This window comes from Streptomyces rectiviolaceus (assembly GCF_039533825.1).
GTDB classification, from domain to species: Bacteria; Actinomycetota; Actinomycetes; order Streptomycetales; family Streptomycetaceae; genus Streptomyces; species Streptomyces rectiviolaceus.
In genome coordinates this window covers 1-57,671 of the sequence record NZ_BAAAUG010000132.1, presented here as the reverse complement: position 1 = coordinate 57,671, position 57,671 = coordinate 1, and the positions used below count along the sequence as shown (strand labels likewise).

At 70.6% G+C, this 57,671-nt stretch carries 47 protein-coding genes and 1 riboswitch (1 of these 48 running past the window's edge); of the genes, 17 read left to right on the top strand and 30 right to left on the bottom strand.

Annotated elements, in window-relative coordinates; translation table 11 throughout:
* Positions 1-505, bottom strand: partial view of a response regulator transcription factor gene (locus tag ABD378_RS32240; protein WP_135331070.1) — the 5' portion only. It extends 149 nt beyond the left edge of the window; only the first 505 of its 654 coding nucleotides appear in the window; the start codon lies at positions 503-505; its stop codon lies off the left edge, out of view.
* A 328-nt stretch (positions 506-833) separates the two neighbouring features.
* On the opposite strand from ABD378_RS32240, the gene ABD378_RS32235 reads away from it, so the two are divergent.
* Positions 834-1,007: a hypothetical protein gene (locus ABD378_RS32235; RefSeq protein WP_167357823.1), complete on the top strand. Its 174-nt coding sequence runs from the start codon at positions 834-836 to the stop codon at positions 1,005-1,007.
* Positions 1,008-1,102: 95 nt separating this feature from the next.
* Here the strand turns inward: ABD378_RS32235 and ABD378_RS32230 are convergent, their stop codons facing one another.
* Both ABD378_RS32230 and ABD378_RS32225 read right to left on the bottom strand, forming a co-directional pair.
* A complete protein-coding gene (locus ABD378_RS32230) occupies positions 1,103-1,900 on the bottom strand; it encodes an inositol monophosphatase family protein (RefSeq protein ID WP_386546658.1) in 798 nt (265 codons plus the stop codon).
* Positions 1,901-1,919: 19 nt separating this feature from the next.
* Complete coding sequence (locus ABD378_RS32225) at positions 1,920-3,047, bottom strand: ferrochelatase (protein WP_344526678.1); 1,128 nt, start codon at positions 3,045-3,047, stop codon at positions 1,920-1,922.
* Between the two features lie 167 nt (positions 3,048-3,214).
* Here ABD378_RS32225 and ABD378_RS32220 point away from each other — a divergent pair, with 167 nt between their 5' ends.
* Positions 3,215-4,462 carry an MFS transporter gene (locus tag ABD378_RS32220; protein WP_344526676.1) on the top strand — a complete coding sequence of 416 codons (1,248 nt, stop codon included), beginning with the start codon at positions 3,215-3,217 and terminating at the stop codon, positions 4,460-4,462.
* Positions 4,413-5,741, top strand: a complete 1,329-nt coding sequence (locus ABD378_RS32215) for a D-arabinono-1,4-lactone oxidase (protein ID WP_344526673.1) — start codon at positions 4,413-4,415, stop codon at positions 5,739-5,741. Before ABD378_RS32220 ends, ABD378_RS32215 begins: the two co-directional genes overlap by 50 nt.
* A gap of 25 nt (positions 5,742-5,766) precedes the next feature.
* Here ABD378_RS32215 and ABD378_RS32210 read toward each other — a convergent pair whose 3' ends face one another.
* A complete protein-coding gene (locus ABD378_RS32210; RefSeq protein WP_344526671.1) occupies positions 5,767-7,011 on the bottom strand; it encodes a hypothetical protein in 1,245 nt (414 codons plus the stop codon).
* 462 nt (positions 7,012-7,473) lie between these two features.
* Here ABD378_RS32210 and sepH point away from each other — a divergent pair, with 462 nt between their 5' ends.
* On the top strand, positions 7,474-8,577 hold the full coding sequence (sepH, locus tag ABD378_RS32205) for a septation protein SepH (RefSeq protein WP_344526669.1): 1,104 nt from the start codon (positions 7,474-7,476) through the stop codon (positions 8,575-8,577).
* A 102-nt stretch (positions 8,578-8,679) separates the two neighbouring features.
* Here the strand turns inward: sepH and ABD378_RS32200 are convergent, their stop codons facing one another.
* On the bottom strand, positions 8,680-9,534 hold the full coding sequence (locus tag ABD378_RS32200) for a sulfurtransferase (RefSeq protein WP_344526667.1): 855 nt from the start codon (positions 9,532-9,534) through the stop codon (positions 8,680-8,682).
* Between the two features lie 320 nt (positions 9,535-9,854).
* Between ABD378_RS32200 and ABD378_RS32195 the strand changes: the two genes are divergently transcribed.
* Positions 9,855-10,661 carry a VOC family protein gene (locus tag ABD378_RS32195; protein ID WP_344526665.1) on the top strand — a complete coding sequence of 269 codons (807 nt, stop codon included), beginning with the start codon at positions 9,855-9,857 and terminating at the stop codon, positions 10,659-10,661.
* Positions 10,662-10,686: 25 nt separating this feature from the next.
* On the opposite strand, the gene ABD378_RS32190 is transcribed toward ABD378_RS32195, so the two are convergent.
* The gene (locus ABD378_RS32190) at positions 10,687-11,319 is read right to left on the bottom strand and encodes a helix-turn-helix transcriptional regulator (protein WP_344526663.1); all 633 of its coding nucleotides are present in this window, start codon (positions 11,317-11,319) and stop codon (positions 10,687-10,689) included.
* Positions 11,320-11,653: 334 nt separating this feature from the next.
* On the opposite strand from ABD378_RS32190, the gene ABD378_RS32185 reads away from it, so the two are divergent.
* On the top strand, positions 11,654-13,126 hold the full coding sequence (locus ABD378_RS32185; RefSeq protein WP_344526662.1) for an NCS2 family permease: 1,473 nt from the start codon (positions 11,654-11,656) through the stop codon (positions 13,124-13,126).
* A 66-nt stretch (positions 13,127-13,192) separates the two neighbouring features.
* Here ABD378_RS32185 and ABD378_RS32180 read toward each other — a convergent pair whose 3' ends face one another.
* The 4 genes from ABD378_RS32180 to ABD378_RS32165 are packed head-to-tail and all read right to left on the bottom strand — an operon-like array spanning position 13,193 to position 18,641.
* Positions 13,193-13,843, bottom strand: coding sequence for a thymidine kinase (locus ABD378_RS32180; RefSeq protein WP_344526660.1), 651 nt, complete (start codon positions 13,841-13,843; stop codon positions 13,193-13,195).
* A 53-nt stretch (positions 13,844-13,896) separates the two neighbouring features.
* Entirely contained in the window at positions 13,897-15,090 is a 1,194-nt protein-coding gene (locus ABD378_RS32175) for an alkaline phosphatase family protein (protein ID WP_344526659.1), read from the bottom strand.
* Positions 15,090-15,686 carry a DUF5998 family protein gene (locus ABD378_RS32170; protein WP_344526657.1) on the bottom strand — a complete coding sequence of 199 codons (597 nt, stop codon included), beginning with the start codon at positions 15,684-15,686 and terminating at the stop codon, positions 15,090-15,092. Before ABD378_RS32170 ends, ABD378_RS32175 begins: the two co-directional genes overlap by 1 nt.
* A 42-nt stretch (positions 15,687-15,728) precedes the next feature.
* Positions 15,729-18,641: a bifunctional acetate--CoA ligase family protein/GNAT family N-acetyltransferase gene (locus tag ABD378_RS32165; RefSeq protein WP_344526655.1), complete on the bottom strand. Its 2,913-nt coding sequence runs from the start codon at positions 18,639-18,641 to the stop codon at positions 15,729-15,731.
* Positions 18,642-18,852: 211 nt separating this feature from the next.
* Between ABD378_RS32165 and ABD378_RS32160 the strand changes: the two genes are divergently transcribed.
* Positions 18,853-19,134: an HPr family phosphocarrier protein gene (locus tag ABD378_RS32160; protein WP_160507645.1), complete on the top strand. Its 282-nt coding sequence runs from the start codon at positions 18,853-18,855 to the stop codon at positions 19,132-19,134.
* Between the two features lie 171 nt (positions 19,135-19,305).
* On the opposite strand, the gene ABD378_RS32155 is transcribed toward ABD378_RS32160, so the two are convergent.
* The 4 genes from ABD378_RS32155 to ABD378_RS32140 all read right to left on the bottom strand — a co-directional run bounded on the left by ABD378_RS32155 (position 19,306) and on the right by ABD378_RS32140 (position 24,148).
* Positions 19,306-20,010 (bottom strand): GntR family transcriptional regulator, encoded by a 705-nt coding sequence (locus tag ABD378_RS32155; RefSeq protein WP_344526652.1) that lies wholly within the window; start codon positions 20,008-20,010, stop codon positions 19,306-19,308.
* 204 nt (positions 20,011-20,214) lie between these two features.
* On the bottom strand, positions 20,215-21,018 hold the full coding sequence (locus ABD378_RS32150; RefSeq protein ID WP_344526650.1) for a M23 family metallopeptidase: 804 nt from the start codon (positions 21,016-21,018) through the stop codon (positions 20,215-20,217).
* A 13-nt stretch (positions 21,019-21,031) separates the two neighbouring features.
* Positions 21,032-21,194, bottom strand: a riboswitch (cyclic di-AMP (ydaO/yuaA leader).
* Positions 21,195-21,413: 219 nt separating this feature from the next.
* Entirely contained in the window at positions 21,414-22,799 is a 1,386-nt protein-coding gene (locus ABD378_RS32145; protein WP_344526648.1) for a M16 family metallopeptidase, read from the bottom strand.
* Positions 22,796-24,148, bottom strand: coding sequence for a M16 family metallopeptidase (locus ABD378_RS32140; RefSeq protein WP_344526646.1), 1,353 nt, complete (start codon positions 24,146-24,148; stop codon positions 22,796-22,798). Before ABD378_RS32140 ends, ABD378_RS32145 begins: the two co-directional genes overlap by 4 nt.
* 213 nt (positions 24,149-24,361) lie before the next feature.
* Here ABD378_RS32140 and ABD378_RS32135 point away from each other — a divergent pair, with 213 nt between their 5' ends.
* On the top strand, positions 24,362-26,815 hold the full coding sequence (locus tag ABD378_RS32135; protein WP_344526644.1) for a DNA gyrase/topoisomerase IV subunit A: 2,454 nt from the start codon (positions 24,362-24,364) through the stop codon (positions 26,813-26,815).
* Between the two features lie 4 nt (positions 26,816-26,819).
* On the opposite strand, the gene ABD378_RS32130 is transcribed toward ABD378_RS32135, so the two are convergent.
* Entirely contained in the window at positions 26,820-27,881 is a 1,062-nt protein-coding gene (locus ABD378_RS32130) for a CobW family GTP-binding protein (RefSeq protein WP_344526642.1), read from the bottom strand.
* 322 nt (positions 27,882-28,203) lie between these two features.
* Here ABD378_RS32130 and ABD378_RS32125 point away from each other — a divergent pair, with 322 nt between their 5' ends.
* Together ABD378_RS32125 and ABD378_RS32120 are read left to right on the top strand one after the other, a co-directional pair.
* Positions 28,204-28,767: a DUF6082 family protein gene (locus ABD378_RS32125; protein WP_344526640.1), complete on the top strand. Its 564-nt coding sequence runs from the start codon at positions 28,204-28,206 to the stop codon at positions 28,765-28,767.
* Positions 28,768-28,989: 222 nt separating this feature from the next.
* Positions 28,990-29,217 (top strand): hypothetical protein, encoded by a 228-nt coding sequence (locus tag ABD378_RS32120; protein WP_344526706.1) that lies wholly within the window; start codon positions 28,990-28,992, stop codon positions 29,215-29,217.
* 56 nt (positions 29,218-29,273) lie between these two features.
* On the opposite strand, the gene ABD378_RS32115 is transcribed toward ABD378_RS32120, so the two are convergent.
* A complete protein-coding gene (locus ABD378_RS32115) occupies positions 29,274-30,455 on the bottom strand; it encodes a citrate synthase/methylcitrate synthase (RefSeq protein WP_344526638.1) in 1,182 nt (393 codons plus the stop codon).
* A 106-nt stretch (positions 30,456-30,561) separates the two neighbouring features.
* On the opposite strand from ABD378_RS32115, the gene ABD378_RS32110 reads away from it, so the two are divergent.
* From ABD378_RS32110 to ABD378_RS32095, 4 genes are read left to right on the top strand one after another with little or no spacing between them, the layout of a single operon-like run.
* Positions 30,562-31,818, top strand: coding sequence for a citrate synthase (locus ABD378_RS32110; RefSeq protein ID WP_344526636.1), 1,257 nt, complete (start codon positions 30,562-30,564; stop codon positions 31,816-31,818).
* Between the two features lie 36 nt (positions 31,819-31,854).
* Entirely contained in the window at positions 31,855-32,802 is a 948-nt protein-coding gene (locus ABD378_RS32105; protein WP_344526634.1) for a ferredoxin family protein, read from the top strand.
* A gap of 28 nt (positions 32,803-32,830) precedes the next feature.
* Positions 32,831-34,471, top strand: a complete 1,641-nt coding sequence (locus tag ABD378_RS32100) for a sensor histidine kinase (RefSeq protein WP_344526632.1) — start codon at positions 32,831-32,833, stop codon at positions 34,469-34,471.
* Positions 34,468-35,148: a response regulator gene (locus ABD378_RS32095; RefSeq protein ID WP_344526630.1), complete on the top strand. Its 681-nt coding sequence runs from the start codon at positions 34,468-34,470 to the stop codon at positions 35,146-35,148. The genes ABD378_RS32100 and ABD378_RS32095 overlap by 4 nt, the downstream gene beginning before the upstream one ends.
* Positions 35,149-35,185: 37 nt before the next feature.
* Here the strand turns inward: ABD378_RS32095 and ABD378_RS32090 are convergent, their stop codons facing one another.
* From ABD378_RS32090 to ABD378_RS32065, 6 genes are all read right to left on the bottom strand, one after another.
* Positions 35,186-36,778: a solute symporter family protein gene (locus ABD378_RS32090; protein WP_344526628.1), complete on the bottom strand. Its 1,593-nt coding sequence runs from the start codon at positions 36,776-36,778 to the stop codon at positions 35,186-35,188.
* Positions 36,775-37,326, bottom strand: coding sequence for a DUF485 domain-containing protein (locus ABD378_RS32085; RefSeq protein WP_344526626.1), 552 nt, complete (start codon positions 37,324-37,326; stop codon positions 36,775-36,777). The genes ABD378_RS32090 and ABD378_RS32085 overlap by 4 nt, the downstream gene beginning before the upstream one ends.
* Positions 37,327-37,451: 125 nt before the next feature.
* Positions 37,452-38,144: a response regulator transcription factor gene (locus tag ABD378_RS32080; RefSeq protein WP_344526624.1), complete on the bottom strand. Its 693-nt coding sequence runs from the start codon at positions 38,142-38,144 to the stop codon at positions 37,452-37,454.
* The gene (locus tag ABD378_RS32075) at positions 38,141-39,283 is read right to left on the bottom strand and encodes a sensor histidine kinase (protein ID WP_344526622.1); all 1,143 of its coding nucleotides are present in this window, start codon (positions 39,281-39,283) and stop codon (positions 38,141-38,143) included. The genes ABD378_RS32080 and ABD378_RS32075 overlap by 4 nt, the downstream gene beginning before the upstream one ends.
* Positions 39,280-39,792: a DUF1453 domain-containing protein gene (locus tag ABD378_RS32070; RefSeq protein ID WP_344526620.1), complete on the bottom strand. Its 513-nt coding sequence runs from the start codon at positions 39,790-39,792 to the stop codon at positions 39,280-39,282. The genes ABD378_RS32075 and ABD378_RS32070 overlap by 4 nt, the downstream gene beginning before the upstream one ends.
* A 223-nt stretch (positions 39,793-40,015) precedes the next feature.
* The gene (locus ABD378_RS32065) at positions 40,016-42,139 is read right to left on the bottom strand and encodes a DNA gyrase/topoisomerase IV subunit B (protein ID WP_344526618.1); all 2,124 of its coding nucleotides are present in this window, start codon (positions 42,137-42,139) and stop codon (positions 40,016-40,018) included.
* A gap of 440 nt (positions 42,140-42,579) precedes the next feature.
* On the opposite strand from ABD378_RS32065, the gene ABD378_RS32060 reads away from it, so the two are divergent.
* On the top strand, positions 42,580-42,807 hold the full coding sequence (locus ABD378_RS32060) for a DUF7455 domain-containing protein (RefSeq protein WP_249587303.1): 228 nt from the start codon (positions 42,580-42,582) through the stop codon (positions 42,805-42,807).
* Between the two features lie 169 nt (positions 42,808-42,976).
* On the opposite strand, the gene ABD378_RS32055 is transcribed toward ABD378_RS32060, so the two are convergent.
* The 7 genes from ABD378_RS32055 to ABD378_RS32025 form a co-directional block, all read right to left on the bottom strand.
* The gene (locus ABD378_RS32055) at positions 42,977-43,807 is read right to left on the bottom strand and encodes a serine protease (protein ID WP_344526616.1); all 831 of its coding nucleotides are present in this window, start codon (positions 43,805-43,807) and stop codon (positions 42,977-42,979) included.
* A 163-nt stretch (positions 43,808-43,970) separates the two neighbouring features.
* Entirely contained in the window at positions 43,971-45,518 is a 1,548-nt protein-coding gene (locus tag ABD378_RS32050; protein ID WP_344526614.1) for an RNA polymerase sigma factor, read from the bottom strand.
* 420 nt (positions 45,519-45,938) lie between these two features.
* The gene (locus ABD378_RS32045) at positions 45,939-46,826 is read right to left on the bottom strand and encodes a FadR/GntR family transcriptional regulator (protein ID WP_344526612.1); all 888 of its coding nucleotides are present in this window, start codon (positions 46,824-46,826) and stop codon (positions 45,939-45,941) included.
* A 161-nt stretch (positions 46,827-46,987) separates the two neighbouring features.
* Positions 46,988-48,949 carry an ATP-binding cassette domain-containing protein gene (locus ABD378_RS32040; protein WP_344526610.1) on the bottom strand — a complete coding sequence of 654 codons (1,962 nt, stop codon included), beginning with the start codon at positions 48,947-48,949 and terminating at the stop codon, positions 46,988-46,990.
* 190 nt (positions 48,950-49,139) lie between these two features.
* On the bottom strand, positions 49,140-49,901 hold the full coding sequence (locus ABD378_RS32035) for an NUDIX hydrolase (protein WP_344526608.1): 762 nt from the start codon (positions 49,899-49,901) through the stop codon (positions 49,140-49,142).
* A gap of 172 nt (positions 49,902-50,073) precedes the next feature.
* Positions 50,074-52,134: a glycogen debranching N-terminal domain-containing protein gene (locus ABD378_RS32030; protein ID WP_386543632.1), complete on the bottom strand. Its 2,061-nt coding sequence runs from the start codon at positions 52,132-52,134 to the stop codon at positions 50,074-50,076.
* A 216-nt stretch (positions 52,135-52,350) separates the two neighbouring features.
* Entirely contained in the window at positions 52,351-53,745 is a 1,395-nt protein-coding gene (locus ABD378_RS32025) for a DUF4192 domain-containing protein (protein ID WP_344526606.1), read from the bottom strand.
* A 133-nt stretch (positions 53,746-53,878) separates the two neighbouring features.
* On the opposite strand from ABD378_RS32025, the gene ABD378_RS32020 reads away from it, so the two are divergent.
* On the top strand, positions 53,879-56,068 hold the full coding sequence (locus ABD378_RS32020) for a RecQ family ATP-dependent DNA helicase (RefSeq protein WP_344526604.1): 2,190 nt from the start codon (positions 53,879-53,881) through the stop codon (positions 56,066-56,068).
* Between the two features lie 213 nt (positions 56,069-56,281).
* Complete coding sequence (locus tag ABD378_RS32015; RefSeq protein WP_344526602.1) at positions 56,282-56,920, top strand: hypothetical protein; 639 nt, start codon at positions 56,282-56,284, stop codon at positions 56,918-56,920.
* A gap of 230 nt (positions 56,921-57,150) precedes the next feature.
* Here ABD378_RS32015 and ABD378_RS32010 read toward each other — a convergent pair.
* On the bottom strand, positions 57,151-57,671 hold a 521-nt coding region (locus tag ABD378_RS32010; protein WP_344526600.1), incomplete at its 5' end, for a hypothetical protein.

Genomic DNA, 57,671 nt, shown 5'->3' with positions numbered 1-57,671 from the left:
CGACGGCGCCCTCGCTGCGCAGCAGCACCTCGAGGACGGCGAACTCCTTGGGGGCGAGCTGGATCTCCTTGCCGTCGCGGAAGATCTCGCGGCGGTTCGGGTCGAGCTTGATCCCGGCGCGCTCCAGGACGGGCGGCAGCGGCACGCTCGTGCGCCGGCCGAGGGCACGCACGCGTGCCGTGAGCTCGCTGAATGCGAAGGGCTTGGGGAGATAGTCGTCGGCGCCGATCTCCAGGCCCTCGACACGGTCGCTGACGTCGCCCGACGCGGTGAGCATCAGGACGCGGGTCGGCATGCCGAGCTCGACGATCTTGCGGCAGACGTCGTCACCGTGCACGAGCGGGAGGTCCCGGTCGAGCACCACGACGTCGTAATCATTGACCCCGATACGTTCCAGGGCGGCCGCTCCGTCATACACGACGTCGACGGCCATGGCCTCCCGGCGTAGTCCGGTGGCCACCGCATCGGCGAGCAGCTGCTCGTCCTCGACGACGAGTACGCGCACGGCGCATCCCTTCCTCTGTGCCCCTGCGGGCAGGTCTGTTCGTGGGGTGTGGCCTCTATCCTGCCCCTTTCGGTCATAAACCGGCTGTAAGGCGGTGTCCTGGCCGGGGAACGTGGGGTGCCGACCCGGGAATGCGGGATTTTCTCCGACGGTTGAGGTTTCCGTGGAAGGGAGCCCGGGGAGGACGACCTCACACCCGCGATCACGCTTTGTATGTGGCGCGCCACAACCCGCTTTCCGCACGGCGGGCGGCTTGAGACGTGATCGCCCCTTCTTGAGGGCACACCCCCGTGCCATCGACCCACGACCCAGCCGAGGGGGCGCAACCATGGACGCTTTTACCGCAGGACTGCTGCAGCGCATAAAGGCCACGGAGTCCGACCTCACGAAGGCCCGTGAGACGGGCGACGACTTCCTTGCCGAGGTCGAGCAGGCCGAACTCGAAGATCTCCACCGGCTGGCCGCCGAACACGGGGTGGAGGTAGGCGCGCTGCACGCCTGATCCATTCGCCAGCAGAAGGGCCCCGGCATCCGTGGACGAGATGCCGGGGCCCTTCTGCGTGCGGATCCGCTCTGTGTGCGGATCCGTGCGGCCGGTCAGTCGTGCCAGGCGCCGAGCTCCTCCAGGCGGCCCTGGAGGTCCTCGAAGAGGCCGGGCGGTGCCGCGATGGCCAGCTCGCCCGTGAGGGCCTCTCCGGGCCGTCCGCCGGTCAGCGCGCCCGCCTCCCGCGCGACGAGGTCACCGGCCGCGAAGTCCCACGGGTTGAGGCCACGCTCGTAGTACGCGTCCAGGCGGCCGAGCGCGACATCGCAGAGGTCGATCGCCGCCGAGCCGCCGCGGCGGATGTCCCGGACCAGCGGGATCAGCTGCCGGGCCACCTCGGCCTGCTGGGCGCGGCGCTGGGCGACGTACCCGAAGCCTGTGCCGACGAGAGCCTGTTCGAACGGGGGCGCGGGGCGGGTGTGCGCGGGCTTGTCGTTGACGAAGGCGCCCTCTCCGAGGACGGCCCGGTAGGTCTCGCCGCGCATCGGGGCGTGCACCACGCCGACGAGTGTCTCGCCGTCCTTGCGGGCCGCGATGGACACGGACCAGTCGGGGCGTCCGTAGAGGTAGTTGACGGTGCCGTCGATCGGGTCGATCACCCACTGGACGCCGCTGCTGCCCTCGGAGCTCGCGCCCTCCTCACCGAGCACGCCGTCGGCCGGCCTGCGCTCGGCGAAGAAGTCGGTGATCAGCTTCTCGGATGCGATGTCCATCTCGGTGACGACGTCGACCGCACTGGTCTTCGTGGCGGCCACGCCCAGGTCGTCCGGGCGCCCGTCGCGCAGGAAGGCTCCGGCGCGGTGCGCGGCCTCCAGGGCCACGCCGAGGAGTTCTGCCTTGAGGTCGGTCACATCGGTCACGTCGGGGTCCTTACGCGTACGGGCTGTCGGCGCCCGCGGCCGCGGGCTTCGGGGCGCGGGCCGGGCAGCAGCCCACCGGACACAGGTCGTGGCTCGGTCCGAGCGCGCCCAGGGCGCAGGGCGCGACCTCGCGCCCGCTCTCCGTGGCGGCGCGCTCCAGGACCAGGTCGCGCACCGCGGCGGCGAACCGCGGGTCCGCGCCGACCGTGGCCGAGCGGCGCACCGGGAGGCCCAGCTCGGCGGCCTTCGCGTCGGCCTCGGTGTCGAGGTCGTAAAGGACCTCCATGTGGTCCGAGACGAAGCCGATCGGGACCATCACGACGGCGGGTGCACCGGCCGCGTGCCGCTCCTCCAGGTGATCACAGATGTCCGGCTCAAGCCACGGGATGTGCGGGGCGCCGCTGCGCGACTGGTAGACGAGCTGCCAGGGGTGCTCGACGCCGGTCTGCTCGCGCACCGCATCGGCGATGAGCCGGGCCACGTCCAGGTGCTCCTCGACGTACGCGCCGCCGTCCCCGTGGTCCTCGACGCGCCCCGAGGTGTCGGCGGCCGCGGTCGGGATGGAGTGCGTCGTGAAGGCGAGGTGTGCCCCTTCGCGTACGTCACCGGGGAGTTCGGCCAGGGACTTCAGGACGCCGTCGATCATGGGGCGGACGAAGCCGGGGTGGTTGAAGTAGTGCCGCAGCTTGTCGACGCGCGGCACCTCAAGGCCCTCCGAGGCCAGCACGGCGAGGGAGTCCGCCAGGTTCTCGCGGTACTGGCGGCAGCCCGAGTACGACGCGTACGCGCTGGTCGCGAGGACGAGCACGCGGCGGTGGCCGTCCTGGACGAGCTCGCGCAGGGTGTCGGTCAGATAGGGGGCCCAGTTGCGGTTGCCCCAGTAGACCGGAAGGTCGAGGCCGTGCTCCGCGAAGTCCTTGCGCAGGGCGTCGAGCAGGGCGCGGTTCTGGTCGTTGATCGGGCTGACCCCGCCGAACAGGAAGTAGTGCTGCCCCACCTCCTTGAGCCGCTCCTTGGGGATGCCGCGGCCCCGCGTCACGTTCTCCAGGAACGGGACCACGTCGTCGGGGCCTTCGGGGCCGCCGAACGAGAGCAGCAGCAGGGCGTCATAGGGAGAGGCATCGAGCGCATCGGACATGTCTCCGATCCTGCCACCCGCCACTGACAGCCGGAAAATCACGGTGCGTCCGGTCCCACCGGAGCCGTAAGCTGTATTGGCCACCTTTACGCCTTACCGGGGCGGCTCCGTACGTGGTCCGCACATGGTCCGCACGGAGCCGCCCCGGAGCCTCAGCGGAGTCCCACGTGCCAAGCCCCTACCGCGCCATCTTCGCCGCCCCCGGCACCAAGGGGTTCTCGACGGCGGGCTTCCTCGGGCGGATGCCGCTGTCGATGATGGGCATCGGCGTCGTGACCATGGTGTCCCAGCTCACGGGGCGGTACGGCCTTGCGGGCGCGCTCTCCGCGACCGTCGCCCTCTCCGGCGCCGCGATCGGCCCGCAGATCTCGCGCCTGGTCGACCGGTACGGCCAGCGCCGGGTGCTGCGACCCGCGACCCTGGCCTCCCTGGCGGCGGTCGCCGGGCTCCTGCTCTGCGCGAAGTACGAACTCCCTGACTGGACGCTGTTCGCCTTCGCCGCCCTCGTCGGCTGCGTGCCGAGCGTGGGATCGATGATCAGGGCGCGCTGGGCGGTCCTCTACCGGGACACCCCGCAGCTGCACACCGCGTACTCCTTCGAGTCCGTGGTGGACGAGATCTGCTTCATCTTCGGGCCGATCATCTCGATCGGGCTCTCCACGGTGTGGTTCCCCGAGGCCGGGCCGCTGCTCGCCGGGGTCTTCCTGGCAGTGGGCGTCTTCTGGCTGACGGCCCAGCGGGCCACCGAGCCCGTGCCGCACGGGCGTGAACACCACACCAGGGGCTCGGCGTTGCGCTCCGGAGGGCTTCAGGTCCTGGTCGCGACCTTCGTGGCGACGGGTGCGATCTTCGGGTCCATCGACGTGGTGACCGTGGCGTACGCCGAGGACCAGGGCCACAAGGCGGCGGCGAGCCTGGTGCTCGCGGTGTACGCGCTCGGCTCCTGCGTGGCCGGGGCGGCCTTCGGGCTTCTGCACTTCAAGGGTGCTCCCGCACCCAGGTGGCTGCTGGGTGTCTGTGCGATGGCCGTGAGTATGATCCCGCTTCAGTTGGTCGGGAACCTGCCGTTTCTGGCCGTGGCGTTGTTCATCGCGGGCCTCTCCATAGCACCGACCATGATCACGACGATGGCCCTCGTCGAACAGCACGTACCACGCGCGAAGCTGACCGAGGGCATGACCTGGGTGAGCACCGGACTCATGGTCGGCGTCGCGCTCGGCTCCTCAGCGGCCGGCTGGGTCATCGACGCGGCCGGATCGGACGCCGGGTACGCGGTCCCCGGTCTTTCCGGGGCCGTCGCGGTGGCGGTCGGGTTCCTTGGGTATCGCCGGCTGAAGAAGCCGGTTCCGCAACGGGGAGGGACCCATGAGCACGGCAGCGGGCAGCAGCGGGAAGAGCACAGCGGCGTGGCGTAACTGGGCGGGCAACGTCACCGCACGCCCCGCCAGGGAGGCCACCCCCGCGTCGGTGGACGAGCTCCGCGACGCGCTGCGTCAGGCCAAGGAGGACGGCCTGAAGGTGAAGCCGGTCGGCACCGGCCACTCCTTCACGGCGACCGCGGCGACCGACGGCCTCCTGATACGCCCCGAACTCCTCACCGGCATCCGCAGGATCGACCGCGAGGCAGGCACCGTCACCGTGGAAGCGGGGACTCCGCTGAAGCGCCTGAACGCGGCGCTCGCCCGCGAAGGCCTGTCGCTCACGAACATGGGCGACATCATGGAGCAGACGGTCTCCGGCGCGACCAGCACCGGAACGCACGGCACGGGCCGCGATTCGGCGTCGATATCCGCACAGATCACGGCACTTGAGCTGGTCACCGCGGACGGCACGGTCCTCACCTGCTCCGAGAAGGAGAATCCCGAGGTCTTCGCGGCGGCCAGGATCGGCCTCGGCGCACTCGGCGTGATCAGCGCGATCACCTTCTCCGTAGAGCCCGTTTTCTTCCTCACCGCCCGTGAGGAGCCGATGACCTTCGACAAGGTCACCAGCGAGTTCGACGCGCTCTACGCCGAGAACGAGCACTTCGAGTTCTACTGGTTCCCGCACACCGGAAACTGCACCACCAAGCGCAACAACCGCAGCGCGGGCCCCGCCGCCCCGCCCGGCAAGGTCAGCGCCTTCGTAGAGGACGAAATTCTCTCCAACGGCCTCTTCCAGGTGGTCAACACGCTCGGCAGGGCCGTCCCCGCGACCATCCCCGGCATCGCCAAGATCTCCAGCAAGGCGCTCTCCGCCCGCACCTACACGGACATTCCCTACAAGGTCTTCACAAGCCCGCGCCGCGTGCGCTTCATGGAGATGGAGTACGCGGTCCCGCGTGCGGCCCTCGTCGAGACCCTGCGCGAGCTGAAGACGATGGTGGAGCGCTCGAATCTGCGGATCAGCTTCCCCGTAGAGGTCCGTACGGCCCCCGCGGACGACATCGCGCTCTCCACCGCCTCGGGCCGGGAGAGCGCGTACATCGCCGTGCACATGTACCGGGGCACGCCCTATCAGGCGTACTTCACGGCCGCCGAGCGGATCTTCACCGCGCACGAGGGCCGGCCCCACTGGGGCAAGATCCACACCCGGGACGCCGGCTACTTCTCGCAGGTCTATCCGCGCTTCGCTGAGTTCACGGCCGTGCGCGACCGCCTGGACCCGGACCGCCTGTTCGGCAACGACTACTTGCGCCGCGTCCTGGGCGACTGAGGCGGCCCGGGCGGCCGACCGCCGCCTACGGGGCGGCGGTCTCTCCCTGCTGTACGTCGCTTCCGCTGTCGGTGTCGCCACCGCTCGACGGGGTCGGCGTCGGAGTCGGGGTGGGGGTAGGCGTGGGAGTCGGGTCCGTCTTGGAACCGTCGTCGTCCCCGGAGCCCGTGCCGGAGTCCGTTCCCTTGTCGGGGTCGTCCTTCGAACCGGAGTCCGAGTCGTTGCCGTTGTCCGGCGTCTGCGAGTTCGCCCCGTCCGGCTCCTGCGACGCGTCGCCGCCCTGCTGCGAACCGTCGTGGTCCGTGCCGGTGGACGCGCCGTCGGACGGCCGCCCGGAGGGGTCGGCCGACGGTGCGGACGGCTGGTCCGGGGAGCTGTTCCTGCCCGTGAAGCTGTTGCTGATCGTGGTGCCGTGGCCCCCGCTGAAGTCCTCGCCGGAGACGATCTCGTACGTCGTGATGCCGGCCATGGCGACCCCGAAGACCACCGCCGCCGCGATCAACGGCCGCTTCCAGCTACGGATCTCCGTGCGATGCGTGGTGGCGCCGGTGAACTCTTCCGAGGGAAGCGGCGGTCCCAACGGCTCGGCCGGCACGACCGGAGCCGCCTGCCGCAGCACGCGCGTCGCGTCGTCCCGGGGCACCATCTGCGTGGCATCGACCGACCCGAGCATCTGCGTCTTCTCGGCGTCGGCGTCGGAGCCCGCCACCGGCAGCAGGGCCGTGCGGTCGGCGTCGTTGCCCGTCACGGGCAACAAGGTCGTGCGGTCGGCGTCGGCGCCCGCCACCGGCAGCACGGTCGTGCGATCCGCTTCACCGTCAACGGGCAGCACCGAGGTGGCGTCCGGCTCGACCGGCTCGACCGGCTCGACCGTTCTCCCCCATGTCGTCGTCACGGGCCCCGTCCCGGCCTGCGCCGCCGCTCCCGTGTACGCCGCCGCTCTGAACGTCTCAGCCACCGGCGCACCAGAGCCGTCGGTCAACGGAACCTGCTGCGCCCGTGGCTTGGCCTGCACCGCGACGTCACGTATCTGCTCGCCCGTGCGCCGGAAGAAGTGCTGGAAGATCGTGCCCCCGCAGGTCGCGACCACGCTCACCAGGCCGGCGCCGAGGATCGTGCCGTAGACGCCGAAGCTGGCGGCGAGCTTCGCCCCCACGACGGCGGCCACGGCGCTGCCCGCGACCTGCGGCAGACTCAGATCAAGGCGCCGCTTCTCCGTCGGCTCATCCCGGCCCTTGGACTCCGTGCCGGAATCCGGCTTTTCACGCATCTCCGACCCTTGCCTGCCTTTCTCGACTGACTACACGAGAAAGGGACGTATGGGTCTAGTGGTTAGTTCCGTTTCTGGAGATTCCGTGAAGTGTGCCACTCGTGCACCACCCTGCCCGGGTATCCGTGGGCGCCAACTCCCGTCCCCTGCGAGAAGTTCGGCGGCGCGGCGGACCACCCGCGTGGCCCGAATGGAGTACTGTTGCGAGCCCTGGGTCCGGTCTCCCACCTGGGTGCCCGGGGCCTTCCAGGACCGCCGGGAGGGGGCTCGCTGCACAGGGTGACCAAAATGGTCACTGAGAGTTGCGAAAAGGTAACCGTGCCATAACGGCGGCCTTGGGCCCATGCCCGACACGCCGGGCAACTCGGCAAGGTTGTGGCAGGCTGCACCCGGGCAGGCCACACTCGACTAGCGGAAGCAGCGACGCACGTGACGTCGGCAGGCACCACCCGGGAGGTCCCCATGCCCGAACTGCGTGTCGTGGCCGTCAGCAACGACGGCACACGGCTGGTGCTGAAGGCTGCGGACAGCACGGAGTACACGCTTCCGATCGACGAGCGGCTGCGCGCCGCGGTGCGCGGTGACCGTCCGCGTCTCGGCCAGATCGAGATCGAGGTGGAGAGCCACCTCCGCCCCCGTGACATCCAGGCGCGTATACGTGCCGGTGCCAGCGCGGAGGAAGTCGCCTCGCTCGCCGGAATCCCCGTCGATCGCGTCCGCCGCTTCGAAGGACCCGTGCTCGCCGAGCGCGCCTTCATGGCCGAGCGGGCCCGGAAGACCCCCGTGCGCCGTCCCGGCGAGAACACCGGACCCCAGCTCGGCGAAGCCGTATCGGAGCGACTGCTCCTGCGCGGCGCCGACAAGGAAACCGTCCAGTGGGACTCCTGGCGCCGCGACGACGGCACTTGGGAGGTCCTGCTCGTCTACCGCGTCGCGACCGAGCCGCACTCCGCGAGCTGGACGTACGACCCGCCACGGCGGCTCGTGCAGGCCGTGGACGACGAGGCGCGCTCGCTGATCGGCGAGACGGACGACATCACCGCGCCCGAGCCCAGCTTCCCGTTCGTGCCGCGCATCGCCCGGCTGCCCCGGGACAGGCCCTCGCTCGACCGGCCGCTGGACCGCGCCCTGGACCGGCAGTTGGAACGCCCGAGCGCGCCGCCGCCCCCGGAGCCCCCGGAGGAGAACACGGCCACCGGAGCGACCGCGACCGCGGCCGTCTCGGAGTCCGAGCGGGACTCGCTCACCAGCCTCCTGGAGGCGGTGCCGAGCTTCCGCGGCGACATGATCGTGCCGGAGCGCCCCGCGCTGCCGCCCACGGATCTGCCGCCCACGGAGGAGCCCGAGCAGGACCCGGAGGCCGAGGAGCCCCCGGCAGCGTCCGCCGGCGCGGGTTCCGCGTACGCGGACGTCCTGATGCCGCGCTCGGTGGCCAGCCACCGAGACCGCCTCGTCGGCACCACCGACCGTCAGGCGGAGGCCGACGGCGTCCGCCCCGGGCGGCGTGCCGCGGTGCCGAGCTGGGACGAGATCGTCTTCGGGACACGCCGCAAGAAGCAGGAGTAGCGCTTCGGCGTTCGTCGTTCGGCGTTCGGCGTTCGTCATCGTGGGCCGGGGCCCCGCACCTGCACGGTGCGGGGCCCCGGTCATTTACGGACGGACGGCCGACTACTGCGGGTCCGGCCCCTTGGCCACCGGACGGGACTCGTCCGACGACCACTCCGACCACGAGCCGACGTACAGCGACGCCGGGATGCCCGCCACCGCGAGCGCGAGCACCTCGTGGGCGCCGGACACACCGGAGCCGCAGTAGACGCCGACCTCGGAAGTGCCGGAGGCGCCCAGGGAGTTGAAGCGGGCCGCGAGGTCGGCGGCCGGCCTGAAGGTGCCGTCCTCCGTGACGTTCTCCGTGGTCGGCGCGGAGACCGCACCCGGGATGTGGCCGCCGACGCGGTCGATCGGCTCGACGTCACCGCGGTAGCGCTCGGCCGCGCGGGCGTCCAGGAGCAGCCCGGAGCGGGCCAGGGCCGCCACCGCGTCGGCGTCCAGGAGGTCCGTGGTGTTCGTCTCGGGGACGAACGAGCCCTCGGCCGCCGGGCGCTCGTCCCCCGCCTTCAGCGGGCCGCTCCACGCCGCGAGGCCGCCGTCGAGCACCCGCACCGAGGGGTGCCCCGTCCAGCGCAGCAGCCACCAGGCGCGTGCGGCGGCCCAGCCCTGCCCGCCGTCGTACACGACGACGTCACGGTCCGCCGAGACCCCGGCCGCCCGCATCACCGCTCCGAAGCGCTCCACGTCCGGCAGGGGGTGCCGTCCGGCCGGGCCCGCCGGGCCCGCGAGATCGGCGTCCAGATCGACGAAGACGGCACCGGGGATGTGCCCCTTCTCGTATTCGGCCCGACCGTCGAAGTCGGGGGCGCCCGGCGCCTTGGCGGTGCTCAGCTGCCAGCGGATGTCCAGGAGCACTGGCGGGTTCTCGCCCGCCGAGTCGCTCGCGAGTTCGGATGCGGAGATGATGGCATTCATGGGCTCCATCCTTGCGCACGGGGTGGCCGCGGCGGCCAGGTCCGGCTACCCTGCCGCCGGACGACCACCGAACACGCGGCGTACAGGACCGGGCACGGCGTGTACTGCCGAACGACACCACCGAGCAATCGCGCGTTAACGGATGAGAAGCGGCAAACCGGGCATCCTCTGGGCGGAGCCGGGGTAAGCGGCGCGGCCGGAGCGCGCGGCGCCTCAGGTGGTGCGAGCATCTGCACGGGCGGGCAAACGCACGGCATGGGTACGTGCGTTCGAAAGCGGAAGCCGAGCGGCCACCATGACGGGCCGAGGAGAGAGTGACGATGACGGAGGCATGGGGGTCGACGGGTCAGCGTGACGGCTTGGGGGCCGTCCGCCGCGCGCCCGGCACACCCACCTGGGTGAGCCTGATGGCACATGGCCTGGCCGCGACCCAGGAGTTCTACGGAGCGTTGTTCGGCTGGGAGTTCCGGCCCGGCCCTGAGCAACTCGGGCCCTACGTACGGGCGCTGCTCGACGGCCACGAGGTCGCCGGGATCGGCCAGCTGCCGCCCGACCACCATCTGCCGATCGCCTGGACTCCGTACCTGGCATCGGACGACGTGGACGCGACGGCCGAGGCCGTGCGGCACTGCTGCGGCACGATCGGTGTCGGCCCGCTGGACGCGGGCCCGGCCGGGCGGATGGCCATCGCGGTGGACCCCGCGGGCGCGGTGTTCGGGATCTGGCAGGCGGCGGAGCATCTGGGCGCCGCCCTGGTCGGGGAGCCCGGTACGCCCGCGTGGAACGAACTGCTGACCCCGGAGACGGCGGGCGTCGTCAAGTTCTACCAAGCGGTCTTCGGATACACCGAAGAGGCGGTCGTCTCGGCCGACTTCGACTATGTGACGCTCCAGGTCGAAGGACGGCCCGTGGCCGCGGTGCACGGCGTGGGCCAGGCCTTGCCGCGGGACCGGGGCGCGCACTGGATGACGTACTTCGAAGTGGCCGACGTGGACGAGTCGGTGGAGCGGGTCATCGAACTCGGCGGCCATGTCGTCAAGCCCGCGCGTGCGGGCAGCCACGGGCGTGTGGCCACGGTCGCCGACCCGGAGGGCGCGGTCTTCACGCTCGTGCACTCGGAGAGCTGACCCCACAGGCCTGTCGGCCGTATCGTCACGCCCCGCCGGAATCACGGCCGGGGGTCCTGGACCAGAAGTGGTCGACGATGTCTTCCAGGTAACGCCGCCCCGTCTCGCCCGATGCGGCGGCGTTGCCGACCCGGCCGAGGGTGGCCGTCAGGAGGGACTGGTACTCCTGGTGCATGGCCTTGAGGGGCTCCTGCAGGTCGTGGCGATCCATGGAGAGCAGCTTGGCGATAGGGCGAATATGCGCCTGCCAGCGTGTGCTCACGGCTTCCACGAGCAGTCGGGCGAGTTCGTCCTCAAGGCCGGTGACGGCCACGAAATCCCGTGGCCCCAGCTTCAGCACGGAACCGAGATGGGCCGACTGGCGCCGGTTCCCCGTCCACGTGTTGGTCTCTTCCATGTGCTGGTAGGCACGCACGTCGAGGCCGGTGACCCGGGCCACGTCCTCGATGGCGAGCCCGCACGCGAGGCGGTGGTCCCGCAGGGACCGCGGGGCGCCGATGAGTTCATGGGGGGCGCACCACAACGCACCGGCCAGCGCGGCGAGCTCGTTCGACGTGGGCACCGCCCTGCCCTGCTCCCACGCGGTGACGTGGTCCGGCGAGACGTACTCCAAGCCGTACGAGACACGCATGCCGTAGGCGACGTGGCCGGGGGCCATATCGAGCTTTTCGCGGAGCAGCCGGGCAGCCCGGGCATTGAACGGTGGTGGTGGGTGCACGGGGCCAGACACTATGGAGTTACGGCCGTTAACTCCACGTCACCTGTCGCGTTTGTTTCGGTTTTCGCGCAAGCGTCGCAGTCAAGTTCGTAGGAAGTCACAAGAGCTCAACGGCCCTTTACTACCCGGTAATGAGGCCGGAGTCGAGGGCGTGACGGCCCCCCGTATGATCCGCTCGCGAGGCGCCGCATGTGCGTTCCCCCAATACCGCGCGCATGCTCCTCGGCGCCCTCTCCGTCACACGTCCCCCTCTCTCGGTCCAGGAGAAACGCTCATGACGACCAGCGCGACAGGCCCCTCCGGGCCGCTCGGCCGGCCAGGCCCCGCCGACGCCCCACCGACGTATCCCGGCGGCCCGCTCGACCGGTTCTTCCGCATAACCGAACGGGGTTCGACGTATGGCAGGGAGATACGCGGCGGATTCGCCACGTTCTTCACCATGGCGTACATCCTGGTGCTCAACCCGATCATCCTCGGCAGCACCGAGGACAAGTTCGGCAACCAGCTGGATGCGGCCCAACTGGTGACCGCCACGGCTCTCGTGGCCGCGGTGATGACCCTGATCATGGGCGTCGGCGGCAATCTGCCGCTCGCCCTGGCCGCGGGCCTGGGCATCAATGCCGTCGTGGCGTTCCAGATCGCGCCGCTGATGAGCTGGGACGACGCGATGGGCCTCATCGTGCTCGAAGGCCTGCTGATCTGCCTCCTGGTGATGACCGGCTTGCGCGAGGCCATCATGCACGCCATCCCACAGCCGCTCAAGCAGGCCATCAGCGTCGGGATCGGCCTGTTCATCGCATTCATCGGCTTCGTCGACGCGGGGTTCGTCACCCGTGTCCCGGACGCCGCGAACAGCACCGTGCCCGTCCAGCTCGGCACCGGCTCACTGACCGGCTGGCCCATGCTCGTGTTCTGCCTCGGTGTGCTCCTGACGGTCGTACTGCTCGCCCGCAAGGTGAGGGGCGCCATCCTCATCAGCATCGTGGTGACAACGGTCCTTGCCGTGGTCGTCAACGGGATCGCCGACGTGAAGTCGTGGGGCCTGACCGCGCCGTCGATGCCCGACAAGCCCATCGCCGCACCCGACTTCGCCCTCCTCGGCGACTTCGACCTGTTCGGCTCCTTCGGGCAGGTGAGCGTCCTCACGGTGGTCCTGCTCGTCTTCACCCTCATCCTGTCGGACTTCTTCGACACGATGGGCACCATCGTCGGCGTCACGGCCGAGGCAGGTCTCCTCGACGAGCGCGGCCAGGTCCCCGGCCTGGGCCGTGTGCTGCTCATCGACGGTGCGGCGGCCGTCGCGGGTGGTGCGTCCTCGTCGTCCTCCGCCACCACGTACATCGAGTCGGCGGCCGGTGTCGGAGAAGGCGCCCGCACCGGCTTCGCGAACCTGGTCACAGGCGGCCTGTTCGGCCTCGCCCTGTTCCTGACCCCGGTCCTGACCATGGTGCCCATGCAGGCCGCGTCGCCCGCTCTCGTCGCGGTCGGATTCCTGATGATGACCCAGGTCAAGCACATCGACTGGGACCGCTACGAACTGGCCGTCCCGGCGTTCCTGACCATCGCGGTCATGCCGTTCACGTACTCCATCACCAACGGCATCGGCGCCGGGTTCGTCTCGTACGTCGCCATCAAGGCCTGCCTGGGCAAGGCCCGTGAGGTCCACTGGCTGCTGTGGGGCACGGCGACCCTCTTCCTCGTCTACTTCGCCATCGATCCGCTGGAGCAACTGCTCGGGGTGAAGTGACCCGGGACTCCGGTCGCCGGGCGGCCTCGGCGGTGACGCGCACGGGTGTCACCGCCGGGGCACTGGTCAGGCAGAGGCGACAGGCAGCACATCGGGGGAGAGGGCGGCCGCGTGCGCCGTGGCGCTCGTCATCCGGCGCCTGTGGTGACGGCGGCACAGCACCTCGTAACCCACCTCGTCCGCCGCGTGGTTGACGTCGCCGACGACGACCTGGGCGCCTTCGACGACCATCGCGCCGCCTATGGTGCGGGCGTTGTGCGTGGCACGGGCGCCGCACCAGCACAGGGCCTCGACCTGCAGCACCTCGACACGGTCGGCGAGTTCGACCAGACGCTGCGACCCGGGGAAGAGCTTGGAGCGGAAGTCCGTGGTGATGCCGAAGGCGAAGACGTCCAGGCCCAGGTCGTCGACGACACGCGCCAGCTGGTCGATCTGCCCGGGGGCGAGGAACTGCGCCTCGTCCGCGATCACGTAGTCCGCTCGTCCGCCCTGCGAGAGGTGGTCGACGAGATGGGCGTAGAAGTCGAAGTCGTCCGCGGCCTCGGTCGCGTCCGTGACGAGGCCGAGCCGCGAGGAGAGCTTTCCCTCCCCCGCGCGGTCGTCACGGGTGAAGATCATCCCCTTCAGGCCACGGGCCGAGCGGTTGTGCTCGATCTGCAGAGCCAGGGTGCTCTTTCCGCAGTCCATCGTTCCGGAGAAGAACACCAGCTCGGGCATGGGAAGTTGAGCCTTTCGAGGCGTACGAGGGGACAGTGGCACCGGAAGTCCGGTCAGGAGCGTACTTCGATCAGCGGCACGAGCTGCTCGACGGGGGTCATGGAGCCGTGCATGCCGACGAGGGCGGACTCCTTCGGCTCCTTCTGGGTGGCGATGATCGCCACGTCGTCGTGGGCCGCCGCGATGACATCTCCGATGCGCCGATACACCCGCTCGTCGACGGCGCCGGGCGGGCCGAACCAGCCCGCGGCGATCGCCTCGTCCCGGCTCGCCACCCAGAACTGCTCGCCGAGCACCTCGCGCCAGACGGTCAGGACGTCGTTCTCGGCGCCCGGCACCGCGTACACATGGCGGGCGCGTCCCTCGCCACCGAGGAGGGCGACGCCGGCGCGCAGCTCCCAGTCCTCGTCGAAGTCGATGCGGGACTGCTCGTCGAAGGGGATGTCGAGCATGCCGTGGTCGGCGGTGACGTACAGGGCGCTGCGCGGCGGGAGTTGCTCGGCCAGGCGCTGGACGAGGCGGTCGACGTACATGAGCTGGCCGCGCCAGGCGTCGGAGTCGACGCCGAAGCGGTGGCCCTTGCCGTCCACTTCCGCGTAGTACGTGTAGACCAGCGACCGGTCACCCGCGCCCAGTTGCTCGGCCGCGAGGTCCATGCGCTCCTCGCCGGAGAGCTTGCCCCGGAAGCTGCCGCCGCTCAGCGCGATCTTGGTGAGCGGGGTGTTCTCGAAGGTCGGGGACGACACCTGGGCGGTGTGCACGCCCGCCGCGTGGGCCCGCTGGAAGACGGTGGGGTACGGCTGCCACTTGCGCGGGTCCGTCCACGGGTTCCAGCGGAGCTGGTTCATCAGCTCGCCGGTGGCGGGGTTACGGACGGCGTAGCCGGGCAGGCCGTGTGACGCGGGCGGCAGGCCCGTGCCGACCGAGGCCAGGGAGGTCGCGGTGGTGGCGGGGAAGCCCGCGGTGATCGGACGTCCCGTACCGCCGCGGGATGAACTGATGAGCGAGGTCAGGAAGGGCGCGTCTGCCGGGTGGGCGCGGAGCTGCTCCCAGCCGAGGCCGTCGATCAGGAAGACGCAGTTCCGGTCGGCCGGGGCGAGTTCCGGGATGACGGGCGCGAAGCCCTCGACGCCCTGGTGGGAGACGAGCGTGGGCAGCAGGTCGGCGAGCGAGCCGACGCCGTACTCGGGCAGGGGCGCGGAGTCGAGGGAGAGCGGCTGTACGTCGTCCCAGGCGGGCAGGGACATCAGCGGGCGGTGTCCGCGGTCGCCTCGGACAGCGCCTGCGCGAAGGCCAGGGTCTGGCGCACGGTGTCCGGGCCGTCGCCCGCCTCACTGACACGGAGGCTGAGGTCGTCGGCGGTGGAGCTGCCGGTGTAGCCGTGGTCCGCCTCGCAGTTGGGGTCGCCGCAGGCGGCGGGCTCCAGGTCGATGCGCGCCACAGCGCCCCAGCCGATGGTCAGGACGACCTCGCGGGGCAGCGAGCCCGGGACGTACTTCTCGGGGTTGGCGACGACCCTGCTGACGACGACCGATGAGATCCGGCCGATTTTCACGGACTCCGTGGAGGTCGTCGCGTACGGGGTCGGGGACGTGCTGTCCGCCGCCTGCTCGTCGGTGTGGCTGACGATGAAGCGGTTGCCGGTCAGGACGAGGACCGTCACGTGACGGCGCACTTCGTTCGCGTCGAACGTCGTCTCCTGGTGGACCAGGTACGACCCGATGGGCTCGCCGCCGATCGCGGCCTCCACCGCCTCGGCCACGAGGGCCGGGTAGTAGCCGCTGCGCTCGATCGCCGCGCGCAGCCCCTGGGTCGTCGTACCGGTCTTTGCCATGCCGTCCATCCTACGACCCGGCGGAGGGCACACGGTGCCCCAGTGGCCGCCTCAGTACCCGGGCAGGGCCCGCGGGCCGAGGTCGTCGCGGGCGGGCGGCGGCGCGAGCCGCACGGAGGCGCCGAGCACGGAGAGGCCGCGCTGGGCGACGACCACGGGCTCCAGCGACACGGCGACCACCTCGGGGTGATCGTCCACGAGGCGGGACACCCGCTGGAGCAGCTCCTCCAGGGCCGGGGTGTCCACGGGTGCCGAGCCGCGCCAGCCGAAGAGGAGCGGGGCGGTCCGGATGGATCTGACCAGGGAGCCCGCGTCGCGCTCAGTGACCGGGATCAGCCGGTGCCCGGTGTCGCCGAGCAGCTCGGACGCGGCGCCCGCGAGCCCGAACGAGAGCACCGCTCCGGCCGCCGGGTCGATGACCGCGCGGACGACGGTGTCGACGCCGCGGGGCGCCATCGCCTGTACGACGGGCCGCAGCTCGGCGGGCTTGCCGAAGGCGTCGGTCAATTCTACGTAGGCGCGGCGCAGTTGCTCTTCGTCCGCGAGGTCCAGGCGCACGCCGCCGAGGTCGGCGCGGTGGCGCAGGTGCGGGGCCGTGGTCTTGAGCGCCACGGGGTAGCCGAGCGCATGGGCGGCTGCCACGGCCGCGTCCGGGTCGGGCGCGGGCAGGGCGTCCCGTACGTCGATGCCGTAGCGCCCGAGCAGTTCGCGGGCGTCGTCCTGGGCGAGGGTGGCGCCGCGCGGGTCGCCCTGCGCGGCGAGGAGCTCGCCGATCCGCCGGGCGGCGCCGCTCTCGTCGATGTCCTCGTACTCATGGACCTTGCCGGGCTCCCTCGCCTCGCGCCGCCACTGGGCGTACTTCACGGCTTCGGCGAGCGCCCGGACGGCACGCTCGGCAGCGGGGTAGGCGGGGATACGGGACGGCTGCGCCGGGCTCGGGCGGTCTTGGGGCACCGCGTTCCCCGCCGTCGTTGCGGCGGGCGCGGCGGGCGCATCCTCTGACGCCGCCTCCGCTGTGGGCAGGCGTCCCGCAGGGCGGGACGGGTGGGCACAGCCCCTGCTGCCGGGTGCAGGTACAGCAGCGTCAGGGCGAGTCCGCGTGGCGGCGGCCAACGCTTCGGCGAGCCCGCCGAGTTCCACGTGCACCACGGCAATGGGCTTCGCCGGGCACCCGGCAGCCGCCGCCCGCAGCGCGGCGGCAAGCTCCTCGCCCTCGGGCGACCCCGTGGCCCCGTCCTCCCCCACCCAGGGGATCGCCGTGACGATCACCGCGTCGCAGGTGTCGTCCGACAACGCCTCGGCAAGCGCCGCCCGGAAGTCGCCCGGGGTGGCCCCGGTGGTCAGATCCCGGGGCGGCAGCGGCCGCAGCCCATCGGCGACGCATGCGTCGTACGTGAGAAGCCCGAGCGACTCGGAGTTGCCGAGAATCGCCACCCGCGGCCCGGAGGGCAACGGCTGCCCCGCGAGCAGCAGCCCCGCGTCCACCATCTCGGTGACGGTGTCGACCCGGATGACCCCCGCCTGGCGCAGCAGCGCCGACACCGTGGCATGCGGAAGCCGCGTGGCCTGCACCGCGTGCCCCGTGGGCGCGATCCCGCTGTGCCGCGCCCCCTGGACCACGACCAGCGGCTTGGCCGACGCCGCCCGCCGGGCGAGCCGCGTGAACTTGCGCGGGTTGCCGATGGATTCGAGGTACATCAGGGCGACATCGGTGTCCGGGTCCTCGTACCAGTACTGCAGCACGTCATTGCCGGACACATCCGCGCGGTTGCCCGCGCTCACGAAGGTCGAAAGGCCCGCACCGCGCCGGTGGAGCCCGGAGAGGAGCGCGATGCCGATCGCGCCGGACTGCGTGAAGAGGCCGATCCTGCCGCGCTCGGGAGGATGCGGGGCCAGCGACGCGTTGAGCCGCACGTCCGGCGACGTATTGATGACCCCGAAGGCGTTCGGACCGAGGATGCGCGTGCCGTACGACCGCGCCTGGCGCACCAGTTCGCGCTGCCGCTCACGGCCTTCGGGACCGCTCTCCGCGTACCCGGCGGAGATCACGACCAGGCCTGGCACCTCGCGCTCACCGCACTCGGCGACGGCCTGCGGCACCCGCTCGGCGGGCACGGTCACGACGGCGAGCTCGACGGTCTCGTCGATGTCCCGCACGGAGCGGTACGCGGGCACCCCGTCGACCTCGGCGCCCTTCCCTTCCTCGAAGTCGAAGGCGCTGTTCACCGCGTACAGGCGCCCCGTGAAGCCCGCCTCGCGCAGATTCCGGAGCACGCTGCGCCCCACGCCGCCCGGCGTGCGCCCGACGCCGATCACGGCGACCGACTTCGGCGTGAGCAGTCGCTGAACCGACCGCGCCTCGGCGCGCTGCTCACGCGCGCGCTGCACGGCGAGCGAGCGGTCGGTCGGCTCCAGATCGAATTCGAGACGTACGACGCCGTCCTCGAAGCTGCGTTTCTGCTGGTAGCCCGCGTCCGTGAACACCTTGATCATCTTGGTGTTGGCGGGCAGCACCTCGGCGGCGAAGCGGCGGATGCCGCGCTCCCTGGCGACGGCGGCGATGTGTTCGAGGAGGGTGGAGGCGACGCCCCTGCCCTGGTGGGCGTCCTGCACGAGGAAGGCGACCTCGGCCTCGTCGGCGGGCGCGCTCGCGGACATGCCCCGGGAGTCGATGCGGTCGAAGCGTACGGTCGCGATGAACTCGCCGCCCACGGTGGCCGCGAGACCCACCCGGTCCACCTGGTCGTGATGGGTGAAGCGGTGCACGTCCTTGGCGGACAGACGGGGGTAGGGCGCGAAGAAGCGGTAGTACTTCGACTCGTCCGACACCTGTTCGTAGAAGCTGACCAGGCGGTCCGCGTCCTCGGCCGTGATGGGCCTGATCCGGGCGGTGCCTCCGTCACGCAGGACGACATCGGCTTCCCAGTGGGAGGGGTATGCGTGCCGGTCCGACGGGGTCTGCATGGGGCCAGGGTACGGGTCGCGGGGGTGCCTTGGCCGGGGCAGGCTAGGAGTCGTCGACGGCCGGGGCGCAGGCTCCGTCGCACAAGGACGTACGGTCGACGGAGCACGGACCAGCCGTCGACCGGGTGCGGACCGACGTCCCGCGGAGCACCCGTGACGGCATGAGACACTGGTCTAGACAAGTGTGAAACACCTGGAAGGGCAGCAACACATGGCTGAGCGCCGCGTCAACGTCGGCTGGGCCGAGGGCCTTCACGCCCGACCCGCCTCCATCTTCGTCCGCGCGGCCACGGCCGCCGGCGTCCCCGTGACGATCGCCAAGGCTGACGGCAACCCCGTGAACGCCGCCTCGATGCTCGCGGTGCTCGGTCTCGGCGCGCAGGGCGGCGAGGAGATCACCCTCGCCTCCGACGCCGAGGGCGCGGACGCCGCCCTCGACCGGCTGGCGAAGCTGGTCGCCGACGGCCTCGAGGAACTCCCCGAGACCGTCTAGTCAAAGACTGGTATTCATACGCCGAAGGGCCCGCCCGAAATAGGGGCGGGTCCTTCGGCGTTTCTGTGCCCGCTTACTGAATATCGACGCCGGACGCGACATCAGAAACTGAATTCGGGCAGCAGAAATAATCTCCCGCCGAATACCACTTCTTTGTATACGGCGCTTCTGTTAATGCCGGAGGCCCACCGTGTTTACGGCATGTTGCGAATCCCTCACACGATCACGGTCGCGGCCCCGCTCACCGCGTGCGGGAAAGCGCAGTCGGTGCGCGGCCGTCGCCCGCTCCGCGTGGGCCGCGGTGAGAGACCTGGCCCGCTCCGCGTCGCCGCGCGCCACCGCGTCGACGATCGCGGCATGCTCCGCCCAGGACTCCGCGGAGGCAGCCGAGACGTCGACGACGTACATCCAGGCGATCTTGTGCCGGAGCTGGGTGAGCAGCGCTGTGAGACCCGGGCTGCCTGACGCCTGGGCGAGCGTCTCGTGGAACCAGCCGCCCAGCGAGCGCAGATCCTCGCTCTGACCGCGCCTCGAGCGCTCCTGGCCGAGCCTGACGAGGCCGCGCAGGACCTTCAGGTGCGCCTCCGTGCGGCGCTGTGCGGCGCGGGCGGCCCCTAGCGGCTCCAGGAGCATGCGGACCTCCAGGAGGTCGGCCGCCTCCTGCTCGGTGGGCTCAGCGACGCACGCGCCCGCGTGCCGGCGCGTGACGACGAAGCCCTCGGCCTCGAGGGTGCGCAGGGCCTCGCGCACGGGGACGCGGGAGACTCCGTAGCGGCGCGCGAGCAGTTCCTCGGTGAGCCGGCCGCCCCGTTCGTAGACACCGGAGACGATGTCGTCCCGGATCGCCGTGCATACCGAGTGCGCGGGAATGCGCATGCCCTGACCTCCGCCTTAATCCCCGCGAAACGCGGTCGATCGACGCCTGTTCAGCGACTCTATTGCAGAGCGACTGAATTTCCGACAGCTGGCCGAAATCCATGGATACTTTTGGCCAAAGGCGGTACGGGAACGGCGAAAGCCCCGGCTCTCGACGAGCCGGGGCTTTCGCTGAATCAGATGCGCTTCACGCGACCGCGTGGATCAGACGTTGACGCCGTGCGAGCGGAGGTACGAGACGGGGTCGATGTCCGTGCCGTAGTCCTCGCCGGTGCGGGCCTCGAAGTGGAGGTGCGGGCCGCTGGAGTTGCCGGTCGAGCCGGAGAGACCTATCTGCTGGCCCGGGGTGACCGCCTGGCCGACCGTGACACCGAGGGACGACATGTGGCCGTACTGGGTGTACGTGCCGTCGTTCATCTTGATGACCACGTTGTTGCCGTAGGCGCCGCCCCAGCCGGCCTCGACCACGGTGCCGGAGCCGACCGCGTGGACCGAGGTGCCGGACGCGGCGTGGAAGTCGACGCCGGTGTGGCTGCCGGAGGACCACATGGCGCCGCCGGTCTGGTAGCCCGTGGAGATGGACGAGCCGGTGATCGGGGAGACGTAGCTGTTGAGGCGCTTGCGCTCGGCCTCGCGAGCGGCACGCTCCTTGGCCTCGCGCTCCTTCTTGGCCTTGGCCTTCGCCTCGGCCTCGGCCTTGCGCTTGGCCTCTTCGGCCTTCTTCTTGGCGGCCTCTTCGGCCTTCTTGGCGGCTGCGGCGTCGTCGGCGGCCTGCTGCTGGGCAGCGGCCTGCGCGTCGATGCTCTGGGCGAGCGAGTCGCCCACGGAGATGGCCTGGGTCAGGCCGGTGTGCTGCGGAGCCGGCGCCTCGTCGGCGGCGAGCGCCGGAGCGGCCAGGCCTCCGATGACACCGGTGGTGGTGAGGGCGGCGACGCCCGCCACGTTCGCGGTCGTACGCGTGAGGCGGCTCGGGCGACGGTGCTTCCCGGTGGCACGGGTGAACGCCATGAAGCGGCTGATCCTTTCCTTCCTTCTCGCCTACCGGGTTAGCTGACGGGTTCGGAGCAGGAAGGTCTCCTACGAGTCCCTCGCCTCTCGGCAAGGTTCCCGATTCACCCCAGGGGGACATGTGGGTCCCCGGCTCCCCTGGCTCGCGCCGTACGGGGACTCGGCGATGACTGTCCGGTGCCGCGGCTGCGGCGTACTGCATGACGGACAGCCGGACCAGACGCTAAGCGGGGCATCTTTCAATCGACAAACGGATCAGACCTTTTGTAGCGCACGCCACAGGTCAGACACGTAACCTCCATATCAATTCGGACATATGAGGACCCCAGCAGCTTTTTCCGCCACTGGGGTCCCGATATGTCCTGACTGTCACTCAGACCGCACTCGGGCCGCACTCAGCCCGTGACCACACTCACTTCACCGATGCCGAGCGCCCTGACGGGCTCCTCGATCTGCGCGGCGTCACCGACGAGCACCGTCACGAGCCGGTCCCCGGGGAAGGCGCTCACCACGGCGGCGGTGGCCTCCACGGTGCCGGTCGCGGCCAACTGGCGGTACAGCTGCGCCTGGAAGTCGTCCGGCAGGTGCTGCTCGACCTGGTCGGCGAGGGTGGCCGCGACGGACGCCGCCATCTCGTACTTGAGCGGGGCCACGCCCACCAGGTTCTGCACGGCGACATCGCGCTCGGCGTCCGTGAGGCCGTCCGCGGCGAGAGTGCGCAGAACCTTCCACAGGTCGTCGAGGGCGGGGCCCGTGGACTCGGTGTCCACGGAGCCGCTGATGGCCAGCATCGCGGCGCCCGTGCCGTCCGGAGCGGAACGCAGGACCTGGGCGAACGCCCGCACTCCGTAGGTGTATCCCTTCTCCTCGCGCAGGACGCGGTCGAGGCGCGAGGTGAGGGTGCCGCCCAGGCAGTACGTACCGAGCACCTGGGCGGGCCAGACGCGGTCGTGCCGGTCAGAGCCCACGCGGCCGATGAGCAGCTGCGTCTGGACGGCGCCGGGGCGGTCCACGATGACGACACGCCCGGTGTCGTCGGCGGTCACCGGGGGCACCGGGCGCGGCTCGGCCGTGCCGCCCGTCCAGGCCCCGATGGTGTCGGCGAGGACGGCGTCCAGGTCGATGCCGGTCAGGTCGCCCACGACGACGGCGGTCGCCGTGGCGGGACGCACGTGCTTCTCGTAGAAGGTGCGCACCGCCGCCGAGTCGATGGGCGTGACCGTCTCCTCGGTGCCCTGGCGGGGGCGCGACATGCGCGAGGTGGCCGGGAACAGCTGCCGGGAGAGCTCCTTGGCGGCGCGGCGTGCCGGGTTGGCGGCCTCGTGCGGGATCTCGTCCAGGCGGTTGCGTACGAGGCGTTCGATCTCGCTGTCCGCGAAGGCGGGGGCGCGCAGGGCGTCGGAGAGCAGGCCGAGCGCCTTCGGGAGGCGGGAGACCGGGACTTCGAGGGAGACACGGACGCCGGGGTGGTCGGCGTGCGCGTCCATGGTGGCGCCGCAGCGGTCGAGTTCGGCGGCGAAGTCCTCGGCGGAGTGCTTGTCGGTGCCTTCGTTGAAGGCCCTCGCCATGATCGTCGCGACGCCGTCGAGGCCCGCGGGCTCGGCGTCGAGCGGCGCCTCGAGGTGGATCTCCACGGCGACGACCTGCTGGCCGGGGCGGTGGCAGCGCAGCACGGTGAGGCCGTTGTCCAGGGTGGCGCGCTCGGGCGCGGGGAAGGCCCACGGCCGTGCGGTGCCCGCCTGGGGCTGCGGGTGGAACTGCATCGTTGCGGCCTCGCTCACTTCGCGGCCTCCTCTTCGTCCTCGTCGGTGGCTTCGGCGGCCTCAGGGGCGATGGGCTCGTACACGAGCACCGCGCGGTTGTCGGGGCGCAGGCGGGCCGCTGCGGCTTCCTTGACCTCTTCCGCGGTGACGTCCAGGACGCGCCCGACGGCGGTGAGGGCGAGCTGCGGGTCGCCGAACAGGACGGCGTACCGGCACAGTTCGTCCGCGCGGCCCGCCACCGTGGAGAGCCGGTCGAGCCACTCGCGCTCAAGCTGTGCCTGGGCGCGCTCCATCTCCTCGGCTGTGGGGCCCTCTTCCGCGAAGCGGGCGAGCTCCTCGTCGACGGCGGCCTCGATGACGGGGACCTCGACGTCGCCGGAGGTCTTCACGTCCAGCCAGCCCAGCGAGGGGGCTCCGGCGAGGCGCAGCAGGCCGAATCCGGCGGCCACGGCGGTGCGGTCGCGGCGCACGAGGCGGTTGTAGAGCCGCGACGACTCGCCGCTGCCGAGGACCGTGAGCGCCAGGTCGGCCGCGTCGCACGCGCGCGTGCCGTCCTCCGGGAGGCGGTAGGCGGCCATCAGGGCGCGGGCCGGTACCTCTTCCTCGACGACCTCGCGCAGCTCCTTGCCGATCGTGTCGGGCAGCGAGCCGTCGCGCGGCGGCTGCTTGCCGTCGTGCGAGGGGATGGACCCGAAGTACTTCTCGACCCAGGCGAGGGTCTCCTGCGAGTCGATGTCACCGACGACCGACAGGACGGCGTTGTTCGGCGCGTAGTACGTACGGAAGAAGTGCCGCGCGTCCTCCAGCGTCGCCGCGTCCAGGTCGGCCATGGAGCCGATCGGGGTGTGGTGGTAGGGGTGGCCCTCGGGGTACGAGAGGGCGGTCAGCTTCTCGAAGGCAGTGCCGTACGGAACGTTGTCGTAGCGCTGGCGGCGCTCGTTCTTGACGACGTCCCGCTGGTTCTCCATGGATTCGTCGTCGAGCGCGGAGAGCAGCGAGCCCATGCGGTCCGCTTCCAGCCACAGGGCCAGCTCCAGCTGGTGTGTGGGCATCGTCTCGAAATAGTTGGTGCGCTCGAAGCTCGTGGTGCCGTTGAGCGAACCGCCCGCTCCCTGCACCAGCTCGAAGTGGCCGTTGCCGTGCACCTGCTTCGAGCCCTGGAACATGAGGTGCTCGAAGAGATGCGCGAGGCCCGTACGGCCCTTGACCTCGTGGCGCGAGCCGACGTCGTACCAGAGGCAGACCGCGGCGACCGGGGTCAGGTGGTCCTCGGAGAGCACCACGCGCAGGCCGTTGGCCAGCCGGTGCTCGGTCGCTGTCAGGCCGCCGGAGCCGGCCTCGGCTGTGGCCGTGTGACCCATGGGCATGTACGTCCCTTCGAAGGCGAAAAGCTGGAAATTCTGCCAGTCGTGCCACTGTATGCAAGCGTGCTGACAACCGGTGAAGTTCCCGCTCCGCGCTCGGCGTAGTCGCGGTCGAAGTCCGGGTCGTGGTCGGCGTTGTCAGTGGGACAGTCCACAATGGTCGGCGTCAGATCCCGTTGATGCCCTGGCAGACACCGTGAAGGAGCCGCAGCAGCGATGGCCCGCCGCAGCACGAAGACCCCGCCGCCCGACGATTCGTTCGAGGAGAAGATCCTCGACATCGACGTCGTCGACGAGATGCAGGGCTCCTTCCTCGAGTACGCGTATTCGGTCATCTACTCGCGCGCCCTGCCGGACGCCCGCGACGGCATGAAGCCGGTGCACCGCCGGATCGTGTACCAAATGAACGAGATGGGCCTGCGCCCCGACCGCGGCTATGTGAAGTGCGCCCGCGTCGTCGGCGAGGTCATGGGTAAGTTGCACCCGCACGGCGACGCGTCGATCTACGACGCCCTGGTGCGCATGGCCCAGCCGTTCTCCATGCGCCTGCCGCTGGTGGACGGCCACGGCAACTTCGGCTCGCTCGGCAACGACGACCCGCCGGCCGCCATGCGGTACACCGAGTGCAAGATGGCCGACGCGACGTCCTTGATGACGGAGTCGATCGAAGAGAACACCGTCGACTTCGAGTCGAACTACGACGGCCAGGAGCAGGAACCGGTCACCTTGCCGGCGGCCTATCCGAACCTTCTGGTCAACGGCGCGTCGGGCATCGCCGTCGGCATGGCGACGAACATGCCGCCGCACAACCTCGGCGAGGTCATCGCCGCCGCCCGCCACCTGATCAAGCACCCCGGGGCCGACCTGGAGACGCTGATGCGTTTCGTGCCGGGCCCTGACCTGCCCACGGGTGGCCGCATCGTCGGCCTGTCCGGGGTCAAGGACGCGTACGAATCAGGGCGCGGCACCTTCAAGATCCGCGCGACGGTGGCCGTCGAGAACGTGACGGCCCGCCGCAAGGGCCTGGTCGTGACCGAACTGCCCTTCTCCGTAGGCCCCGAGAAGGTCATCTCGAAGATCAAGGACCTGGTCGGCTCGAAGAAGCTGCAGGGCATCGCCGACGTCAAGGACCTCACGGACCGCTCGCACGGCCTGCGCCTGGTCATCGAGATCAAGAACGGCTTCGTCCCCGAGGCCGTCCTGGAGCAGCTGTACAAACTGACGCCGATGGAGGAGTCCTTCGGCATCAACAACGTCGCTCTGGTGGACGGCCAGCCCCTCACGCTCGGCCTCAAGGAGCTCCTCGAGGTCTATCTCGACCACCGCTTCAACGTCGTGCGCCGCCGCAGCGAGTTCCGCCGCAGCAAGAAGCAGGCACGGCTGCACCTGGTGGAGGGCCTGCTCGTCGCCCTCCTGGACATCGACGAGGTCATCCGCCTCATCCGCTCCAGCGACAACTCCTCGCAGGCCAAGGAGCGCCTGATGGAGCGCTTCTCGCTGAGCGAGATCCAGACGCAGTACATCCTCGACACGCCGCTGCGCCGCCTCACCAAGTTCGACCGCATCGAGCTGGAGTCCGAGCGCGACAAGCTCAAGGCCGAGATCGACGACCTGACCCGGATCCTGGAGTCGGACGCGGAGCTGCGCAAGCTGGTCTCCGCCGAACTGGCCGCCGTGGCCAAGAAGTTCGGCACGGACCGGCGCACGGTCCTGCTGGAGTCGGCAAGCTCCCCGGCGTCCACGGTGTCGCTGCAGGTGGCGGACGACCCGTGCCGCGTGCTGCTCTCCTCGACCGGCCTCCTCGCCCGTACGGCCAATGGCGAGCCGTTCGCCGAGAGCGACACCAAGCGCGTCAAGCACGACGTGATCGTCTCCGCCGTCCCCGCGACCGCGCGGGGCGAGGTGGGCGCGGTGACGTCCGAAGGACGGCTGTTGCGCCTCTCCGTAGTCGACCTCCCGCAACTTCCGGAGACGCACGCGGCACCCAACCTCTCCGGAGGCGCCCCGGTTTCGGAGCTGCTCTCCCTGGAGACGGACGAGAGCCTGATCTGCCTGATGACCCTGGACGAGTCCTCACCGGGTCTCGCCCTCGGCACCGAGCAGGGCGTGGTCAAGCGCGTGGTCCCGGACTATCCGTCCAACAAGGAAGAGCTCGAGGTCATCACCCTCAAGGACGGTGACCGGATCGTCGGCGCGGCCGAGCTGCGCACGGGCGAGGAGGACCTGGTCTTCATCACGGACGACGCGCAGCTCTTGCGCTACCAAGCCGCACAGGTCCGTCCGCAGGGACGTCCCGCTGGCGGCATGACGGGCATCAAGCTCGCGGACGGCGTCAAGGTCATCTCGTTCGTGGCGGTGGATCCCGCCGTGGACGCCGTGGTCTTCACCGTGGCGGGCTCGCGCGGCACGCTCGACGACTCGGTGCAGACGACGGCCAAGGTGACGCCGTTCGACCAGTACCCCCGCAAGGGCCGGGCCACGGGCGGCGTACGCGTCCAGCGCTTCCTGAAGGGCGAGGACTGCCTGAGCTTCGCGTGGGCGGGCCCGACGCCGCCGCTCGCGGCCCAGCGCAGCGGCCTGCCGGCGGAGCTGCCGGAGATCGACCCGCGCCGCGACGGCTCGGGCGTCTCCCTGGCGAAGCCCGTGGCGGCGGTGGCGGGCCCGGCGTAGTCGGCTACTCCACCGGATCGGCTTCCTGTACGTAGCGAAGTACGCCCCACATGCTGTGCTCATCGGCACCGGCCTGTGGGGCGTACTCACGGCACGCCTCAAGCTCTTTCTCCAGAGCGGGTACGTCGATGCCCGCCCCGATGAGCACGAGCTGGGTGAGCCGGGTCTCACCCGCGGCCCACGGCTCGGGGTAGAAGCGCAGGAACCGCCCCACGGCGTGCACGGCGTACTTGTTGTGCGGGTCGGCGGCGCCGAAATCGACGTACCCCTTGATGCGGTAGAGCCCTTCGGGCCGACTGTCGAGGAGGCCCATGAACGGGCGGGGGCTCATGGGCACTTCGGAGGAGAAGGAGAGGCTTTCGTAGGCGGAGTGCAGGTGGTCGTGGTGCTCGGCCTGTCCGTCGTCCCCATGCTGATGCAGGTCGTCGAAGGAGAGCTGTCCGACCCGCTCCCCCACGGGCTTGCGGTCGAGGAGCAGCTCCACGTCGACCCTCCCGTACGAGGCGGGGACGATGGCCGCGCGATCGGTGAACCCACGGACCACGCCGAGAATCCGCTCCCGCTCGCCTTCTTCGACCCGGTCGACCTTGTTGACGACAACAAGATCGGCGATTCCCAGATGCCGGTCGACCTCGGGATGCCGCTGCCGGATGGAGTCGAACTCGACAGCATCGACGACCTCGACGAGCCCCCCGTACACGATGTGCGGATTCTCGCTGGCGAGCACCATCTTCACGAGCTCTTGCGGCTCGGCGAGCCCGCTGGCCTCGATGACGATGACGTCGATCCGGGCGGAGGGCTGAGCGAGCTTCTCCAGATACACATCGAGCTCACTGGCGTCCACGGCACAGCAAAGACACCCGTTGCCGAGCGAGACAGTCGAGTCACCGAGCTGCCCCGCGACGGCCATGGCGTCGATCTCGATGGACCCGAAGTCATTGACGATCGCACCGATCCGGCTGCCGCCGCTGCGGTGGAGCAGATGATTGAGCAGGGTCGTCTTGCCGGAACCCAGGAAGCCGGTGAGGACGACGACCGGGATCTGCCCGGCACACGGCTGAGTCAACGTGCGACCCCTTTCACACTGACGCGTGCACCGGCGCGGGCACCGGCTCTCGTACGACGAATGAATGCTGCCCCAGGATACGAGCGCGTAGAAACACCGCGAAGTGAACGATTGTTAGCGGCGCAGGCGGGGCACACATCTGGCACGGCGCCGGGACATGCGACCACCGCTGCCTTCCGTGCGCCTCCTCTCCGCCTCCCTGCCGATCAGAGCCGCTCGGCATCCTGGGAGGCGGCAAGCGCGCCGCCCATCGCTCGCCGGTCCTCTCCCTGTCGACCCGCACCCGACGACTGGCGGACGGTCGCATGAATCGGGGGTTGACATGGTCACAAAGAAGCTCGTCCCAGGGGGTCTCCGCTCAGCCGTCGCGGCAGGGGTCGGCCTCGCGGCGGGAGCCGTCGCAACCTTGGCCGCCCAGCGCCACACACTGGAAGCGCTCCGCATCCGGCTCGAACACCTGGAGCAGACCGCGCATACACAGCACCACGCCAACCTGGCCGTCCAACAGCGGCTGCACTGGGAGCTGTTGAGCAAAGCCATGGACGACCAGGACCTGGCCGAGGTCCTGGACACCTACGAGGACAACGTCACCCCCCAGAGGCAACGCCAGTACCTCTTCGCCAATGCCCTCTATACGAATCTGCTGTTCTACTACCGCATCGGCAACATCAACCGCGACGAGTTCTTCGGGTTCGTGCGAGGCATCCTCCAGAACCCGCTCGTGCGGGAGTACTGGTACGCGGGCCGCCACCACAGGGCGACCATGGCGGACACGTCCGACGAAGCGGAGCTCGGACGCATGGTGGACGATCTCCTGCGCCAGCTGGAGGAGGCGGACATAGACGAGTGGTGGGTCGTCGGCGAGCCGCCATCCACCGAATCCTGAGGCTTTACGCCACATGCACACCAGGTGTAACGCGTAGCGGGCGTACGGCGATTCCTCTGGTGCCATGGGGTGACTGATGCGCCGATCGCGCACGGCGTCGCCCTCTATACCGACGCTCCAGCCGCCCGGTCGAGTCGCCCCACAGGGATGGATCGCACCGCGCAGCCGCCGCGCGCAGGCGATCAGCCTTGAGACCAGAGGGAAACGATAGTGAGTCAGATCATCCGTCGGATCGGTGCTTCACCGCGCGCTCGCGGCAGCGTGTCCGGGCAGAACTGTCCGGACATCTTCGAGTTGTCCGACGGCAACTTCGCGATCATCGGCACAGACGCCACCACGGCTCTTGATGCTGAACTTCCCTCTGACGCGTCCCGGGCGGCTTACGAGCGCATCGTGGTGGTCACGAGAGAGACCCTCGTCCGCGCCAAGGCGGATATTCCAGACGATTGACCCTCTCGGCCGTCACGGGGCCTGCCGCGTCAGGGACGCGCAGGCCCCGGCGTTTGTCAGCGCTCGGCCGGCACTGGAACCGGAACCGGAGCCGCCTCTCCCACATATCGTGCGGCAGGCCGAATAATCTTCGAGTCCTCCGCCTGCTCAAGGATGTTGGCCCCCCAGCCCACCACCCGCGCCGCCGCGAACGTAGGCGTGAACATTTCGCGCGGCAGGCCGCACAGTTCCATGACGACGCCCGCGTAGAACTCCACGTTGGTGTGCAGCTCGCGGCCCGGCTTCAGTTCGGCGAGGATTGCCTCGACCTGGCGCTCGACCTCGACCGCGAACTCCACCATCCGGCCGCCGAATTGCTGTGCGATACCCCGCAGCATGCGCGAACGCGGATCCTCCGTGCGGTAGACGGGGTGACCGAAGCCCATGATGCGGTCCCCCGCGAGGACCCGCTCGCGGATCCAGCCGTCGATGCGGTCGGGCGTGCCGATGGCGTCGAGCGTGTCGAGTGCGCGGCTCGGCGCCCCGCCGTGCAGCGGACCCGAGAGCGCGCCCACGGCACCCACCAGACAGGCCGCGACATCCGCGCCGGTCGAGGTGATCACCCTGGCCGTGAATGTTGACGCGTTGAATCCATGATCAATGGTTGAGATCAAGTACTGCTCGATGGCCCGCGCACGATCGGGGTCCGGCTCCGAACCCGTCAGCATGTAGAGGTAGTTGGCCGCGTACGAAAGGTCGTCGCGCGGCTCGACCGGGTCGAGTCCCTGACCTAGCCGGTACAGCGCCGTAAGCAGCGTCGGCACCACGGCGGAGGCCGCGAGGGCGTCGGCACTGCGCTGGCCGCCGTCGATGTCGTACACCGGGCGGAAGCTCTTCGCCGCGCCGAAGAGCGACAGCGCCGTACGCAGTCCGGAGAGCGGCCCCGACAGGGCACTGGCGTGGGCTATGGCGGGCAGCGCGGCGCGCACCTCGTCAGGCAGCCGGCGCAGGGCCGCGGTCCGCGCCGCGAAGGCGGCCCGCTGTCCGGCATCCGGCAGCGCTCCGTGGAACATCAGGTGCCAGACGTCCTCGAAGCTGCGGGTCTGCGCGAGCTCGACGGCAGAGTACTGGCGGTAGTGGTAGAAGCCCTCGTGTCCCCTGACGTCTCCGAGCCGGGTCTCGGTCACGACGACGCCCGCGAGCCCGCGGGGAACCTCCACGGGGGCGGTGGGGCTGGTGGTGGAGCCATTGATCGGCATGTTCTTCCTCGACTTCCTCCCTGGACTTGATTCGACTGTCCATGCTTGACTTAATCTCTGTCAATATTGATTGAATCAATGCACAGATGCGGATACGGTGACGCCTATGACCGATCAAGGGGCCACGCAGGACCGGCGGCTGAGCACCAAGGAAGCCGCCGAACTGCTCGGCGTGAAGCCGGAGACCGTGTACGCCTATGTGAGCCGCGGCCAGCTCAGCAGCCGCCGCGGCCCCGGCTCCCGTGGCAGCACCCTCGACGCCGAGGAGGTCGAGTCGCTCGCCCGCAAGAACCGCAGGGAACCCGCGGCCACCTCCGCGAGCGGCGAACTCTCCGTCCGCACCCGCATCACGCTCATCGACAAGGACCGCTACTACTACCGCGGGGTCGACGCGATGGAAATGGCGCTTGCGTACTCCTACGAAGAGGTCGCCGAGTGGCTGTGGACCGGCGTCATGCGCCCCGGGATCCGCTTCACCGCCCCCAAGGAGACCGTCGGCGCCGCACGCCGCGCCATCGACGCGCTGCCCGAGCACAGCGGCCCGACCGACCGCCTGCGCGTGGCCGCCATCTCGGCCGCGGCAGCCGACCCCCTCCGCTTCGACCTCTCCGAAGAAGCCGTCATCGGCACCGCACGCACCCTCATCCCCACCCTGGTCACGGCGCTGCCCCCGGTCAGCCGCGCCCACCGGGACGAGGGCCCCCTGGCCCACCGGCTCTGGGCACGGCTCACCGGCCGGCGGCCGAACGACGCCTCCCTGCACGCCCTGGACACCGCGCTCGCCCTGCTCGTCGACCACGACCTCGCGGCGTCGACGCTCGCCGTCCGCGTCGCCGCCTGCGCCCGCGCCCACCCGTACGCGGCGGTGTCGGCCGGTCTGGGCGTCCTGGAGGGCCCACTGCACGGCGCGGCCAGCGGCCTCGCGCACCGCATGCTCCTGGACGTACTGGACCGGGGCAGCGCGGCCCCCGTGGTGGCCGACGAACTCCGCGCGGGCCGCCGCATCCCTGGCCTCGGCCACCGGCTCTACCCCGGCGACGACCCGCGCGCGGAGGCCTTGTTCGCCCTCCTGGAGGCCATCCCCAAGGCAGGCCCCGCCCTGGCCGCCGCCCGCGCCGTGGTGGCCACCACGGCGCGCCACACGGACCTGCACGCCAACGTCGACCTGGCCCTCGCCGTCCTGACCGCCTCGTCCGGGATGCCCGCCGAGGCGGGCGAGACGATCTTCGCCGTGGCGCGCACGGCCGGCTGGATCGCCCATGCCCTGGAGGAGTACGAGGAACGGCCCTTGCGCATGCGCCCCAGCGGGCAGTACGTCGGGCTGCGCCCGCCCCAGCCGATGCCCGTGCCCGACGGCGGATGAATCAGCCCAGACCCGGCGCGGGTTAGGCTCGCCTGTGTGAGTACGTGCGCCACCGCTTCGCGGGATCTGGACGAGCCTCTCGCGGGGACCGCGGCCACCGCGAGGACCTGGCTGCTCCTGGAACAGCCGGGCCCCTGGGGCGCCAGAGCGCTCACTGCGAGCCACCTGGATCCGGAGGTCGGCCGCGCCCTTGAGGCCGCCGCCGAGGGAACCGGCGTACGCATCGCCCTCATCCGCCGCCCCGGCCGCCACGCCGACTGCCACGCCCCCGCGCACCGCCGCGTGTACGTGGCCCACACCGCGCCCGGCAACACCTGGCTGCGCGGCCACGTCACGGACAGGCCGGAAGAGCTGCTCGACCTCGACTTCACGGCCCTCGGCGCCGGCGACCACGGCGGATTCGGCGCCCCGCACACCGGCGCCCCGCTCGCCCTGGTCTGCACGAACGGCAAGCGTGACCGCTGCTGCGCACTCCTGGGCAGGCCGCTCGCCGCCGAACTCGCGAGGTCCGGTGAAGAAGGCGCCTGGGAAGTCACTCATCTGGGTGGTCACCGCTTCTCCCCCACGCTGCTGGTCCTGCCCTACGGCTACGCGTACGGCCGCTCCGGCCAGGCCGCCGTCAAGGAGATCCTCGAGGGGGTGCGCACGGGCCGCGTCGTCACCGAAGGCTGCCGGGGCAGTTCCGCCTGGGACCGCCCTGGACAGGCCGCTGAGCTCGCGGTGCGCACCTCGACGGGCGAGGACGCCGCGGGGGCCCTGAGCGTCGTCCACACGGATGGCACGGCCCCACGCTGGGACGTGACGGTGGCCCACACCGACGGACGGCACTGGCGCGTGACGGTCGCCCAGGGGGCGTCGCTGCCGCCACGGCCGGAGAGCTGCGGCGCGGCACTGGCGGCCCCGGCGCGCATGGATGTCGTGGCGGTGCGGCCGATCGCGTACGGAGCCATACAGGAGATCCCCGCCACAGTGACTTCGGAGTAGCCCTCCGCTCGCCGTACCGTTCGTACACATGAGCCCGACCTCCCCTGCCCGAAGACTCCGCCTCGGCCTGCCGCGGCGTGTCTTCTCGCAGGTGCTGCTGATGCAGCTGGCGATCGCCGCCGGGGTCGCCGTGCTCGCCACGGGGCTCTTCCTGGCGCCGCTCAGCGATCAGCTCGACGACCAGGCGATGCGCCGTGCGCTCGCCATCGCGCAGACCACGGCCGCCCAGCCGCACATCGCCGAGGACCTGCGCTCCTCGAAGCCGACGGTCGACGGGCCCGTGCAGACCGAAGCGGAGCGGATCCGGCGTGCCAGCGGCGCCGAGTACGTCGTGATCATGAACAAGAACGGCGTTCGCTGGTCCCACACCGACCGCGACGAGATCGGCCAGGTCGTCTCGACCGACCCCAGCGACGCGCTCGCCGGGGACGAGGTCATGGAGATCGACGACGGCACCCTGGGCCGCTCGGCCCGCGGCAAGGTGCCGCTGCGGGACATCGGCGGGGACATCGTGGGCGCCGTCTCCGTGGGCATCGAGTACGACAGCGTCCGCGCCCGTCTGATCCACGCGATCCCCGGGCTCTTCGCCTACGCGGGCGGGGCGCTCGCGGTCGGCGCCCTCGCCGCCTATCTGATCTCACGCAGGGTGCAGCGGCAGACGCGTGACCTGGCCTTCTCCGATATCTCGGCTCTCCTTGCGGAACGCGAGGCCATGCTGCACAGCATCCGTGAGGGTGTCGTCGCGCTGGACCGCGCCGGCCGGATCCGTCTCCTCAACGACGAGGCCCAGCGCCTTCTCGGCCTCGGAGCGGAAGCCATCGGGCAGCCGCTCGACACCGCGCTCGGTCCGGGACGTACGACCGATGTGCTCGCCGGACGGGTCACGGGCACCGACCTCCTGACCGTCCGCGGCCAGCGCGTCCTGGTCGCCAACCGCATGCCCACGGACGACGGAGGCGCCGTCGCCACCCTGCGCGACCGCACCGAACTGGAGCAGCTGGGCCGGGAACTGGACTCCACCCGCGGCCTCATCGACGCGCTGCGCGCCCAGGACCACGAGCACGCCAACCGCATGCACACCCTGCTCGGCCTCCTGGAACTGGAGATGTACGAGGAGGCGGCGGAGTTCGTCGGCGAGGTGGCGGGCGCGCACCGGGTGACCGCCGAGCAGATCACGGAGAAGATCGGCGATCCGCTGCTCGCCGCACTCCTGGTGGGCAAGGCCACGGTCGCCGCGGAGCGTGGCGTCGTCCTCGCCGTCCCGCGCGACACCGCGCTGCCCGACCGTCTGATCGACCCGGGCGGCCTCGTGACCATCGTCGGCAACCTCGTCGACAACGCCCTCGACGCGGCGGCGGGCACCCTCCACGCGCGCGTGGAGGTCGATGTGCGCACCGAGGGGCGCGCCGTCGTCCTACAGGTGAGCGACACGGGCCCTGGCGTGCCGCCCGAGCAACGCGAGACGATCTTCACGGAGGGCTGGTCCACCAAAGAGCCCCCGGCGCACGGCAAGCGCGGTATCGGGCTCGCCCTGGTCCGCAGGCTCGCCGAGCGACAGGGCGGCAGCGCACGAGCCGACGCCTCCCCCGAAGGGGGCGCCGAGTTCACCGTCGTCCTGCCCGAAGCACTCGCACAGTCCGAGCTGGCCCCCACGGAGGAGACACGATGATCGAGGTACTCGTCGTGGACGACGACGTCCGGGTCGCGGACGTCAACGCCGCCTACGTGGCGAAGGTCCCCGGCTTCCGGGTGGCCGCGAAGGCCCACAGCGCCGCCGAGGCGCTGCGGCTCGTCGAGGAACTCCCCGTCGATCTGGTGCTCCTGGACCACTATCTGCCGGACGAGACGGGCCTCGCGGTGGTCCGTACGTTGCGTGAGCGCGGCCATCAGACCGACGTGATCATGGTGACCGCGGCGCGCGACGTCGCCACCGTGCAGGCCGCGATGCGGCACGGCGCCCTGCAGTACCTCGTCAAGCCGTTCTCGTACGCGGGACTCCGCGCCAAGCTCGACGCGTACGCCACCTTGCGCCGCACGCTGGACGGCGGGGGCGAGGCCGAGCAGGCGGAGGTCGACCGGATCTTCGGCGCCCTCTCGGCGACTCCGGCACCGGAACTGCCCAAAGGGCACTCCCCCACCACGGCCGAGCTGGTCCGCAGGGCCCTGATGGGCGCTGAAGGGCCACTGTCCGCCCAGGAGTTGGCTGACCGCACCCGGCTGAGCCGCCAGACGGCCCAGCGCTATCTGAAGCTCCTGGAGCGCTCGGGGCGGGTCCGGCTCAGCCTCAAGTACGGCGACACGGGCCGCCCGGAGCACCGTTACGAATGGGCGTCAAGGGCCTCCTAGCCGAGCATCGCCCGGTCGGTTCCCTCCGGGAGGGCGGTCACACCGCTCCCGCCCCCGTGAGCGAGCGCACCTCGGTCTCCGCGTGCTTGGCCTCGTCCGCGGGCTCCTTCGAGGTGACGGTGCCCAGCCATCCGGCGAGGAAGCCCAGCGGGATGGAGACGAGCCCCGGGTTCTCCAGCGGGAAGTACTGGAAGTCCACCCCTGGGAAGAGGGAGTTCGGCCCTCCGGAGACGACGGGTGACAGCATGACGAGCACCAGGGAGGGCACCAGGCCGCCGTAGACGGACCAGACCGCTCCCCGCGTGGTGAAGTTCCGCCAGAACAGCGAGTAGAGCAGCACAGGCAGATTCGCGGACGCGGCGACCGCGAAGGCGAGGCCCACCAGGAACGCCACGTTGAGATCTCGGGCGAGCAGCCCCAAGCCGATCGCGACCACGCCGATGCCGGCCGCGGCGAGGCGCGCCACCGCCACCTCGCTGCGCGGCTTCGCGTGCTTGCGCCGCAGCGACGCGTACAGGTCGTGGGCCACGGACGCCGAGGATGCGAGGGTGATTCCGGCGACGACGGCGAGGATCGTGGCGAAGGCGATGGCGGCGACGATCGCGAACAGAACCGTTCCGCCTGTGGAGTCCGCGCCGCCGCCCAGGTCGAGCGCGAGGAGCGGAACTGCCGTGTTCCCTGCGGCATTCGATCCCCGTACGGCATCGGAGCCCACGATCGCGGCGGCACCGAAGCCGAGCACGATCGTCATCAGGTAGAAGCTGCCGATGAGACCGATGGACCAGACGACGGATCGGCGTGCGGCACGCGCGGTCGGCACGGTGTAGAAGCGGGAGAGGATGTGCGGAAGACCGGCCGTGCCGAGGACGAGCGCCAGCCCGAGGCTGATGAAGTCCAGGCGCGAGGTCCAGTCGCCGCCGTACTTCAACCCGGGCGCGAGGAACTGGCTGCCGTGTCCGCTGCGGTCGGCCGCGGTCCGCAGCAACTGGTCGAAGTCGCCGTGGAAACGCACCAGAACGAGCACGGTCAGCGCGATCGCGCCGCACATCAGCAGGACCGCCTTGACGATCTGGATCCAGGTGGTGGCTCGCATCCCTCCCAACGACACATAGATCACCATGAGCGCGCCGACGCCGATCACCGTCCAGGCCTGTGCCGCCCCGCTCGTCCCGCCGAGCAGCAGCGCGACCAGTGAGCCCGCCCCCACCATCTGCGCCACCAGATAGAGAACGGACACGGTCACCGAGGAAGTTCCCGCCGCGATGCGCACGGGCCGCTCCCTCATCCGGGCGGCGACCACATCGGCAAGCGTGAACCGGCCGCAATTGCGCACCAGTTCGGCGACCAGGAACAGCACGACCAGCCAGGCGACGAGGAAGCCCACCGAGTAGAGCAGCCCGTCGTACCCGAAGAGCGCGATCAGTCCGGAGATGCCCAGGAAGGAGGCGGCCGACATGTAGTCGCCCGCGATGGCGAAACCGTTCTCCATGGGCGAGAAGAGCCGCCCGCCCGCATAGAACTCCTCCGCCGAGCCGTGCCGGTTCCGGCTCACCCACGTCGTGATGGCGAGCGTGACGGCCACGAACACACCGAACAGCAGAAGCGCGAGCGTCTGGTGGTCGCCGGTCATCGCTCGCTCCCCCGGGCCAGTTCCTGCTCGCTCCGCCGGTCGTGTTCGCGCTGGTCCTGGACGCGTTTCTGGTCCCGCTCCCGCTTCTGCTCGAACACGGCCCACCGCAGGTCGAGCGCCGCGCGATCCCTCCTCAGCCGGGCATGCCGGGCATACGCCCAGGTCAGCAGGAAGGTCGTGAGGAACTGTCCGAGGCCGGCGAGCATCGCGACGTTCACGGATCCGGAGACAGGCCGCGCCATCAGACCGGGCGCCGTCGTCGCCGTCACGACATACGCGACGTACCAGGTGAAGAAGACGGCCACCCCGGGGAAGACGAACCGCCGATACCGGCCGCGCACCTCCTGGAAGGCAGCACTGCGCTGGACCTCCAGATAGATGTCGGCCGCGCTCGCGATCCGCTCCGGCGCGGTTCGGGGCGGCGCCACAGGCGCCTGCGCGCCTGTGCCGTCCAACTCGCCCCAGCCGGACGCAAGCGCGTCGTACCAGGGATCCCTCGGATCACCGGTCCGCGCCTGTCCGGCATCGCGCCCGTCGTACTTCTCCACCGAACTCTCCTTGTCCGCAGCCTTGTTCGGCCGCGTGCCCAAGGATGGACAGAACGGGAAGATCCCTGACTCTTCTCTCCCTCCTCTTCACCCCATTAGGTGAAGGGCCTCATCAAGGAACCCACTCAGGTCGGCCTGGCGCTCGGGGGCTTGGCGAGTCCGTGTCCGTAGGCGTAACGGACCGCCTGCGCACGGTCCTTGAGCCCCGTCTTGGCGAAGAGGTTGTTGATGTGCGTCTTCACCGTCGCGGTGGAGACATGCATCGCGCGGGCGATCTCCTGATTCGTCATTCCCTCGGCGATCAGGACGAGCACTTCGGTCTCACGCACGGTGAGACCGTCCGGCGGCTCCGGGGCAGGCGGGGGCAGATCGGCCTCCGCCAGCCTCTCCAGCAAACGCCGTTGGATCTGCGGCGAGAGCCCCGCGTCGCCCGAGAGCACGTCCTCCACGGCCCGCACGATCTCGTCCCCACCGGCGTCCTTGGTGAGATAGCCGCGCGCGCCGGCTCTCAGCGCGGGGAAGAGCGAGTCGTCGTCAGCGAAGGTGGTCAGCACGACGACCTGCGTTCCCGGGTACGCGGCGCGGATACGACGGGTGGCCTCCGCGCCGTCGACCCGAGGCATGCGCAGGTCCATCAGGACTACGTCCGGGGCGAGTTCGGCGACAAGCCGGACGGCCTCCTCACCGTCCCCGCCGGACCCGACGACCTCGATACCGGGCAGCAGCCCCAGCAGCATCACGATGCCCTCGCGCACCACGGTCTGATCGTCGACCACGATCACCCGCGCCGGCGCCTTGGCGCCGCCCCCCGTCGTCATGTGGGCACCTTCAGCGTCACGATGAAGCCCTCCTCGCCCGGCCCGGCCGTCAGGGAGCCGCCCAGCAGCTCGGCCCGCTCCCGCATTCCGAGCAGACCGTACCCGGCCCCGGAGGCGGCGAGTTCACCCGGCGGCCCGCCCGAATCCCGTATGTCCAGCGTCACTTCACCCTCTCCGTACGCAAGACGCACGAACACCTTGGCGCCCGGCGCGTGCTTGCGGACGTTCGTCAGGGCTTCCTGCGCGACGCGGCGCACCGCCTGTGACGCCTCGGCCGGCAGAGCGCGCCGCGCCCCCGTCACGGACACCGAGGCCTTGTCCGAGGTGACAAGCTCGTGCAGGAAGTCCTCGACCGGCGTCATCTCTCCGCGCAGCGCGGAGAGCGCCTGTCGGGTCTCCGCGAGTCCTTCGCGGGCCATGGACCGGGCCGCCACCACGCGCTCGAGTATCTGATCACGTGTCGCCTCCCCCTCGATCAGCAGCCGCGCCGCCTCCAGGTGGACGAGCTGCGCGGAGAGGCTGTGCGCGAGCACGTCGTGGATCTCCCGTGCGATGCGGGCCCGCTCCGCAAGGGCGGCCGTCTCGGCCTCCGCGGTGCGAGCGGCCCGCTCCTGGGTGAGCAGCCGCTGGGCGTTGCCCCGCGCGTCGGCGTCGAGCCGCAGGGTGTACCCGGCCAGCGCGAGCCCGACGACGATCAGGCCCGTGACGAGCCAGTTGTCGTTGTTGTACGCGCTGAACCCCGTCATCGCCACGGGCACACAGACCGCGGCCGCCAGAAGCGGCAGCCGCTCCAGGGACAGGACTGCCGTACCGCACCAGAGGACGAGCGCCAGCACCCTCCAGTCGCCCGCCTGCGCGGCATACCCGCACCCCATCAGGAGGACCAGCAGAGTGACCGAGGGCCACAGTCGCTGGTCGAGCGAAGTACGGAGGAACGCCCAGGCAAGCCCGCCGCAGAGCAGGACCAAGCCGACCCCGGCAACCAGGCGCCAGCCCCTGTCGTGATGGAACGCGTTCCACAGCAGACTGCCGGCGATCACCACCCGCAGGACCCGGACGAACCACAGCCGGGCGACACTCTGCCCTTCCCGGGTGATCGACTCCCGGGAGGGCCATCTCATCCACCGGTCCGAGATCACACGGGGTCCTTCCGCATCGGCTCGTACGCCGCGTCCGCAACACCGTATGCCGGGCGGAGCAGGCCGGCCCGCTGCGCCAGCATGCCGCTCCGCACCAGCAGCGTGGCCGCGAGCGCCAGCATCAGAGCGGCGCTGCCCTGCCGCACGCCGAGCAGCGCACCGATCCCGAACAGGCCGAGCCGCAGCCCGATCCCGACGCCCCAGACGATGGCGGTGGCCTTGGTCCCCTTGCCCCACACGGCGCCGTCCGGTGCTGTCCACACATGCGTGGTCCGCGCCCAGCCGAAGCCGATGGCCAGACCGACAAGCAGCTCCGCTGCGAGCAGGGCGACGGCCGCCGCCTGGTGATGGGGATCCAGCACATCGGGCTCACGCACGGCCATGAAGACCAGCACGGCGGGTATGGCCCACCAGCGCCTGTCCGCGGTGATCTGCTGCGCCTTGAACTGGCGCACGATCACCAACGCGACGACGGCGCAGATCACCAGAACATTGGTGAGCCCAGACATGACGGCCTCCGTGGGGCGAGGAAGTGCGAGGCCGATCCGAGAAGGATCGACGCCTTCGACGCTACGGAAAAGACCTGGTCAAGGACATCGGCGCAGGGGTGGAACGTGGGTGGAGCCGAGAGCTCCACCCACGGGTGGAGTGCGTTCCGTACGGGCGGAACGGACCAGCGTCACGCGAGCTGGTGTGTCCGTGCGAGCGGAACACACCAGCGTCGCGCGAGCGCTACGCGTCGATGCGTGAGCGGTCCAGCGTCGCCGCGGAGCTGGTGATGAACTCCTTGCGGGGCGCCACGTCATTGCCCATCAGCAGATCGAAGACCTGCTCGGCGGCGTCCAGGTCGCCGATGTTGACCCGCCGCAGGGTGCGGTGGCGCGGGTCCATGGTGGTCTCCGCCAGCTGGTCCGCGTCCATCTCGCCCAGACCCTTGTAGCGCTGGATGGAGTCCTTGAAGCGGATCCCCTTGCGCTGGTACTCCAAGAGCGTCTCGCGCAGCTCGTTGTCCGAGTACGTGTAGACGTACTTGTCCTGGCCCTTCTTCGGCTGCACCAGCTCGATCCGGTGCAGTGGCGGCACGGCGGCGAAGACCCGGCCCGCCTCCACCATCGGGCGCATGTAGCGCTGGAAGAGGGTGAGCAGCAGAATCCGGATGTGCGCGCCGTCGACATCGGCGTCGACGAGGAGAATGATCTTCCCGTAACGCGCCGCGTCGATGTCGAAGGTCCGGCCGGACCCCGCCCCTATGACCTGGATGATCGCGCCGCACTCGGCGTTCTTCAGCATGTCCGTCACGGACGCCTTCTGAACGTTGAGAATCTTGCCGCGGATCGGCAGGAGGGCCTGGAACTCGGAATTCCGCGCCAGCTTGGCCGTGCCGAGCGCCGAGTCACCCTCGACGATGAAGAGCTCACTGCGCTCCACGTCGTCACTGCGGCAGTCGGCGAGCTTCGCCGGCAGCGAGGAGGACTCCAGGGCCGTCTTGCGGCGCTGGGCGTCCTTGTGCTGACGGGCCGCGATGCGCGTGCGGGCCGCCGCGACGGCCTTCTCCATCACGGAGCGGGCCTGCGCCTTGGCGTCGCGCTTGGTGGACGTCAGGAACGCCTTGAGCTCCTTGGCGATGACGTTGGAGACGATGCGGTTGGCCGCCGAGGTGCCGAGCACCTCCTTGGTCTGGCCCTCGAACTGCGGCTCGGCCAGTCGCACCGTGACGACCGCGGTCAGTCCCTCCAGGGCGTCGTCCTTGACGATGTCGTCCTCGGCGACGCGCAGTACCTTCTGGCTGCGCAACACCTCGTTCATCGTCTTGGTGAGGGAGCGCTCGAAGCCCGACACGTGGGTGCCGCCCTTGGGGGTGGCGATGATGTTGACGAAGGACCGCAACGTCGTGTCGTACCCCGTGCCCCAGCGCAGCGCGACGTCCACGGCGAGCTCACGGGTGACCTCGGTGGGCGTCATCTGGCCGTGGTCGTCGAGGACCGGGACGGTCTCCTTGAAGCTGCCCTGCCCGGTGAGGCGCAGGACGTCGCAGACGGCCTTGTCCTGGGCGAGGTACTCACAGAACTCGCTGATTCCGCCGTCGAAGCGGAAGGATTCCTCTCCCTTCGTGCCACCGTCCCCGAGGCCGTACTCGTCACGCACGACGATGGTCAGACCTGGCACCAGGAACGCCGTCTGCCGGGCACGCTGGTGCAGCGTCTCGAGGTTGAGCTTGGCGTCCTTGAGGAAGATCTGGCGGTCGGACCAGTAGCGCACACGGGTGCCGGTGCGCGTCTTGGGGATCTTCTTGGCCTTGCGCAGCTTGGCCGACGAGTCGAAGTCGGCGTCGGGGCCAGGCTTGGCGAAGGCGCCGGGGACGCCACGACGGAAGCTGATCGCGTGGGTGTGCCCCGCGCGGTCGACCTCTACGTCGAGGCGCGCGGACAGGGCGTTCACCACGGAGGCACCCACACCGTGCAGGCCGCCGGAGGCGGCATAGGAGCCACCGCCGAACTTGCCGCCCGCGTGGAGCTTCGTCATGACGACCTCGACTCCGGAGAGGCCGGTCTTGGGCTCGACATCCACCGGGATGCCTCGGCCGTTGTCCCGGACCTCTACGGAGGCGTCGTCGTGGAGGATGACATCGATGTGGTCGCAGTAGCCGCCCAGGGCCTCATCGACGGAGTTGTCGATGATCTCCCAGAGGCAGTGCAGCAGGCCACGGCTGTCCGTCGACCCGATGTACATGCCCGGACGCTTGCGAACGGCCTCGAGCCCCTCCAGGACGAGCAGGTGCCGCGCGGTGTAGTTGGAACCGTCCCGGTCTGCTCCGGTCAGCAACGCTGTGGACGGCACGGACGTCTCGGCGGTCACGCGGTTCGCTCCTCGCTGAATTTCAAAAGGGGTCCTTTGGGGTAAGGACCCGGCTTCGGTTGCCGCTCAGAGGGTACCGAGGCCTGGTAGAGCCGTTGTAACGCCACCCTCGTCACAACTCACACTAGTCCAGCGCCGCACGCTTGTTCGATCCCTCGATTGAGTGAAGCGCACGTCACGTTCCCTTCCAGGCATGAACCATTTAGGCTCCGGGCACGTCCTCATGAACAACCGGCAACCCAGCCGGCGGACGACCGACCTGACAGACAGCGCGAAACCGTAAGACACGTAAGAGACGTAATACGGCACATTCGCCGCCAACCGGCAGCAGACAGCCGCCTCGGAAAAAACTTCGAGGAAAAGCCACGAGCGGGAACGTTTTCGGCCTGGTTGGATGTTGACCCTGGTACGACAGCTCGTCGAGCTAGAGAAGAGGCGACGTGACTACTGTTCTGACCCCCGCGAGCCCCCTGACGGCCGCTGATCGCTGCGACCGCTGCGGCGCCCAGGCATACCTGCGCGTCGTCCTGTTGAGCGGCGGTGAACTGCTCTTCTGCGCCCATCACGGCCGCAAGTTCGAGCCGGAACTCAAGAAGATCGCCGCTGAGATACAGGACGAGACGGAGCGGCTTACGGCCGTCCCGGAGACCAACGACGAGGAACGCTGACACCTCGCACCCACGACGAGCCATCCGGCGCACGCCAGGCCGGTGACCGGGCGACCGACCCTGCCAACCCCAGGGACGGCCGCCCGCTCTCGTTACACGGGCGCCCAGGCACCTCCTCGGCGGTCCCACGCGGCACTGCACACTCCCCGCGCGGACAACTCCCGTACTTTCAGCCCCTCAGGGCCATGTCGCGCGCGACACCCGAGATCCGCGTATAGACCCCCGGACTCCCGGCCCGCCCGCAGCCGCTCCCCCACGACACCAGGCCGATCAGCCGCCCGCGCGCCACAAGCGGACCGCCGCTGTCCCCCTGGCAGGCGTCACGTCCGCCCTCAAGTTCCCCCGCACACAGCATGGATGCGGCCGCGTACGTTCCGTCAGAATTGCCCGGGTAGGCCTCCCCGCACGTCGAGTCAGGCAGTACTCGCACATGCGCGGAGCGCAACGCACGTGCGTAATCACCCGATCCCGTTGTGTCGCCCCAGCCATAGACGGCCGCACGCGTGCCGGGCTCGTAGGCCTGGTCGCCTGCCCCGGCCATGGGGATCGTGTAGCTCTTCGGAAGCGGGCTCGCCAGTGACAGCACCGCGACGTCACCGGAGTTCGAGTAGCTGTCGTACTTCGGATTGACCGAGGCCTCACGCACCGGAATCTCGCGGCCTTCCGAGGTGCCCAGATCCTCCCGGCCGGCGATCACCTTCAGGTCACTCATCTCGCGCAGCGGCACTCCGAGGACTTCCTCGCCCAGACAGTGCGCCGCGGTGAGGACCGTCGAGCGCCCCACCACCACACCTCCGCAGAACTGTCCGGAGCGCGTACCCCCGAACCGGTCACGACTGGACAGCGCCACCACCCAGGGACTGTCGGCGACCCGCACCGGACTGCCCCCGATAACGACACTGTCGGCCGCCGCGGGGGCCGGAGACGCCAGCGGCAGCAGCGCCACAGGGGCGGCAAGGGCCAATGCCGCCGTGAACGTTCGGGCGAAAGGACGAGGCATGCGATCTCCTCACTCTGGGTTGCCATGGCACACCCACAGTGATCCAGTGCGGCACACGCCGCACCCGCGCCACGCTCGTCCGCGTCAGGGCGGACACATCGGACAAACAGAAGACCCGAAGCCTCGCGTGAGACTTCGGGTCTTCCTTGTGGAGCGCTGGTGACTAGTCGAGGTAGTCGCGCAGGACCTGCGAACGCGACGGGTGACGCAGCTTCGACATCGTCTTCGACTCGATCTGACGAATGCGCTCACGCGTCACTCCGTAGACCTTGCCGATCTCGTCGAGGGTCTTCGGCTGACCATCGGTGAGACCGAAGCGCATGGAGACCACGCCCGCCTCACGCTCGGACAGGGTGTCGAGCACGGAGTGCAGCTGCTCCTGAAGGAGCGTGAAGCTGACCGCGTCGGCCGGAACGACCGCCTCGGAGTCCTCGATGAGGTCACCGAACTCGCTGTCGCCGTCCTCACCCAGGGGGGTGTGGAGGGAGATCGGCTCGCGGCCGTACTTCTGGACCTCGATGACCTTCTCCGGGGTCATGTCGAGTTCCTTGGCCAGCTCCTCCGGGGTGGGCTCACGGCCCAGGTCCTGGAGCATCTGGCGCTGCACGCGCGCGAGCTTGTTGATGACCTCGACCATGTGCACCGGGATACGGATGGTGCGGGCCTGGTCGGCCATGGCGCGGGTGATCGCCTGACGGATCCACCAGGTGGCGTACGTGGAGAACTTGTAGCCCTTGGTGTAGTCGAACTTCTCGACCGCGCGGATCAGACCGAGGTTGCCCTCCTGGATGAGGTCCAGGAAGAGCATGCCGCGGCCGGTGTAGCGCTTGGCCAGGGAGACCACCAGACGGAGGTTGGCCTCCAGGAGGTGGTTCTTGGCGCGGCGACCGTCCTCGGCGATGATCTCCAGCTCGCGCTTGAGCTTCGGCGCGAGCTTGTCGGCGTTCGCCAGCTTGTCCTCGGCGAACAGGCCGGCCTCGATGCGCTTGGCGAGCTCGACCTCCTGCTCCGCGTTGAGGAGCGGGACCTTGCCGATCTGCTTGAGGTAGTCCTTGACGGGGTCGGCGGTGGCACCGGCCGCGGCGACCTGCTGGGCCGGAGCGTCGTCCTCGTCCTCGTCGGACAGCACGAAGCCTGCCTGGGGACCCTCTTCCGTGGACTCGCCCTCACCGGGCTTGCCCTTGGCGGGCGTCTCCTCGGTGGCCTCGTCGTCCACCATCTCGTCGTCCTGCTTGGAGGCACTCTTCTTTGCCGTCGCCTTCTTTGCGACGGTCTTCTTGGCGACGGCCTTCTTTGCCGTCGTCTTCTTGGCAGCGACCTTCTTCGCGGGCGCGTCCTCAGCTGCGACATCTGCGGCCGACGCCTCGGGGGCGGTGGTCGCGGTGGCCTGCTTCGCCGTGGCCGTCTTGACCGCGACGGTCTTGGTCGCGGTGCGCTTGGCCGGGCTCTTCGCTGCGACGCTCTTGCGGGGGCGCTTTGGCTCCGCGGCACTGACCATCAGCGTCACACCCTCTTCCTCGAGGATCTGGTTGAGGCTGCGCAGAACGTTCTTCCACTGAGTGGCCGGAATCTGGTCAGCTTCGAAGGCACGACGCACGTCATCGCCGGCGATCTGCCCATCAGCCTTTCCCCGCTCGATGAGCGCCATGACAGAGACGGATTCGGCGATCTCCGGCGGGAGCGTACGGGATGTGCTGGCCGACACGAACAACCTCTCGGAACGTTGGAAAACGGCTTCCGGCCCCGTCCATTGTGGACCAGGACCGACGACCGACGACTGGGGATGGGCCGACGGCGCAGGCGGGGCCGGGAAGCTACACAGCGTCGCGGACGACTGCTGTATTCCCTCCTCGGCTATCACCTCTTAGGTCATCGCGCTGCCCCGACGAGCGTTACGCCCAATCTACGTGGCCCGAGTCACACCCCGTAAGTGCTCAAAAGCGGCCAGAAACTGCCAGAAGCGTCCATACCCAAGCCCTGACGGCCCTCCAGACGGCAACGACCGCGTCGCCGGGTCCCTGCCGGATCCCCGAGGAACCCACAGAGGCCCGGCGACGGTGCCGCGCCAACGGAGTGATGAGGTCGGGCCGCGAGGCGCATGAGCGGGCCGTACGGATGCAGACCCGGCCCGTCAGTGCTCGCGGGGGGCGGGCACGACGCGCTCCACCTCCGGGTGGACGGTGAGCAGCTGACGCATGGCGGCCTCGGCGCCGGGTCCGTCGCCCGCCCCCAGGGCGTCGACGATGCGCGAGTGGTGGACCAGAGACGCCTCGGTGGGACGGTCGCAGCCGGTGACCGGGCCGCCCGAGACCTGGAGCGCGGCCGAGACGATGCCGGACAGGTGCTCCAGCATGCGGTTGCTCGCGAGCTGGATGAGCAGCGAGTGGAACTCCGCGTCGGCGCGGGAGAAGGTGATCCCGTCGCCCTGGCTCAGGGCGTGGCCCATGATCTCGACCATGTCGGCGAGCCGCTGCTGCACCTCCTCGCGGCCGTGGCCCGCGGCGAGCCGAGCGGCGAGGGGCTCGATCGTCCAGCGCAGCTCGCTGAGTTCGCGGCGCTGGTCGTCGCGCTGCGGCCCGAACGCGCGCCACTCGATGATGTCCGGGTCCAGCAGGTTCCAGTCGCTGACGGGCCGCACGCGCGTACCGACGTTGGGCCTGGCGCTGACGAGACCCTTGGCCTCAAGTACACGCAGGGATTCGCGGACGACGGTGCGGGAGACCTCGAAACGCTGGCCGATCTCCTCGGGGACCAGCGGGCGGTCGGCGCCCAGGTCGCCCGAGACGATCATCTGGCCGAGCTGCTGGACGAGTTGGCCGTGCAGCCCGCGGCCGCGGCTGCCTGCGGTGCGTCGGCCCACGCGGCCGAGATCCTGGTCGGCGCTGTCCCACGAGGGCGCGACGACGCGGTCGGCACCTGGGGCCTCGGCGTAGGGGTAGCGGTCGAGTTCGCCCGGGCCGGCGAGGCCGGAGTCTGCGGAGCGGGCGGCGGTCATCATGGTGTGCGCAAGGGTACTCACGGATCCTTTGTCGGCGTGGCCCCCAAGTCCCTTGAGGTCTTTGGTGAAAAGCACACGAAAGGGTGATCGCTTACCCCGCCGCAATTGACGCCTTATCGGAAAGAAATGGGCGTTCTCCGGGGAGTTGTGCGCAGCACGGGAACAGAAGCGACGGACGGTCGCTAACGGGCCCTGCTGCGCATGCCCGTGAGCAGATACGCGCAGAGCAGAGCGGTCAGCGACAACATCAGTGCACTCCCCACAGGTTGGGCGACCATCCGGACCCCGCCGGCCAGATATCGCTCGACACCGAACGGCCACTGCACCAGTGCGAGATCACGCAGCCGCCCCGGCAGCCCCGCCGCCGATCGCACAGACGGCCCCTCCAAGGCCTTCTGTACGAGCGGTACGACGACGATCGGTACGGCGAGAACCGCGGCGAGTCCGGCGGTCGTGGACCGGAAGACACCAGCAGCGAGCACCCCCGCCCAGGCACACCCCGCCACCAGAGCGAACCAACTCGCGCTGAGCGACAGCCAGTCGGCGGGAACTTTCGCGAGCTCCTCTCCGTATACCAGGTGGAGCAGCGCGGCATCGGAGACCAGGACGAGCAGGCTCAGCAGGAGCGCGGTGGCCGCCGCGACGAGCAACTTGGCACAGAGCAGCCCCAAGCGGCGGGGGACGGTGCCTCGGTCGGCGGCGAGGGCGGGATGGCGGAACTCCTCGCCGAAAGCGAGGGCGCCGAGCAGCCCGGCGCCCAGCGCTGCGGGCGGCAAGGGGAGTTCCTGGGGCCAGGCGGCCAGCAGACGCGGTTGCGGCGTGTGACCGCTCCGGGCGAGGAAGACGCAGAGGACAGCGGAGACGGCGAGCACGGCGGCCGTGGTGAGGTAGCCGGTGCCGACACCGGCGGCGCGACGCAGCTCGTAGCGCAAGGGGCGAAGAGGGCTGTGGGCGGGCCGGATCGAGATGGGGGGCGGCAAGGGAGACGAAGCCGCGGGAGCACGCGCGGCAGTGGTGGTGGCCGGATCCGCGGCGGCGAGCGGGATGAGGTTCTTGGTCGTGGACACGGCCTCGGCCTCACCATCGACCCTGTCCTCCCCCTCCCCCTCGCCCTCGCCCTCGCCCTCGGGCAGCATGTCGGCTGCCGCGGCAGGTCCCTCTTCCGCCGGGTTCTCCCTCACTGGGGCGCTTCCCGCGCCCTGGGGTGAGAGCGATTCGGATGCGGGTTCGGCTACGGGTTCGGATGAGGGTTCTGGAACCGGAGCAGCAGGCCCCGCATCCCCGATCTCATCCGCGAGTTGATGGACGAGAATTCCGTGGCGGAACGCCGTCTCTCCGACGTCGGCACAATTGCTGCCGTACACCGAAAGCCGGTTGCCGTCCTCCTTCACGACCTCGATGGAGCGTTGCCCGGCACGGGCTTCCTTGGTCAGCAGCGCGCCGAGGCGTGCCGCGTGCGGACTGCGCACCGCGACCCGGGGGCGAAGCCGTGTGCGGGCGAAGTCCCCGGCTTCCTGGTCGGCGACCAGGCGGCCCGCTTCCAGCGTGACGACCCGGTCGGCGGTCCGTGCGGCCTCCTTGGCGTCGGCCGTGGAGAACAGGACGGTCCCCCCTTGGGCGGCGTGCGCGCGAAGAATCCCGTGCAGCCACCCGCCCTCCCGGGCCGAGAGCCCGTCGGCGGGACCGTCGAGGACGAGCGTGTGCGGGTCGGCGAGCAGCGCGCAGGCCAGGCCGAGGCGGCGGTCCATGCCACGCGAGAGCGTGCCGAGCGGCTGTTCGCGGAGGCTGACGAGACCGACGACTTCGAGTACGTCGTCGGCTCGCTGGACGGGCACACCGGCAGCGGCACACAGCATGCGCAGCTGGCCGCGGACCGTGCGGCCGGGGTGTCCCGGAACCTCGCCCAGAAGGACGCCCACCTCGCGCGACGGATGGGTGATGCGGTGCAGGGGACGCCCTCTGAAGTAGGTGACTCCTCGGCCCTGTTGGATTTCGAGCATGAGTCTCAGCGCCGTCGTCTTGCCGGCGCCCTGCGCGCCGAGCAGTGCCGTGACACGGCCTGTTCGCGCCTCGAAGGACACGTCGTCGACGGCGGGCGGCAGTTCCTGGCGGGGATTGCTGGTCAGTCCGATGGCCTGGATCATCGCTTCTCTCGCGGGATGTGCGACCGCTCGGCGGCCAGGGTTCGTCCGCCGGGTCGGGGACGGACGAACCCCGTGGGTACTTCAGCAAGATAACGCGATATTTCCGTCATTTCGGTCAGGGTGTGGGCCGCGGGTGTCCAGCACGCGGCCAGACCGACAGGTGACCAGCACGTGACCCGTGGCGCGGGCCTCAGACCTCGGGGCGCAGCATGGGCGGGTTGAGCAGCGTCGCGCCGCCCGCGCGGAAGAGCTGGGCGGGGCGGCCGCCCTGGCGGGTGGTGGTACCGCCGGTGGGGACGAGGAAGCCCGGCGTGCCGGTCACCTTGCGGTGGAAGTTGCGCGGGTCGAGCACGACGCCCCACACGGCCTCGTACACCCTGCGCAGCTCGCCGACGGTGAATTCGGGCGGGCAGAAGGCCGTCGCGAGCGAGGAGTACTCGATCTTCGAACGGGCGCGTTCCACGCCGTCCGCCAGGATCTGTGTGTGATCGAAGGCGAGTGGCGCCGTCTGCTCGCCCTCGCGGCCGTACCCGCCCTGGTTGAGCAGCGCCTCGACCGGCGCCCAGCGCGCGCTGTTCGCATCACCGCCCGCCCGCGGCGCGGGCAGATCGGGAGCGAGCGCGAGATGGGCGACGCTGACGACCCGCATCCGCGGATCGCGCTTGGGATCGCCGTATGTGGCGAGCTGCTCCAGGTGCGCGCCGTTCACCTGGACCGGAGTGTCCGGAGCGTGAGCGCACAGCCCCGTCTCCTCGACCAGCTCCCGCGCGGCGGCCGCCGACAAATCCTCGTCGTCGCGCACGAATCCACCGGGAAGCGCCCAACGGCCCTGGAACGGCGGCTCGCCCCGGCGTACGGCAAGCGCGCAGAGCGCGTGGCGGCGCACGGTCAGCACGACCAGATCGACGGTGACAGCAAAGGGCGGGAAGGCCGACGGGTCGTAGGGCGACATGCCGCGATCATAGTCGTCTGCCTGACGATAAACAGCTCCTCCGGCATCCGATCCCGGCTCGATTCACCGGGCCCGGCGTCAGGTTCACGCCACGCCCGCCGCAGGTCCTCCTTCCGTGTCCGTCCGTGCCGTCCGTGTCCGTCCGTGTCCGTCCGTGTCCGTACCTCAGTGGTCACACCCCTAGCTGCAGTCCGTCGGCCGCCTCCTCGACCATGGCGAGGCCAAGCCTGCTGACACGCACGGAGAACGGGGCACCCGCGACGCGCAGGGCCGTCAGCCCCAGCTCCCCCAGGGGCGCGCTGCGGACGGGGCTCAGCGTCACCGTGCCCGACGGGGCGTCGGGCCTGATCCCGGCGAGCGCCGTGAGGAGCTGCACCCCGGCGGCCGCGGCGGTGGCCGCCGGACGACAGGCAGCGGGGTGCGGCAACGGAGCGCCGCCCTCTGTGCGCTGCTCCCCCGCGTACATCTCAGGCAGCCGGTAGCCGAACGTCTCGGCCGCCGCCATCACCCCTCGCAGCAGCGCACTCGCCTCCTTGTCGTAGCCGGCGGCGGCCAGACCGGCGACGGCGACCGCCGTCTCATGGACACGCACCGCTCCGCCACGATGTCCGAAAGGGTTGTACGCGGCTTCCTTGACGCCCAGGCTCCGCAGCCCCCACCCCGAGTCCATGGCGGGCCCGCCCAGCAGCCGGGCGAGCTGTTCGGTCTGCACCTTGTCGAGCAGCCCTGGTGCGAGCGCGCCCGATCCGAGCAGGCCCGTGTCGAGGAGGTGGGCGGCGCCGCCGGTGAGGAGGGGCACGCGGCGGCCGTCGGCCAGGCAGGCCGCGGCGGGCCGGCCACCCGCCCGGTCCTCCACCCAGAAATCCTCCCGGAAGGTGCCTCGCAGCCGCTCCGCCCACTGCCGCAAGTCGGTGCCGCCCGAACGGCCGTGCGTGTCGAGCAGGTCGGCGCCGAGCAGCGCGGCCCGATGGGCGTGGGCCTGGGTCTCGCAGCGCGCGGGGCCACCGGGATACGGGTCCGGCAGGCGCCCTCCGTCGCCCGCTGCCGCGAGCAGCCATCGCAGGCAACGCTCGGCCGCCGGCAACAACTCCTCCGTCTCCTGTGCCGACAGCCCCCAACGCCACGCTTCCGTCAGCAGCACCGGGAAGAGCAGCGTCGCCTCGATCCCCGTGCACCCGGGCGGCAGATGCGGTCCCGTGTTCCGCATCGGCCCGGGGATCATGCCCGCCTGCGGCCCCTTGCCCACAAGTTGACGGCGGGCGAGCGTACGCAGCGTCCCCACGGCGATCCGGGTGCCGAGCGGCAAGGCCATCCGGGCGGCCGCGAGCGCCTCGGCCGGGGCAAGACCGCAGCGCCACGGCGCCCCCGCGGCCAGGTGGACGTCGGTCGGGTGCTCGGGGTCCCGCAGCAGCAACGCCTGCAGATCTTCCACGGATCGGTCCAGAAGGGCCCGGGCCCTGGGATCGTCGCCCCCGGCCCGCGCCGTGGTGAGGGAGAGCGATGCCCCGTGCCCGACCGCCCTCACCGGACCCGCCCTCTCCGGCCGCACCCGCAGCTCCAGGCTCCAGGTGCCGCCCGGCGGCAGATCCACCTCCCAGCGCAGCAGCCCCGCGGAGGCCAGCGCATCCGCGGGCGCCGGATGCGCGGTGACCACACAGTGGCCCGCGGGCGAGGACCAGCGCATGCCGGAGTCGTGGACACTTGCGGGCAGTTCGGGACCGGTGTTGCCGGAAGCGACCGCTCCGAGCTCCGCCAGATCCGTGCCGAGCGACACCTCCACGGGCAGCCGCAGATGACGGCCCGCGGCACTGCTCAGGATGATCCGCTCCGTGCCGTCCGCGTACCGGGTCCGTTCGACGACCACGTCCGGATCCGGGCCGCCGTCCGCGAACGGACGTAGTGTCGCGACGAAGCGGGCACGGTCGGCCGAGAGCATCCGGGCCTGCACGGCGACCGGCTCGCGCCCCGCCACCCGCACTTCGCAGCGGGACAGCAGCCTGCGCCCCGCGCGGTAGAACCCCTCCAATCCGCGGCCGGTCAACTGCCCCTGGTCCGTGGAGATCGCGAGCGCGGGCATGGCGACACAGATGAGCGCGGCGTGCGCGGGCGGCAACTGTGCGGGGCGACGCGGCGCGGGAGCCGGTGTGGGCCCGCCGGACAGGCGCGGTGGAGTCGGAGTGGTCCGCTGGGGACCCTCTCTGCCGGAGACAGGAGACGAGGCGGGCAGGGGCATGGGGCGGCTTCTTCTGCGCTGTCCGCGCTACGGGGAGTCGGAGGTCGTACGGCGGCTCGACCCAGGCACAGGTACCGCCACTCAGGTGAACGGACCGGCCCCGCCCCAAGTCACGCCCACGAGGCGGGAAGCCACTCGGCCGGCCCCGGTCTTCCGCGTATGGCACCCCGGCCGGCCCCGGTCTCGCCCCAGCCCTCCTATGCCGAACTCCCGCGTTCACGTGTCGTTCCTCGCTGCGCGCCGGGTGGTGCGGCGGCGGTTCTGCGGCCCTGTGCCCGGCCTGCCGTTGGCCCGCGGGCCGGTGCCGTCCTTGGGGCGTGCGGGACGGCGGCGCCGCGGAGCGGCACCCACCGGCTCCGCCGCGGCGCTCAAGGGCTCTGTGGGTAGGGGCAGTTCGGGCTGAAACGCCGTCGTCTCGCTACGGTCAGTTCGCTCCCTGCGCAGACAGCGGCGGATCGGCTCGGGGTCCAGATCTCCGGAGCAGGCATGGTGCAGGAGTTGCGCGAAGGTGTACCTGGGGTCGGCACACAGCGCCATGGCCAGGGCCTCCTGGCCCTCCGTGGCGTCACCGAGGGACCACGCGACCCAGCCCGCCAGGGACAGTGGCGCCGCGGCATGCTCTCCGTAGGCGCCGACACAGCGACGGGACAGGGCCCTCCAGAGACGAAGTGCAGGTGCCGCGGCGTCGCCCTCCATCCATTCCGCCGCCTGATCGCGCGTCGTACGGTCCTGCAGACCGAGGATCAACGCCGCGGCCTCGTCGTGCGCGAGGAGTTCGTCGTCCTGGAGATCCGCCTCCAGCCTGTCGCTGACCGATGGCGCGGCAGTCATACGCGCCATGATCCGGCGGGCCAGGTCGAGCGTGTCGGCGGCGACCTCGGCGTGCCCGTCCTCCTCCAGGATCCGGCGCACGATCGCCATGCCCGCCGCGTCGAGTGCGGCTTCCTGGTCCGCCGCGGCGGCGGACACCCATGGGGTCAGCCGCGCCCTCATCTCCGCGGGCGTGGCACCCACTTGGACACCGGCGTAGGCCGTGGCCGCGGCCAGAACCGACGTGCCGGGCCGTAGCAGCGGCACACCCTCCGGTGGACAGCACTGCTCGTTCGGGCAGCAGTAGGTCCAGAACTTTCCCGCCGAGATACACACGACCTCGAACACAGGGACATCGAGGCTTCCGCAGGCAGTGCGGATGACTTGCGCCAGCGGTCGCAGGCGCTCCATCACCTGCCGTCCGGATTCGGCGCCGACGGGTTCCGCGCACAGGAAGGCGACAATGCCGTCGGGCCGCGCTCCGCGCCGCTCGCAGCCGCTCACCAGGCACTGGGCGAGCTGCTCCGCGATGGGTGGCCAGTCCTCCGCACGCCCGGGAATACCGAGGCGCACCCGCCCACCGAACCGGCCCCGCTCACCGTGCAGAGCAATGAGGACGACGCTCTCCTCGGGCCGGAACCCGAGCAAGTACGGCAGGGCATCCGCGAGTTCGGCCGGGGTGCGCAAGGTGACCAGGGGCTCGTCGATGGAATCGGTCGGGCCGGTCGGGCCGGTCGGGTTGACCGGGTTGATCGGGTCAGTCGGGTTGATCGGGTCGTTTTGTTCGCTGTGGTTCGCCATGTGCCGACTCTCCCGCGGATCACAAGGTTCCGGTTTACCCTGTGGATAAGTACGGTCAGGGGCACGCCAAGAGTTATCCACAGCTCGGCGGACTCGTTCGCCTAATGTCAGACCCATCAGGTTGCATGGGGGCATGAGCAACGAAGATCTGCGCACGGCGGCCGATTCCGTACTCGCCCGCCTCGTCGGCGGCCCCGCGCCCGCAAGCGGCGACGTGCCACCGTCGGACGGTCCACGACTGCGTGAGGACCAGTGGCGCGCGATCGAAGCACTGGTCGCCGACAAGCGCCGGGCGCTGGTCGTTCAGCGCACGGGCTGGGGGAAGTCCGCCGTGTACTTCGTCGCGACCGCGCTGTTGCGGGAGCGGGGCAGCGGCCCCACCGTGATCGTCTCCCCGCTGCTCGCGCTCATGCGCAACCAGGTGGAGTCGGCGGCGCGGGCCGGAATCAGCGCCCGCACAATCAACTCCTCCAACACTGAAGAGTGGGAGACCATCCAGGCCGAGGTGGCCTCCGGCGACGTGGACGTCCTCCTCGTCAGTCCGGAGCGGCTGAACAACCCGGACTTCCGCGATCAGGTCCTGCCCAAGCTCGCCGCCGCGACCGGCCTGCTCGTGGTCGACGAGGCGCACTGCATCTCCGACTGGGGCCACGACTTCCGACCCGACTACCGCCGGCTGCGCACCATGCTCGCCGACCTGCCGCCCGGCGTCCCCGTCCTGGCCACCACCGCGACGGCCAACGCGCGCGTGACGGCCGACGTGGCCGAGCAGCTGGGCACCGGCGGCAGCTCGGACGCACTCGTGCTGCGCGGGCCCCTCGACCGCGAGAGCCTGAGCTTGAGCGTGCTCCAACTTCCCAACGCCGCTCACCGGTTGGCGTGGCTCGCCGACCACTTGGACGAGCTGCCGGGCTCGGGGATCATCTATACGCTCACCGTCGCCGCCGCCGAGGAGATCACCGCCTTCTTGCGGCAGTGCGGGCACACGGTCACCTCGTACACCGGCAAGACGGAGAACGCGGACCGTCAGCAGGCCGAGGAGGATCTGCTCGCCAACCGCGTGAAGGCCCTGGTCGCCACCTCCGCCCTGGGGATGGGCTTCGACAAGCCGGACCTCGGCTTCGTGGTGCATCTCGGCTCACCCTCCTCCCCGATCGCCTACTACCAGCAGGTCGGCCGCGCGGGACGCGGTGTCGATCACGCGGAGGTGCTGCTCCTTCCCGGCAAGGAGGACGAGGCGATCTGGAACTACTTCGCCTCGCTCGCCTTCCCGCCCGAGGAGCAGGTCCGGCGCACGCTGGACGTGCTGGCGCAGGCGGGCAGGCCACTGTCGCTGCCCGCGCTGGAGCCGCTTGTCGAGCTGCGCCGGTCACGGCTCGAGACGATGCTCAAGGTCCTCGACGTGGACGGTGCGGTCCGGCGCGTCAAGGGCGGCTGGACCTCCACGGGAATGCCCTGGGCGTACGACGCCGAGCGCTATGCCTGGGTCGCCAAGCAGCGGCAGACGGAACAGCAGGCGATGCGTGACTACGCCACGACGACCGGCTGCCGCATGGAGTTCCTGCGAAGGCAGCTCGACGACGAGGCAGCGGTGCCCTGCGGGCGCTGCGACAACTGCGCGGGAGCGCGCTTCACCGACGCCGTGTCCTCCGGGGCACTGGACACGGCGCGGGGCGAATTGGTCCGCGCGGGTGTCGATGTGGAACCCCGGAGGATGTGGCCGACGGGGCTCGCCGCGGTCGGCGTCGACCTCAAGGGACGCATCCCCGTGGGTGAACAAGCCTCCCAGGGCCGTGCCTTGGGACGACTCTCCGACATCGGCTGGGGCAACCGGCTCCGGCCGATGCTCGCTCCGCAAGCCCCTGACGGACCGGTGCCCGACGACGTGGCCAAGGCCGTGGTCGGCGTCCTCGCCGACTGGGCGAAGGGCCCCGGCGGCTGGGCCTCGGGCGGCGCCGACGCCCAGCCGCGGCCGGCCGGTGTCGTGACCATGTCTTCGCACACCAGGCCCCAGCTGATCCAGTCACTGGGCGCACGGATCGCCGAGATCGGCCGCCTTCCACTCCTCGGCTCCATCGAGTACGCCGCGGGGGCCGACACGGCGCACGTGCCCAGGAGCAACAGCGCGCAGCGCCTGCGCGCCCTCGACGGGACACTGACCGTGCCCCCCGAGCTCGCCGCGGCGCTCCAGGAAGCGGGCGGTCCCGTGCTGCTCATCGACGATCTGACGGACAGCGGCTGGACCCTGGCGGTGGCCGCGCGCATGCTCCGCCGGGCAGGAGCCAAGGGGGTGTTGCCGCTGGTCCTGGCCGTGCAAGGCTGACGCAAGCGTCGATGCGGGGCGCCATGGGCAGGGATATAGACGACGCATCACCAGATACCGGTCGGCGGACCCAATTGCTCGTTGCCGCAAGGCAGTACGACGGGAAGAATTGGAACCGCTCCCGCGCGGCTCCCCGTGGCACGGCAGGGCTGTGCCGCGGTGCGCTCCCCCAGTCCGACCCCGCCCTCTGGGCACGTAGCCGAAGGGAGGACCGTGACCTTCGGATTCGGTCCGTCCGCTGCGGCATCGATGTCGGAGTCTTCGACGTCGGCTGAGATGTCCGCCGATTCCGCCAACCGACTGGCCCGAATGCTCGAGCCCGCGGAGTGGTCAGCCGCGGGGATTCCCCTGCTGCGCAATCCGCGTGAGGTCGTCAGCGGCCTGCATGCCCGGCATCTTCCGACACCCGCGACGGCCGTGGTCGCCGTTCTCGATCCGGAGGAACGGCTCCGGGCGAGCGCTTCGTTCACCCGGCGGCCGAGCGCGGCGGACGGCTGGGTCTTCCGTAACGCGCTGCTCGCGCAGCTGCGGCGGGTCATCCCGCACGACCTGCGGCGCCGCACCCCGGTGCGCACCGCCGTCCTGCTCTACTGCCGTGACGGTGACGCGCGTTGGACGCAGGAGGACGGGGCGTGGATGTGGGGGCTGCGGGACGCCTGCACGCTGCACGGGCTGCGGTGCGGTGCCTACATCACGCTGACCCGTGACGGCTGGCAGGTGCTCGGCGAGGGCCGTGGCGGCCGTCGGCCCAGTACCGGCTCACGCCCCGAGGCCTTCGCCGACACCGATCCGCCACCACCACGCACCGGCGGCGCCGCGTCCGACGTACTGCGCCGAGCGGCGGCACGCTGAAGCGCCCGCCGCCCCGTCACCGCGAGGCGGCCACAGGCATGGACCGGTGCGCGCCGCCGCCTGCGTCACGCGGTACGCGACGCACACAGATCGAGGCTCACCTGGCCATGCCACGGACACCGGACAGCCGACGCCGACCGCCCGACACCTGACCTCGGCGGAGGCCGTCAGCTGTCAGACAACGGAAGTCGGACAGCTGAAGCCAGAGCGCAGGTGTCAGACAGCGAACGTCAGACGCCCGCGCCCAGCATCGCGTTGATCCGCTGCGGGTCACCGCAGACGATCAGCAGGGCTCCGGCCCGCGTGAGCGCCGTCGGCAGCGCGCCGACCGCGGTCTCCTCGCTGCCGCCGTTGATGGCGACGACGACCACGGGGCGGGACACGGCACGGTCCAGGGCGGCGGCGTCGGCGTAGAAGACGTCGTCGCCCGCGTCGTGCTGAGCCCAGTAGGAGGCCTCGCCGAACGACAGCTCGTGCGTGGCCCACGGGTGCGGGTCGCCGGTGGTGATCACCAGGACCTCACCCGGAGCGCGGCCCGAGTCGAGCAGCAGGTCGACGGCTTCCTCGGCGGCGTCGAGCGCCCCCTCGACGGAGGCCGGGATCAGCTGGATCTGCGGAACCGAAGCACCGGCGTCCGTGGCGGGACCCGCAGGGGAACCAGCCGGGGCGGACGGCCCTGGCTTGGCGGCCGGCTCACGCGACGTGCGCTGCGCCGGCGGCGCCGGCCGGGCGGGGCCCGGTCGGCCGGGGT

Excerpts from the sequence above, each read along its gene's own strand:
- ABD378_RS32035 (WP_344526608.1), bottom strand. The coding sequence starts at position 49,901 with ATGTCGCCCTACGACCCGTCGGCCTTCCCGCCCTTTGCTGTCACCGTC.
- ABD378_RS32025 (WP_344526606.1), bottom strand. The coding sequence starts at position 53,745 with ATGGCGAACCACAGCGAACAAAACGACCCGATCAACCCGACTGACCCG.
- ABD378_RS32200 (WP_344526667.1), bottom strand. The coding sequence starts at position 9,534 with ATGAATGCCATCATCTCCGCATCCGAACTCGCGAGCGACTCGGCGGGC.
- ABD378_RS32160 (WP_160507645.1), top strand. The coding sequence starts at position 18,853 with ATGGCTGAGCGCCGCGTCAACGTCGGCTGGGCCGAGGGCCTTCACGCC.
- ABD378_RS32140 (WP_344526646.1), bottom strand. The coding sequence starts at position 24,148 with ATGCCCATGGGTCACACGGCCACAGCCGAGGCCGGCTCCGGCGGCCTG.
- ABD378_RS32100 (WP_344526632.1), top strand. The coding sequence starts at position 32,831 with ATGAGCCCGACCTCCCCTGCCCGAAGACTCCGCCTCGGCCTGCCGCGG.
- ABD378_RS32225 (WP_344526678.1), bottom strand. The coding sequence starts at position 3,047 with ATGTCCGATGCGCTCGATGCCTCTCCCTATGACGCCCTGCTGCTGCTC.
- ABD378_RS32165 (WP_344526655.1), bottom strand. The coding sequence starts at position 18,641 with ATGCAGACCCCGTCGGACCGGCACGCATACCCCTCCCACTGGGAAGCC.
- ABD378_RS32235 (WP_167357823.1), top strand. The coding sequence starts at position 834 with ATGGACGCTTTTACCGCAGGACTGCTGCAGCGCATAAAGGCCACGGAG.
- ABD378_RS32115 (WP_344526638.1), bottom strand. The coding sequence starts at position 30,455 with ATGCCGATCAATGGCTCCACCACCAGCCCCACCGCCCCCGTGGAGGTT.
- ABD378_RS32095 (WP_344526630.1), top strand. The coding sequence starts at position 34,468 with ATGATCGAGGTACTCGTCGTGGACGACGACGTCCGGGTCGCGGACGTC.
- ABD378_RS32040 (WP_344526610.1), bottom strand. The coding sequence starts at position 48,949 with ATGATCCAGGCCATCGGACTGACCAGCAATCCCCGCCAGGAACTGCCG.
- ABD378_RS32135 (WP_344526644.1), top strand. The coding sequence starts at position 24,362 with ATGGCCCGCCGCAGCACGAAGACCCCGCCGCCCGACGATTCGTTCGAG.
- ABD378_RS32175 (WP_344526659.1), bottom strand. The coding sequence starts at position 15,090 with ATGTCCCTGCCCGCCTGGGACGACGTACAGCCGCTCTCCCTCGACTCC.
- ABD378_RS32155 (WP_344526652.1), bottom strand. The coding sequence starts at position 20,010 with ATGCGCATTCCCGCGCACTCGGTATGCACGGCGATCCGGGACGACATC.
- ABD378_RS32170 (WP_344526657.1), bottom strand. The coding sequence starts at position 15,686 with ATGGACGGCATGGCAAAGACCGGTACGACGACCCAGGGGCTGCGCGCG.
- ABD378_RS32195 (WP_344526665.1), top strand. The coding sequence starts at position 9,855 with ATGACGGAGGCATGGGGGTCGACGGGTCAGCGTGACGGCTTGGGGGCC.
- ABD378_RS32020 (WP_344526604.1), top strand. The coding sequence starts at position 53,879 with ATGAGCAACGAAGATCTGCGCACGGCGGCCGATTCCGTACTCGCCCGC.
- ABD378_RS32215 (WP_344526673.1), top strand. The coding sequence starts at position 4,413 with ATGAGCACGGCAGCGGGCAGCAGCGGGAAGAGCACAGCGGCGTGGCGT.
- ABD378_RS32110 (WP_344526636.1), top strand. The coding sequence starts at position 30,562 with ATGACCGATCAAGGGGCCACGCAGGACCGGCGGCTGAGCACCAAGGAA.
- ABD378_RS32070 (WP_344526620.1), bottom strand. The coding sequence starts at position 39,792 with ATGTCTGGGCTCACCAATGTTCTGGTGATCTGCGCCGTCGTCGCGTTG.
- ABD378_RS32210 (WP_344526671.1), bottom strand. The coding sequence starts at position 7,011 with ATGCGTGAAAAGCCGGATTCCGGCACGGAGTCCAAGGGCCGGGATGAG.
- ABD378_RS32030 (WP_386543632.1), bottom strand. The coding sequence starts at position 52,134 with ATGCCCCTGCCCGCCTCGTCTCCTGTCTCCGGCAGAGAGGGTCCCCAG.
- ABD378_RS32180 (WP_344526660.1), bottom strand. The coding sequence starts at position 13,843 with ATGCCCGAGCTGGTGTTCTTCTCCGGAACGATGGACTGCGGAAAGAGC.
- ABD378_RS32080 (WP_344526624.1), bottom strand. The coding sequence starts at position 38,144 with ATGACGACGGGGGGCGGCGCCAAGGCGCCGGCGCGGGTGATCGTGGTC.
- ABD378_RS32090 (WP_344526628.1), bottom strand. The coding sequence starts at position 36,778 with ATGACCGGCGACCACCAGACGCTCGCGCTTCTGCTGTTCGGTGTGTTC.
- ABD378_RS32190 (WP_344526663.1), bottom strand. The coding sequence starts at position 11,319 with ATGGCCCCCGGCCACGTCGCCTACGGCATGCGTGTCTCGTACGGCTTG.
- ABD378_RS32125 (WP_344526640.1), top strand. The coding sequence starts at position 28,204 with ATGGTCACAAAGAAGCTCGTCCCAGGGGGTCTCCGCTCAGCCGTCGCG.
- ABD378_RS32185 (WP_344526662.1), top strand. The coding sequence starts at position 11,654 with ATGACGACCAGCGCGACAGGCCCCTCCGGGCCGCTCGGCCGGCCAGGC.
- ABD378_RS32055 (WP_344526616.1), bottom strand. The coding sequence starts at position 43,807 with ATGCCTCGTCCTTTCGCCCGAACGTTCACGGCGGCATTGGCCCTTGCC.
- ABD378_RS32150 (WP_344526650.1), bottom strand. The coding sequence starts at position 21,018 with ATGGCGTTCACCCGTGCCACCGGGAAGCACCGTCGCCCGAGCCGCCTC.
- sepH (WP_344526669.1), top strand. The coding sequence starts at position 7,474 with ATGCCCGAACTGCGTGTCGTGGCCGTCAGCAACGACGGCACACGGCTG.